Origin of the sequence: Pseudomonas sp. RC10-4-2, assembly GCF_050433085.1 — a bacterium.
GTDB classification, from domain to species: Bacteria; Pseudomonadota; Gammaproteobacteria; order Pseudomonadales; family Pseudomonadaceae; genus Pseudomonas; species Pseudomonas aeruginosa.
This window is the reverse complement of record NZ_JBNPXX010000002.1, coordinates 54,079-110,043: the sequence shown is the minus strand read 5'-3', so window position 1 is coordinate 110,043 and position 55,965 is coordinate 54,079. Positions and strand designations below refer to the sequence as shown.

The window sequence follows — 55,965 nt, the reverse complement described above, 5'->3', positions numbered from 1 at the left end:
GCGCAAGTAGGCGGCGCAGTGGCGCGCCTGCGCCGCAGCGTGGCGCAAGGCGAACAGCGAGTCGTCGAGCATCAGCCCGATGAGGTTGGGATGGCCACGCAGCTTGAGGGTTTCCAGTACGTCCTCTCCGGCTTCCAGAGTAGGTAGCGCAGAGGGCGGAGCCTGCTTCAGCAGGGGCGCCAATTCCTGCTGGCGTCGCTGCAACTGGCACACCAGCGACTCTTCGCGAAAGGCGGCGAACGCAGGTGTGAATTCCGCCGGGTCTTCCAGCGCGCTCTCGACGTTGAAGTCGCGAGGTCGCAAACCCTGGGCGTGATGATCAATGACCAGCGCGGGTTGATGGATGGAGGCTTTCCAGTGCTGGTTGGCCACCGAGGCGTTCCAAGCGGACGCCATCTGCTGGCAGCGCCGGTTGACCCGCTGCGGGTCCTCCTCCAGCCAGTCGATGTACGACCAAGGCCAGGGAGTTTCGCTATAGGCCATGGTGTAGCGTGGGATCACGAACTGCCCCTTGACCAGCACCGGCACCAGGATCAGCGCTTGTGTCTTGCCTACGGCCGGACGCTTGTCCGCACGCTGGCTGCGCCCCTGCAGGAGATCGACTTCGAACAGGTTGCCCTTGCCATCACATTCCAGTTCGCGCCACAACTTGCCGTCCTGGAACAGGTAGATCCGTCCCGCCCGCGGTAGCGCGCCGGCGGGCAGCTGGTCGCCATAACCGGCCTTGCCCAGCGTTGGCAGGCGGACCAGCGGCATCACAGCCAGGAAGGTGTTCTGCTGGATACGCTCGTGCTCCTCATGGCCGAGCATATCGCTGGCCACCGGAATCTGCAGGATACCGCCGTCCTGTCGCTCGACGTTCAATGCCAGTCGTGCACGCCGATCGTTCTGGTAGGCGGTGCGCTTGCGCACGCCTTCGTCGATACTCTGGTCCTGGAATCCGCTCATGCCTCGCGCTCCGGTGGCAACAGTACGACCTGGCTTCCTTGCGCCGGGTCTCCCCAGACATCGACGATCAATTGTTCCGGCCCCTTCCGCTCGGGACGGCTACGCGCCGGGTTGTCCAGTACCTGGCCCGCTGTCGCCGCATCCGCGTCGAGCGGCGGCCCCGGCAACAGCGGCGCCGCGCCGCTGCCGTTGCCCGGGCTGCCGCCGGAGTTGATCCGGACGTTGGCCCCGGAGAGGGTCACGCCGCTGGCGTCGAGCTTGAGGAAGCTGCCGCCGCCCTTGAGGGTCAGTTCGGCGCCGGCCTCCAGCACCACCTTCAGACCGCTGCTCAGGTGGATCTCCTGGCCGGCCTCGACGAACTGGCCGCTGGCGATCTTCAGGTGCTGGTCGTTGGCTACGGTGAGGTGGTCGCTGGCTCGGACCTCCACCTTGCGCTCGGCGTGGGTGGTGCGGTGTTCCTCGGCCTTGAACTCGCTGTAGCTGTTCGCCTGCACGGTGTCGTGGCGTTGGTGACCGACGCGGATCTTCTGGTCGTGCTCGATGTTTTCGTCCCAGTCGCGCTGGGCATGGACGAAGATCTGCTCCTGGCCCTTGCGGTCCTCGATGCGCAGCTCGTTGTAGCCACCGCCGCCAGGGCTGCTGAGGCTCTTGAAGACGCTGCGGGTCTTGTGCCCCGGCAGTTCGTAGGGCACCGGATGTTCCCTGTGAAACAGGCAGCCGGTGACCAGCGGCTGGTCGGGATCGCCTTCGAGGAAGGTCACCAGCACCTCCATGCCGACCCGCGGGATGGCGATGGCGCCGTAGTTCCTTCCCGCCCAGCCGGAGGCAACGCGTAACCAGCAACTGCTGCTGTCGTCGGCCTGGCCCTCGCGATCCCAGTGGAATTGCACCTTCACCCGACCGTAGCGGTCGCAGTGGATTTCCTCACCCTTCGGGCCGGTCACCACCGCGCTCTGCGTGCCGAGGATGCGCGGCTTCGGCGGCGTCGATGGGGGACGGAAGAACGCCTCCCAGGGCGTGGCCTGGAAGCGGTTGCGGTAACCCTGCCGGAAGTCGTCCGGGCTCGCCGAGGCGTCGGAGACGATGCTTTCCTCCAGCACCTGCGGCTGCCGCCCCTCGTGAATCACCTCGGTGAGCAGCCAGAGGTCGTTCCAGCCCGCCTGGGGATGGGCGGCCAGCGGCAGGAAGTGGCCGCTGAGCAGCAACGGTTGGTCGCTGCGGCCCTCGGCCAGGTGGTAGTCGCTGCGCTGCCGTTCGAGGGCGCGCCTGGCCAGGTGCTTGCCGCGCTCGCGGTCGACGAAGCGACCGGGATAGTCGTAGTCCTCGAGGTCCGGCCGGGCTTCGCCGCGGGCGGCGCTTTCCAGCGTCAGGCGCGGTTTCTCGAAGTCGTAGTCGCGGCGGGTGACGTGGCTGGTGCGGGTTTCCAGGCGTACGCCGAAGCGCTTGACCGCCGGCCGGTCGGCGACCAGGCCGGAGTCCTGCTGGTAGGCCACCGGCGCGAGCCGCGGGAACACCGTCTGGTCGTCGCCGAACACCAGCAGGTGCGCCGTGGCGCTGTGCTGGAAATGAAAGTGGATGCCCTCCTCGCAGCACAGGCGCTGGACGAACTGCAGGTCGCTCTCGTCGTACTGCACGCAGTATTCGCGCTCGGGGTAGCGGGTGCCGAGCTGGAAGCGGTAGGCGTCGGCGAGGATGCCGTGTTCCTCCAGCACCCGGCCGACGATCTGCGGCACCGTGAGGTGCTGGAAGATGCGCTGGTTGGTGCGCTGGGCGAGGTAGGCCAGTTGCGGGACGAGGGTGATGCGGTAGCGGGTCAGGCGCTTGCCCGAGTCGCCCTGTCCGGCGCTGCGCACCAGGCCGTGGATACCGTTGCCGGCGGGCCCGAGGGTAAGGAAGGCGGGTTTGTGCAGCAGGCTTTCGAGGTCCGGCACGGGGCGTTCGCCGACCAGCTCCAGGTCGAAGGCGAACGGCTGGCTGATGGCTTCGCGGCCGCTGAAGGAGAGCACCTGCAGGTCGAGGGCGAGGCCGTCGATGGCGAGGCTGAAATGGGTCTGGTTGGCTGCTGCGAACATCCGTTGTCCCTCACTGGCGCAGGCGACCGATTCGATTGTCCTGCCTGGCGCGGGCGAGACAAGGGCGCGCAGGCTCGATCGGAAGCTGCCTACAACAAACAAAGCGGCATCGACCCGGCGCGGGCTTTCCTGGCCACGGCGCTATGGGTCATCGAGGGCACGACGGCCAGCGAGGCTGGCCGCGTGCGGCGGTCGCGGCTCAGCCGGCGACCGGGGAGCGCCAGTCGTCGGAGCCGGAGGTGCCGGAGACTTCGTGGGTCCAGGTGATCTTGCGGTAGGTGAAGTGCACGTCTTCCAGGTGGGTGAAGTGGGCGTTGCCCGGGTCCTGGCAGTTGTGCATGTAGTCCTTGATGTCGACGATGATCGCGTCTTCCAGGACGGTGGTGTAGTAGTGCTCCTGGGTGCCGGCGGCGGAGGTGCGGTACCACTGGATCTCGACCTTGGTCAGGCGCTCGCCGGAGGTCAGGGCGGCCAGCAGCAGGGGCGAGGCCTTGTCGAAGACCTTGGTGATGACCACCGGCTTGTGCACGCGCTGGCCGGTCGGCTGGCCGGACTGCGGGTCGCGCGGGATGATCACTTCGTGGTTGAAGCCCTGGACCATCACCTGGTCCTCGTGGCCTTCCTGGTAGGTGTTGCCGACCGAATCCTCGGTGAAGGCGCCGGCGGTGATCAGGCCCTGCTTGGTGCCGGTGATGGACATATAGGCGGGGGTTGCCATGGATGCATTCCTTGTCAGTGGTAGCCGGGACGACATGTCCTGGTGCGGCAGCTACCCAACAAGCTTCGTGCCAATAAAATATTTACCTTTTAAATCAAATTCTTGAAGAATCTCCCGGCCCGCACGAACACTTTCCCCTGGGTTTACCCCGAAAAAGTGAGCAAGTTGTTGCACAGTGCTATGCAAGAACTTGCTCACTTCATCGAAGACCCCGTCAGGCCTTGGCCCCAGCGTGGTATCCACAGCTTTTCCCGAAGTTATCCAGCAAAAAGTTGCACACCTGCCGAGTGCCTCAGAGCCAGTTCTTGAACTTGAACCAGAGGTACGGAAGGATCGCCGATACCACCATCATCCCCAGCGCCATCGGATAGCCGATGGACCAGTCCAACTCGGGCATGTCCTTGAAGTTCATGCCGTAGACGGTGCCCACCAGGGTCGGCGGCAGGAACAGTACGGCGGCGATGGAGAACACCTTGATGATGCTGTTCTGCTCGATGTTGATCAGGCCAAGGGTCGCGTCGAGGAGGAAGTTGATCTCGGTGGACATCTTCGCCAGGTACTCGTCCAGCGAGCGCACATCGCGCTCCACGGTCTTCGCCAGCACCTTGGCCGGCTCGGAAAGCCAGCCGTTGCAACCCTGGCGGAAATAGCTGTTCATCCGATTGATGCTGAGCAGGCTGTCGTTGAGCTTGGACAGCAGCGAGCTGCTGCGCCCGAGGTGCTTGATGATCTGCTGCAGGTCGGTCTTCGGCTTGCGGGTCTGGGCGGTGGACTCGGCGAAGATCTCCCGCGACATGCTGCTCAGTTGCCCCTGTACGGCCTCCAACACGTCGGCGATGCGGTCCACCAGGCTGTCCATCATCAGGGCGAACAACTGGGTGCTGCTGCGGTTGGCGTCGAGCTGGCGGATGCAGCGGTTCTCGAACTCGCGGAACGAACGCAGGTCGGCGTAGCGCACGGTAATCAGCCATTTCTCGCTGAGGACGAAGGTCACTTCCTCTGTGCTCGGCCGGTGCTCGGTGATCCCGCCGACCACCGAAGTGGTCATGTAGAGGACGTTGCCGTCCTCGTAGAAGCGCGACGAATCCTCGATCTCGGCCATCTCCTCGCGGGTCGGGATGTTCACCTGCAGGTGGGATTCGAGCAGGCGCTCCTCTTCGGGGGTCGGGTGATGCAGGTCGATCCACAGGGTGCCCGGCGGCAACCCCCGCTGGGCATCGTCGTGCTGGCGTCGCTCCAGGCGGTCGCCGGAAAGGATGTAATAGGTGATCATGTCGGGTATCGCTACCTTCGCGGCCATCCGTTGGCCAAGCAGGGTGGACAACTTCCCGCCGCCGCACAAGCGGTACTTTGCGCCAGAACGAGGAACGCCCGATGAGCGAACAGGACGACAACCAGGAAGACGGCTTCGCCGAGGAAAAACTGATCCAGGCCATCGAGAACCAGATCGAAAGCGAGAATCCGCCGGCGGCGCGCGCCGTGTTCAACAAGCTGACCCTGGTCGGCTACGAGCGCGACGAGGCGCTGGGCATGATGGCCTACGTGCTGGCCCACGAGATCAACGCCATGCTCGCCGCCGACCGCGCTTTCGACAGCGCCGGCTACGAGCATGCGCTGCGTGCCCTGCCGACGTTGCCGGACGACGAATGAGCGGAGCCGGGCCGACTGGTGCCGGCGAATGCCCCTCGTATCCATGCGGTTTTGTTTCGCCAAACGCCTGCCGCTCTGGTAGAAAGGTGGCGCCCACTCTCCGTGCCACCTGCTTTCGCGGAGCGATACCGGATGCGATCCTGGTTCCACTTCCTGCCCATCTGCCTGCTGCTGGCCCTTTCCGGCCCGGCAGCGGCCGTCCCGACAGAACCCCTGGTGCTCGGCGCCGAAGACGACTGGTATCCCTATACCGCCTACAAGGACGGCCGCATCCAGGGCATGAGCGCGGACATCGTGCGGGCCGCCTTCAGGGCTGCGGACACGCCGGTCCAGCTCAATCCCTACCCCTACTCCCGCTGCATGAAGCTGGCCCTGAAAGGCTTGATCGCCGGCTGCTTCAACACCTCGCCGAACCCGCACATCCTCGCCGACTACCGTCTGCCCCGGCATCCGTTGTTCCGCGCGGAGATCCAGCTCTGGGCGCGACGCGACGAAGCGCGGCCGGTGAATGCGGAGCAGGCGCTGAGCGGACGGAAAGTCGCGGTGACCCTCGGTTATGAATACGGCGACGGCTTCGATCGCCGCCACGACCTGGTGCGCATCCCGGTGCGCAAGGACTACTACGGTTTCCTCATGCTCCAGCGCGGCCGCGTCGACTACGCCCTGGCCTACCGCAATACGGCTCGCCAGTTGTTCAGCGAACATCCCGAACTGGAAGGCCAGTTCCAGCCGGTGGCCACGGTCCACCGCCCGGAGCTGTACCTGTCGTTCTCGCGCCGCCACCCGCAGGCCGAGCATCTGCTCGAACGCTTCGACCTCGGCATGCAGCGCATCCTCGCCAGCGGCGAGTACCAGAAGATCCTCGACGGCTGGAGCCAGGCCGCCGACGCTACGCCCTAGTCCAACTACACTCACCGGTGCTCAACACCGCAAGGAGCCGACATGGCCTTCACTCCCGAGCTGATCGACGAACTGGAACTGCTGGCGCTCTTCAACCTGAACAACACCCAGGAAGGACTTAAGGTCCATCACACCGCCGACGGCAAGGCCGTCGCCGCCGCCCGACGCCTGCACGACAAGGGGCTGATCGACCAGCCCGACGGCGGCTACCTGACCAGTCTGGGGCTGGACGCCGCGGAGCAGGCACAGGGCCTGCTGACCATCCTCAAGGGTTGACGGAAGCGGCCATCGCGACCTGCTCCCGACAGGCCGCGACGGTTGCCCCGGTTCGCGGTGCGGCGCTCAAGCCGCCGCGCTTCCGGGCGATACAATGGCATGACCGGAGCCAGGCACGGCGCCTGGCCTTGCCTGTGCCCGGACGCCCATGAACCGACACCCCGCACTCAGCCTCGATCTCGACGATGGCATCGACCGCAAGGTCCTCGGCCAGTTGCGCCAACGCTTCCTGGCGGTCAATGCCGGTCGCCTGCAACGCGCCCGGCAGGCGTTGTCCAGCCGCCAGGAGCGGGTCCTGCGCCTGCTACCGCTGCTGTTCCACATCAACCATCCGCTGCTGCCGGGCTACCTGTCGGCCAGCACGCCAGCGGGCCTGAGCGGTTTCGAGGCGGACGACGAAGTACTCGCCGAAGCCCAGCGCCTGGCCCGCTCGTTTGTCTACAAGCCACGCAGGCAAGAACCCGCACAGCAGCCAATCCACGGCCTGTTCCTGATGGGCAGCCTGGGGAGCCTGGCCCAGGAGGAACAGAGCGATCTCGACCTCTGGGTCTGCCATGCCCCAGAACTGGAGCCCGGCGCGCGCCAGGAGCTGCGCCGCAAGTGCGCGTTGATCGAGGACTGGGCGCGCAGCCAGGGCAGCGAGGTGCACTGTTTCCTGATCGACGTCGCCCGTTTCGGCCAGGACGAACGCAAAGACTGGAAAGAGTCCGGCGGCGACGGCAATACCCAGCACTTCCTGCTGCTCGACGAGTTCTACCGTAGCGCGATCTGGCTCGGCGGACGCACCCCTCTATGGTGGCTGGTGCCGCCGGCCCATGAACGGCGCTACGACGAATACTGCCGGACCCTGCTCGGCAAACGCTTCATCCGCGCCGAAGAGGTGCTCGACCTCGGCCACCTGGCGCACATCCCCGCCCGGGAGTTCATCGGCGCCGGCCTCTGGCAGTTGTCCAAGGCCATCGATTCGCCCTACAAGTCGCTGCTCAAGCTGCTGCTCACCGAAGCCTACGCCAGCGAGCACCCGCGGGTCCGCTGCGTCGCCCTGCGCTTCAAGGAGCAGGTATTCGCCGGCCAGCTCGATCTCGACGAACTGGACCCCTACGTCCTGGTCTATCGCCATCTCGAACGCTACCTGCGGGAACAGCAGGCGCCGGAACGCCTGGAACTCGTGCGGCGCTGCCTGTACCTCAAGGTCGGGCGCAAGCTCGGCGGTCGCCAGCGCCAGGCGCAGAAGGGCTGGCAGCACCTGTCGATGGAGCGGCTCGTCGCGGAATGGCAATGGGAGCCTCGCCGCTTGGCCCTGCTCGACAGCCGCAGCCAGTGGAAGATGCGCCAGGTGATGGAAGAGCGTCGCACGGTGGTCAACGAACTGACCTACAGCTACCGCCTGCTGTTCCAGATCGCCCGCCAGCAAGGCGCTGACAGCGGCATCGACAGCCGCGACCTGGGCCTGCTCGGCCGCCGCCTGTATGCCGCCTTCGAGCGCAAGGCAGGCAAGGTGGAGAACATCAACCCAGGGATCGCCCCGGATCTCGGCGAAGACGTCCTGACCCTGGTCCAGCTGCCCGCCGACGACGACCGCGAGCAGGCGCAGTGGGCGATCTTCCCCGGTGCCCTGGGCGCTCACCAGTGGCCTGACTACGCGCCGCTGAAACGCAGCCTCAGGCTGGTCGAGCTGCTCGCCTGGTGCCATCGCAACGGCGTCATCGACAGCGCCACCCGGCTGTCCCTGCATCCCGGCCAGAGCGACCTCGGCGATGCCGAACTGGACAATCTCCTGGGCAGCCTGCGGCAGTTCCTGCCGGTCCCCCTGGCGACCGTGGACGACGCCGACCTGCTGCAACCGCGTCGGCTCAAGAGCGTCCTGCTGCTGGTCAACGTCGGTGTCGACCCGCTGCGCCACCACAGCCAGATGAACCTGCACATGGCTACCGGGCGTACCGACGTGCTTGGTTATGCCGGGGTGCGCGACAACCTGGTGCTGACCCTCGACCAGCTCAGCCTCAACAGCTGGAACGAACTGACGGTGCGCCATTACGCAGGCCCCCAGGCGCTGCCCGAGTGCCTTGCCGAGTTCCTCGACGCCGTCCGCGAAAAGCCCGGAAGCCCGCCGCAGCCGCCTGAACTGATGGTGCGCTGCTTCTGTCGCAACCGGGCCGCCGCCATCGCCGTGCGGGTCGAAGAGCTGTTCCGCGAGACCTACGGGCAACTGCTTGGCGGCCAGCCAAGCCGCTACCTGCTGCAGATCCGCCAGCAGTACCACCTGCTGGAAATGTCGCCGGAAGCGGTCAGCCACGAGAGCCTGCCCGACCTGCCGAGCCTGCTCCAGCACCTGGGCCGCGAGCGAGATGGCTACAGCGCCCTGAAGCTGGATCGTCACGCCCTGGAGGGCGAGGACCTCGGGCTGATCCTGTCCATGGGGCGGCCGGACTGCATCCAGGTGTTCTACCGGCGCGACTTCGACAGCGCCGAGATCAGCCTGCTCGACGAACGCAACGCCCTCTGGCGCCAGCGCCAGGCATTGCGTGACGAACGCAGCCTGCTCGCACCGCTGCAGCGCTTCCTGCAATCGCTGCTGTACCGGCGCAACGCCCTGTCGCTGGCGGAACAGGTGCCGGCCGCGCTGGATATCCGCTACTACGAGTTGCTCTCCAACGACGGCAGAGTGCATGTCGAGCCTCGCGAGGCGCCGGAGGCCCTGGCCGGGCCCGCGCTGTACGAGCTACAGGCGCTACTCGAGCGCGGCGAACGCAAGCGCGTGCAGGTCACCCTGTACTGCGACCACCAGGAGTTTTCCGAACTGGAGTACGGCGCCGGCCTGTTCAAGGCGGTCGCCCGGCATATCCTGGCGCATCGCGCGGAAAGCGAACCCTACCCCTGCTACCTGACCGACCTCGACCTGTCGCGGCTGTTCGCCGACGAACAGCCGCAAACGCTGCACTATCTGCGTTATAAAAGCGTCCTGGAAACGGCGCTGAACCAGGCGCTGCTGGAACAATGACCCAGCGCCGCACCGCGCGGGGCTCGACAAGGACGTACGGATGGCACTCCTCGGTATTACCCTGCTCGCTGGCGCCGCATTCGTGGGCGGCTATCTCTACCGCCGCGGCCTGGATCGCCGGCGCTACCGCTTCATCCAGCAATTCCGCCTGCCGCCGCGGGTCGCCCAGGCGGTCCGCGAGCGCTATCCGCAGCTCAGCGAGGAACAGGTCCAACGGGTGCTCGGCGGCCTACGCGAATACCTGCTGCTATGCCGCGCCGCCGGCAAGCGGATGGTCGCGATGCCGTCCCAGGTGGTGGATGTCGCCTGGCACGAACTGATCCTGCATACCCGGCTCTACCAGCACGTCTGCCGCAAGGGACTCGGGCGCTTCCTCCACCATACGCCGGCCCAGGCGATGCGCAGCCCCCGACAGGCCCAGGAGGGCATCCAGCGCGCCTGGAAGCTGGCCTGCCGCCGCGAGGGCATCGACCCACTGAATCCCACGCGCCTACCGCTGCTGTTCGCCCTCGACACGGAACTGGCGATCGCCGACGGCTTCCGCTACGCCCTGAACTGCGCGCAGCGGCAAGACGGCGGCGCAGCGGTGTATTGCGCCAGCCATATCGGTTGCAGCAGCGGCTGCGCCAGCGATAGCGGCAGTACCTTCGGTTCGGACGGACAGGATTCGCGCCACGGCTGCGGCGGCGATAGCGGCGGAGACGGCGGCAGCGGTTGCGGGGGTGGAGGATGCGGGGGCGGTGGGGGCGACTGAGGGTCGCGAAGCCCGTCGCCGAATGGCGACGGGCGAAAACCGATCAGCGCGCGTAGTCGCCGGCGGCTTCCGGCTGGTATTCGATTTCCAGCAGGGTCAGCTTCAGCGTCTTGCCGCTCGGCGCCGGCCAGTCGATGGTCTGGCCGATGGTCAGGCCCAGCAGCGCGGTGCCCACCGGCGCGAGGATCGAGACCTTGCCTTCGCCGGCGACGTCTTCGGGATAGACCAGGGTCAGGGTGTACTCCTTGCCGCTGCTTTCCTCGCGGCAGCGCACGGTGGAGTTCATGGTCACGACGCCCGGCGGAATCTCGTCATGCCCCACCACCTGGGCGCGCGACAGTTCGGCCTCCAGCGCCTCGGCGGCGGGTCCGAATTCGTCCAGGCCATCCAGCAGGCGCTCCAGGCGCTGCAGGTCCAGACGAGTGATGGTGATCGGCGGCGTGCTCATGATCGCAGGCGTGCTCCTTGGTCCGGTTCGGTTGATCGATGAAAAGCAGGAATCGCAAAAAAGCAAAAACCCCGCCCGAAGGCGGGGTTTTCCCGGACACTAACACAGTCGCAGGAATTAGCAACATCCCCCCTATCAGGAGAGACGGCCCGCCAGCGACTGGCGTCGAGCGGCCTGTGACCTGATCTGCAAGCGGCGGGAATCGTCGGCCTTGCCCCACTCGCGGATTTCCGCCAGGGAACGTCCGCAGCCGACGCAAACGTCCGCATCGTCGAGGCAGCACAGGCGCCGGCAAGGCGAGGGCACCACCGGCGGCGAAGCCTCAGAGGCCGGGGAACTCGACATCCTCGCCCCCCTGCTCCAGGGTCGCCCGGTTGAGCAGCGCGCCCAGCGGTTCCTGGCTGCCATCGTGGCGCCAGAGGCCGCTGGCCTCGTCGTAATCGAAGTGGAAGCCGCCCGACTTCGCCGCCACCCACAGCTGGCGCAACGGCGCCTGGCGGCTGAGGATCAGCTGCGAGCCGTTCTCGAAGCGTACGGTGAGCACGCCGCCGGCGTTCTCCAGGTCGAGGTCCAGGTCGCTGTCATCGAAGGCGTCTTCCACCTGCTGCTGGAGCGCATCGACCAGGTCGTGGAAACGCGCTTCATTCATCGTACTCATGCATTGCCTCGGCATTCGCTAACGGGAAAAAAGGCGGACGACTACCTTCGTCTTGCCCTATTCCGACAATTCTACGCTGGTATTGCCGTAGTCCGCGCTGTTTTGCCGCGACGCTCGCGGAAAACGCCGGCATCCCCTCTGCCGCAGGCCATTCCCCTGCAAGCCCCGGCACACCTGATCCGGCTCGCATAGGCAAGGCGCCGGGGGGTCGGTATACTCCGGAACAATTCACGTTTTCTACAAGGATTCCGTCATGAAGCGGCTGTTCCTGTCCTTCGTCGCGCTCGCCCTCCTCGCCGGCTCCATCGCCGCCTGCGGCCAGAAAGGCCCGCTGTACCTGCCGGACGACGAAAAAGCCAAGAAAGAACACAGCAAAGACCGCTACGGTTTCTGAGAGAGCGCCCATGGACACATTCAGTTACCGCGACGGTGAGCTGTTCGCGGAAGGGGTGGCGCTTTCCCGCATCGCCGAGCGTTTCGGCACGCCCACCTACGTCTATTCCCGCGCACACATCGAGGCCCAGTACCGCGCCTATGCCGATGCCCTCGCCGGCATGCCGCATCTGGTCTGCTTCGCGGTCAAGGCCAACTCCAACCTCGGGGTGCTGAATGTGCTGGCGCGCCTCGGCGCCGGTTTCGACATCGTTTCCCGCGGTGAGCTGGAGCGTGTCCTGGCCGCCGGCGGCGATCCGGCCAAGGTGGTGTTCTCCGGCGTCGGCAAGACCCGCGACGACATGCGCCGCGCCCTGGAAGTCGGCGTGCACTGCTTCAACGTCGAGTCCGGCGAAGAGCTGGAGCGCCTGCAACGGGTAGCTGCGGAACTCGGCGTGAAAGCGCCGGTATCGCTGCGGGTCAACCCGGACGTGGACGCCCAGACCCACCCCTATATCTCCACCGGCCTGAAAGAGAACAAGTTCGGCATCGCCATCGACGAGGCCGAGGCGGTCTACGCCCGCGCCGCCGAGCTTGATCACCTGGAGGTGATCGGCGTCGACTGCCACATCGGTTCGCAGTTGACCCAGCTGGAGCCCTTCCTCGACGCCCTCGAGCGCCTGCTCGGGCTGGTCGACCGCCTGGCCGGCAAAGGCATCGGCATTCGCCACCTGGACCTCGGTGGTGGCCTCGGGGTGCGCTACCGCGACGAACAGCCGCCGCTGGCCGGCGACTACATCCGCGCCGTCCGCGAGCGCCTGAACGGCCGCGACCTGACCCTGGTGTTCGAGCCGGGCCGGTCCATCGTCGCCAACGCCGGCGTGCTGCTGACCCGTGTCGAGTACCTCAAGCACACCGAGCACAAGGATTTCGCCATCGTCGACGCGGCGATGAACGACCTGATCCGCCCGGCTCTCTACCAGGCCTGGATGGACGTGCAGGCGGTACGCCCGCGCGACGCCGCGCCGCGCCGCTACGACCTGGTCGGGCCGATCTGCGAGACCGGTGACTTCCTCGCCAAGGATCGCGACCTGGCGCTCGCCGAAGGCGACCTCCTGGCGGTGCGCTCGGCCGGCGCCTACGGCTTCGTCATGAGCTCGAACTACAACACCCGCGGCCGCGCCGCCGAGGTGCTGGTGGATGGCGAGCAGACCCACGAGGTCCGTCGCCGCGAGACCGTCCAAGAGCTCTACGCCGGCGAAAGCCTGCTGCCGCAGTGAGGCCCAGACCATGCTTTTGCGCTTCACCAAGATGCATGGCCTGGGCAACGACTTCATGGTCCTCGACCTGGTCAGCCAGCACGCCCATGTGCAGCCCAAGCACGTCAAGCTCTGGGGCGACCGCAACACCGGAATCGGCTTCGACCAGTTGCTGATCGTCGAAGCCCCGAGCAGCCCCGACGTCGACTTCCGCTACCGGATCTTCAACGCCGACGGCTCCGAGGTCGAGCAGTGCGGCAACGGCGCTCGCTGCTTCGCCCGCTTCGTTCAGGACAAGCGCCTGACGGTGAAGAAGAGCATCCGCGTAGAAACCAAGGGCGGCATCATCGAGCTGAATATCCGCCCGGACGGCCAGGTCACGGTGGACATGGGTCCGCCGCGCCTGGCCCCGGCCGAGATACCGTTCCAGGCCGAGCGCGAAGCCTTGTCCTATGAGATAGAGGTGAATGGCCAGCGCGTCGAACTGGCCGCGGTATCCATGGGCAATCCCCATGGCGTGCTGCGCGTCGAGAACGTCGACAGCGCACCGGTACACAGCCTCGGTCCGCAACTGGAAGTCCATCCGCGCTTCCCGAAGAAGGCCAACATCGGCTTCCTCCAGGTGCTCGATCCGCACCATGCGCGCCTGCGCGTCTGGGAGCGCGGCGTCGGCGAGACCCAAGCCTGCGGCACCGGCGCCTGCGCCGCGGCGGTTGCCGGGATTCGCCAGGGCTGGCTGCAATCGCCGGTGCAGATCGACCTCCCCGGCGGCCGCCTGCACATCGAGTGGGCAGGTCCCGGCCAGCCCGTTATGATGACCGGGCCTGCCGTCCGCGTGTATGAAGGCCAGGTCCGCCTGTAAGGGCCGTCGCCCGCGAGAACCGAGACGCTTATGACCGAGAAAAGCCAGGAACCGACAGCAGCGCTGGACGCCGAGCAGGTGGCCGCCTATCTGAGCCAGCACCCGGAGTTCTTCGTCGAGCATGACGAGCTGATCCCCGAGTTGCGCATCCCACACCAGCCCGGCGACGCAGTGTCGTTGGTGGAGCGCCAGGTACGCCTGCTGCGCGAGCGCAACATCGAGATGCGCCACCGGCTCTCGCAACTGATGGACGTGGCCCGCGAGAACGACCGCCTGTTCGACAAGACCCGCCGCCTGGTCCTCGACCTGCTCGACGCCACCAGCCTGGAAGACGTGGTCAGTACCGTCGAGGACAGCCTGCGCCACGAGTTCCAGGTGCCCTACGTGAGCCTGATCCTGTTCAGCGACAGTAGCGTCTCGGTGGGCCGCTCGGTGAGCAGCGCGGAGGCGCACCAGGCCATCGGCGGCCTGCTCTCCGGCGGCAAGACCGTCTGCGGCGTGCTGCGTCCGCACGAACTGGCGTTTCTCTTCGGCGAGAGCGACCGCGACGAGATCGGCTCCGCAGCGGTGGTCTCCCTGAGTTTCCAGGGCCTGCACGGCGTGCTCGCCATCGGCAGTCCCGATCCGCAGCATTACAAGAGTTCCCTCGGCACCCTGTTCCTCGGCTACGTCGCCGAGGTCCTGGCCCGCGTGCTGCCGCGTTTCTCCTCGCCGCTGCGCTCGGTCCGCTGAGCGCGGCGGGCGGTCCGAGATGCGCGCCGACCTGGATGCCTTCCTCGAACATCTGCGCAGCGAGCGCCAGGTCTCCGCGCACACCCTCGACGGCTACCGCCGCGACCTGCTGAAGATCCTCGCCCTCGCCGAAAAGGCCGGGCTCTCCGACTGGAACGCCCTCGACACCCGCAGCCTGCGCACCTTCGTCGCCCGCCTGCACCAGCAGGGCCAGTCCAGCCGCAGCCTGGCACGGCTGCTCTCGGCGACGCGCGGCCTCTACCAGTACCTGCTACGCGAAGGGCGCTGCCGGCACGACCCTGCCAACGGCCTGAGCGCGCCGAAGAGTCCGCGCAAGCTGCCCAGGACCCTCGACGCCGACCGCGCCCTGCAATTGCTCGACGGTGCCGTGGAGGATGACTTCATCGCCCGCCGCGACCAGGCCCTGCTGGAGCTGTTCTATTCCTCCGGGCTGCGCCTCTCGGAACTGGTCGGCCTCGATCTCGAATGGCTGGACCTCAAGGAAGGCCTGGTGCGAGTGCGCGGCAAGGGCAACAAGGTCCGCGAGCTGCCAGTCGGCAAGGCCGCGCGCCAGGCGCTCGAAGCCTGGCTGCCGCTGCGCGCCCAGGCCGCTCCGGAAGACGGTGCGGTGTTCATCGGCCGCGGCGGCAAGCGCCTGACGCCACGGGCGATCCAGCTGCGGGTGCGCCAGGCCGGCGTCCGCGAGCTGGGCCAGCACCTGCACCCGCACATGCTGCGGCACTCCTTCGCCAGCCATCTGCTGGAGTCGTCCGGCGACCTGCGCGCCGTGCAGGAACTGCTCGGCCACGCCGACATCGCCACGACCCAGATCTATACCCACCTGGACTTCCAGCACCTGGCCTCGGTCTACGACCGCGCCCATCCCCGCGCCAAGCGCAAGGGCAACGCCGATGGAGGCAACGACCCATGAGCAGCCTGCGACTGATCACCTTCGACCTCGACGACACCCTGTGGGACGTCGCCCCGGTGATGAACAACGCCGAGGCCCTGCTCCGCGAATGGCTGGCGAGCAACGCCGCGCGCCTGGGTCCGGTACCCATCGAGCACCTGTGGGCGATCCGCACCCGCCTGCTGGATCGCGAGCCGATGCTGCGCCACCGTCTCAGCGAGCTGCGCCGGCGCATCCTGTTCCATGCCCTGCTCGACGCCGGTTATCCACAGGCGGAGGCGGAAAGCCTGGCCGAGGCCGGTTTCCAGGTATTCCTCGAAGCGCGCCACCGGGTCACCCTGTTTCCCGAGGTCCACCCGACCCTGGAGATCCTCGCCGACCGCTTCACCCTCGGCGTGCTCACCAACGGTAACGCCGACGTGCGCCGCCTGGGCCTGGCCGACTACTTCCGGTTCGCCCTCTGCGCCGAAGAACTGGGCGTCGGCAAGCCCGACCCGACGCCATTCCGCGAAGCCCTGAAGCGCGCCGGCGTCGAGGCCTCGGCAGCGATACACATCGGCGACCACCCCAGCGACGACATCGCCGGAGCGCGCCGCGCCGGCATGCGTGCCATCTGGTTCAACCCAAGCGGCAAGCCCTGGGCCGGGGAGGAAGAGCCGAGCGCGGAGATCCGCAGCCTCGCCGAGCTGCCGGCCCTGCTCGCCCGCCTGCAATGACGGACCGGGCCCCCGGTCGCGGGTAGCGCCTAGGCACGCGAAGCGCTGGCCTTTAAGCGCCCGACCCCGCGCAAGATGGAAAACGCCACCGCAACGGCAGCCAACGTCAGCGACACGCCGAAAAGCAGCAACGCCGTCGACGCACCGAAGCGATCCGCGATCAACCCGGTGAAGATCACCGGCAGGCTGAAGCCGAGGTAGGCCAACAGGAAGTAGCCCGCGCTGGCCCGCGGCTTTTCCGCACCGGCCAGGACATTCACCGCCGACAGCCCGCCCAGGTAGGTGAAGCCGTAGCAGGAACTGCTCGCGCCCAGCGCACCGAACAGCACCGCAGCCAGTGAGCCGTGGATCGCGCCCCAGGCCAGCAGGGCATAGCTCGGCGGCAGGATCACCAGCCCCAGGCAGGTCGCCGAGGCCGGCGCCATCCGCCGCGCCAGCGGCTGGAACAGCAGGCCGCAGCTGATCACGGTGAAGGTCGAGAAGCCCGACCAGCGCGCCAGCCCGTGGGCCGCCAGCAGCGAAGGCAGGACCGCGATGACCAGACCCACAGTGGCCCATGCCAGCAGGATCGAGAGGCCGTACGGCAGGCTGCCGGCGGGAAAGAACGGCAGCCGCAGCATCGGCGTATCGCGCCCGCGCGGCGCCTCGTCCGGCAGGCCCGCCACCGCCGCCAGGGCCACGCAGGCCAGTCCCAGCTGGACCCAGAAGCTGCCGGGCACCAGGCTCTCCCGGAACAGCAGGAACAGACTGGTCAGTGCCGCGCCGAGGCCGAAGCCGAGCGAGGTGCTGGCGGTCACCCAGTTGGCCGAGGTGCGGGAATCCCCGCCCGCGATCAGTTCGCTCATGTAGGCCGTCCCGGTGGCCGATGCCAGGGCCGTGCCGACGCCGAGCAACAGGCGCGCCATGCCGAGCGCCTCCAGGCGCGGCCAGAGCGCCATCACCAGGGTGGCCACCATCGACAGCAGCAGCGCGACGACGATCGGCGGCTTGCGCCCGATCCGATCGGACAACCCGCCGAGTACCAGCAGCACCGGCAGTACGCCGAGCACATAGCCGGAGAAAGCGCTGGCGGTAGCTGCCGCGCCGTAGCCGGAAAGCTCCGCGTAGGCGGTGTACAGCGGCGCCTGGAGGTTCACCGCCAAGGTGATCAGGCACAGGCCGAAAGCCAGGCATGCGGCGTGGCGACGGGTATTGCTCATGCGTTTCTCCGTTCAAGGGCCTGCCGCGGCAGAGCGGTGGGCATTGGCTAGCCCGCGAGAAGAGGCGTCGACTATCCGGCGCGGCGGCGCTACGGAACAAGTAACAGCTGTTCGGATTTGTGCTTAACTGTTCGCCCCAAAAGACCAAACAGTGAGTCAGGCATGCACCTCCGGATCGACCGCAATGCCAGCGAGCCGCTGGTGCAGCAGATCGTCGCAGGGGTCAGCGGCTGGATCCGCGGCAATCGCGTCCGCGCCGGCACGCGGATTCCGTCGATACGCCAGTTGGCCAGGGAAAACCAGCTCAGCCAGTCCAGCGTGATCGAGGCCTACGACCGCCTGGTCGCCCTGGGGATGCTGGAATCGCGGCACGGCTCGGGGTTCTTCGTCGCCGAGGCGCCCGCCGCCACTACCGACCTCGACAGCGAATGGCACGAAGGCGCGGAAAACGCATGGGGCCAGTTCAGCGGCAGCTCGACGAAACTCAAGCTCGGCTGCGGCTGGATTCCGGACAGTTGGCGGGAAGTCGAGGAACTCAGCTACGCGATCCGCCAGGTCGCCCGCAGCGAACTCGCCGGGCTGTTCGACTACAGCACTCCGCTGGGCCTGCCGGCGCTGCGCCAGCACATCCAGAAACGCCTGCGGCTGATCGATATCCATGTCGACCCGGAGCAGATCCTCACCACCACCGGCGCCAGCCATGCCCTCGACCTGTTGGTACGCACGCTGCTCAAGCCGGGCGACGTGGTGGTGGTGGAGAACCCCGGCTACTACAACCTGTTCAACCTGCTGAAGTTCCACGGGGTGAAGATGCTCGGCGTGCCGCGCACCCGCCACGGCCCGGACACCGCCGCGCTGGAGACGATCCTCCGCGCGCACAAGCCGAAGTTCCTTTTCACCAACAGCATGTACCACAACCCCACCGGCACCAGCCTCAGCCCCTCAGTGGCCCACCGCGTGCTGCAACTGGCCGAGCAGCATGATTTCCACATCGTCGAGGATGACATCTACGCCGACTTCCAGAACGGCCCCAGCACCCGCCTGGCAACCCTCGATTCGCTGCGCCGGGTGATCTACCTGGCGAGCTTTTCGAAGACCCTCAGTTGCTCGCTACGGGTCGGCTACCTGATCGCCGGCCCCGAGCTGATCCGGCGCCTGGCGGATGTGAAGATGTACACCAGCATCGGCAGCCAGCGCTTCGCCGAATGCGTGGTCTCGACCATGCTCGCCAACGGCAGTTACCGCAAGCTGGTGCAACGCCTGCGCCAGCGCCTGACCCGGCAGATGGCGGCGACCCTGCGGGTGCTTGGGGACAACGGCTGGGAGGTGTTCGCCGAACCGGTCGGCGGGATGTTCGTCTGGGCCCGTATCGGCGACTACCCGTTCGCCGAATTGCAGGCCGTGGCGACACGCCTGGACGTGCTGCTGTCGCCGGGCAGCGGCTTCAGCCCGGAAGGCGAGGAGAGCGACTGGCTGCGTATCAACATCGCCTATGCCAGCGACCCGCGGGCCCTGGCGTTCTTCGAGGCGTTCGGGTGAGGCGCGCTCTTGCCCTCCCCTGCCTCACTGGTAGTCGAGCAGGATCACCATCGCGGCCAGGACCGAGCCGGGCGTGATTTTCTCGGCGGTCTGCACATAGGACGCTTTCATCGGGATCCAGTACGCCCCGCCGGTGTTCTTGTCGTACGCGGTCACCGGCAACGAGAGTCCCATCCGTAGCGGCACGCCGGCCTCGTCGGTGACCCGGATCGATACGCCGGTCGCGGTGCTGCCCGCCAGGCGCGGCAGCACACCCGAGCCTTCGGCCACCGCGCCCCCCACCGCTTGAAGGCTGTAGCCGACGCGGTTGTACCCGCGAGGACAGCCGGCCACTACGAGATTGAACGGGGTAACGGCCGCGTAGGTGCCGACGCCGTTCAGCCGGACGGCAGCGATCGACTGCAGCTTCACGGTCTGGTCGGCGACCTGGCAGGTCGCATTGATCGTGGTGACGCTCCCGGTCAACCTGATGGAGGAGGTGCCAGACGCAATAAGCCCGTCCTTGTAGGTAATGAGGAAGTACGAGTTGAAGGCTCCGCTCGCGAACTGGCCGTCGGAGAGCGGCGTCGAGTTGCGGAACAACTGGATCTCCGCGATTTGCGAGAAAGTGCCCTTGAAACGGCTGCTCGCCGGTATGCCATCCAGCAGCAGGCGCACCGAGAGGCCCGGCACGTTGGTATTCAGGTCCGGACCATCGATCGGGTCCCAGACACTTCCCTTGTTGTACAGAGAGACGCCGATGAGATCGCAGCTGGGCTTGCCGCACAGTTGCATGGGAGTGAACGTGTAGCGCGACATGACACTTCCCTCGGGAAGGATCGAGGGCACGGCGATATCGCGGCCGCCGAAAGCGTACAGATTGGCAGCCATGCTGGTGCCGGCGGGAACGAACAGGACTGCCGCAAGCAGCAGGGTTCGACGGAACGTCTTGAACTCCATGGGATGACAACCGATGTGTCCGGCATGTCCGGGAAAATCCGCCGGAACCGGAGTGAACTTGATGGGTGGATAATCTTTTCAGAACACCTGGAAAGGAGCCATAAGACAGGACCTACACGGCTCCGCGAATCCGCCTAAGAATCGCTAGGAAAATTCTTAAGCAAGCTCTACAGCTCGCTCTCCGGCAACCCCGGACGCCGCTTGGAGCGCCTGGATGGCAAGCAGCTTCGGTTGACGATGTGGAACGGTAGCGCTGCCACCGGAAAGGAAAAGGCCTTGGCCCGTCGCCAGCCGTGCCTGAACAGGCGAAAGATCGGCTCGCCAACCGGGATGCGGCGGCCTGTCAAAGTGACCGGCGCCATAGCACAAGGCCCGCCATCCCTTGCGGGAGGCGGGCCTTGGGATGGCGCGAAATCAGATGGGGCGGCTGCCGTACTTGCTGTCCGGCTTCTTCGGCGGATCGGCCACCACGTTGGGTTCGATCTCCTGCACCTTTCCACCGCGGGAAAGGAACTCCTCCATCGCCTTGGCGAGGGCGTCACGCTCTTTCTGCTTGGCTTCGACCGAGGGCAGCTCCTCTTCCACCACGGCGGCTTTCGCCTTCTTCCCGGGGGCGGGGGCCTCGTCGCCGTCGCCGCTGTCCGCTTCGCCGTCGTCGGCCGCGGCCAGCTCTTCGCCGTCGTCCTCGTCAGCGCCGTCCAGCTCGTCCTGTTCCAGTTCTTCTTCGCTCATGGTCAACCTCTCGGTGCTGCAAAAGCAGGTTAGTTATAGCCCAGCCGCGCGTTTTGATGAGCGCCGCCGGAAAAAATTCATACTGACTCGCCCTGCCAGGTGGCGAGCACGCGCCGTGCCCCGCCCCTGTCCCGGTGTTCACCGAGATAGATCCCCTGCCAGGTGCCCAGTGCCAACCCTCCCGACTGTATCGGCAGGGTCAGTTGGCAGCCCAGCAGGCTGGCCTTGAAATGCGCCGGAAGGTCGTCCGGACCTTCGTCGTTGTGTTCATAGCCGACTTCGCCGCGTGGCGCCAGCCGCTCGAAAAAACGCTCGAAATCCCGGCGTACGGCAGGATCGGCATTTTCATTCAGGGTCAGTGAAGCCGACGTATGTTGCAAAAGCAGGTGCAGCAGGCCGACCCGGCACCGCCGAAGCTCCGGCAAGGCGTCGAGTATCTCCTCGGTGACGAGGTGAAAGCCCCGCGGACGCGGGCGCAAGGTGATCAGGGTCTGCTGCCACATGCTGCTGTTCCAAATCGGCTCCGATCCGTCGCGCCGCGCATTCTAGCGCGGCATTTGAAAAAGCAAAGAGCGTAAGAGGCAGACCTGTGAAAGCTGATGGTGGCGCAGTCCGCTGGCAGTCACTGAAAGACCGGTTGCGGAAAGGTGGTGGCAGTCGCGGGAAGCGCCCAGGACTTTCGACGCACAAGGGCATGGCGTTCGGCGAAGGCGAGCGCGGGAGGCAAACCGACGCCCGGCGGAAAGCCGGGCGCCGGCAGGTATTACAGGTTGTAGCCGCGCTCGTTGTGCAGCGCCAGGTCGAGGCCGACCGCTTCCTCTTCCTCGGTGACCCGCAGGCCCATGACCAGGTCCAGCACCTTGAGGATCACGAAGGTCACCACGGCGGTGTAGACCACGGTGAAGGCCACGCCCTTGAACTGCACGAAGAACTGCGCGCCGATGTCCTCCACGCTGCCGAAGCCGCCCAGCGACGGCGCCGCGAAGATCCCGGTGAGCAGCGCGCCGACGATACCGCCGACCGCATGTACGCCGAAGGCGTCGAGGGAATCGTCGTATTTCAGCGCGCGCTTGAGACTGGTGGCGGCGAAGAAACAGATCACCCCGGAGGCCAGGCCGATCACCAGCGCGCCCATCGGACCGGCGGTGCCGGCGGCCGGGGTGATGGCCACCAGACCGGCGACCACGCCGGACGCGATGCCCAGGGCGCTCGGCTTGCCGTGGGTGATCCACTCGGCGAACATCCAGGCCAGGGCCGCGGCGGCGGTGGCGATCTGGGTCACCAGCATGGCCATCCCGGCGGTGCCGTTGGCGGCGGCGGCGGAACCGGCGTTGAAACCGAACCAGCCGATCCACAGCATGGCCGCCCCGACCAAGGTGTAGCCGAGGTTGTGCGGCGCCATCGGCGTGGTCGGGTAGCCCTTGCGCTTGCCCAGCACCAGGCAGGCGACCAGACCGGCGATACCGGCGTTGATGTGCACCACGGTGCCGCCGGCGAAGTCCAGCACGCCCCAGTCCCACATCAGGGCGCCGTCACCGCTCCAGACCATGTGCGCGATCGGCGCGTAGACCACGGTGAACCAGACCGCCATGAAGATCAGCATCGCCGAGAACTTCATGCGCTCGGCGAAGGCGCCGACGATCAGCGCCGGAGTGATGATCGCGAAGGTCATCTGGAAGGTGATGAACACGCTTTCCGGGAACAGCGCGGTGGCGGAAGTCAGGCCGTCGGCGGTGAGACCGCTGAGGAAGGCCTTGTCCAGTCCGCCGACGAAGGAATTGAAGTTGAGGACGCCCTTCTCCATCCCGGCGGTATCGAACGCCAGGCTGTAGCCATAGACCACCCAGAGAATGGTGATCAGGCCGGTGATGGCGAAGCACTGCATCATGATCGACAGCACGTTCTTCGCTCGCACCATGCCGCCGTAGAACAGCGCCAGGCCGGGGATGGTCATGAGCAGGACGAGCGCAGTGGAGATCAGCATCCAGGCGGTGTCGCCGCTGTTCAGGACGGGCTCCTCGGCGGCCAGGGCGACGCCCGGCAAAGCGAGGGACAATAGGGCTCCTAGCCCTGCGATCTTACGCAGAGTCATGTTGGTATTCTCCTGGGGCTTTTGGGGGTTCGGTTGGGCTTAGATCGCGTCGGTATCGGTTTCGCCGGTACGGATGCGGATGGCCTGTTCCAGGTTCACCACGAAGATCTTGCCGTCACCGATCTTGCCGGTATTGGCCGCCTTGGTGATCGCCTCGATGACGCGGTCCAGCTGGTCGTCGGCGATCGCCACGTCGATCTTCACCTTGGGCAGGAAGTCGACGACGTACTCGGCGCCGCGATACAGCTCGGTGTGGCCCTTTTGCCGGCCGAAACCCTTGACCTCGGTCACCGTGATGCCCTGCACACCGATCTCGGACAACGACTCGCGGACGTCGTCCAACTTGAACGGCTTGATGATGGCAGTGACTAGCTTCATGAAACTCTCTCCCGTGTTTGGTGGACTCGCCCCAGGAAAACGAACCCGAGGACAGTCTAAGCGCAGTGTCTGGCTTTGTAACGCGCCGGTCCCTCTGGGAAGCATGATCGGGACCCTCCGCCCCGACCTGGCCCTGCTGCGGCCGTTCGATGCCGCAACCTGCCGGCCTCCCGCAACCGCCTCATCTGCCGCACCGGTACTGCTTCAGTGCACGCCTCACCCCGGCCAAAGCAGAAAGCTTGCCAGCTCCGGCAAATCCGCCGGATTTCAAGCTCTTAGCCGCCAACCCGGGGATAGTGCGGAACGCCGGGCTCCGGGCGGCGCACCAAATAGGCACAGACGCGCTCCGACAGTTGCGCAAAAAGTGTGCAATGGCCCTCCCGCGAGCGCCGCCGACATCGTGCTAGACTGCCGCCCACTCGTTACCGGAACCCTCGCCATGCTGCCGCCCAAAGCCGTCTTCGAAGCCCTCAGCCAACAAGCCAGCCGCCTGTTCGCCGGCGAATCGCCGTTGCCCAAGGCCGAGCTGGAGTCGCAGTTCCGCGCCCTGATGCAGAGCGCCTTCAGCAAGCTCGACCTGGTCAGCCGCGAGGAGTTCGACAGCCAGATGCTGGTCCTCGCCCGCACTCGCGCACGGCTGGAAGCCCTGGAGGCCAAGGTGGCGGAACTCGAAAGCAAGCTGACGCCGCCCGCCGACTGATCCTCCCCCCTGCGAGCGGCGTGAGATCAAGGAGCGATCCATGTCCCTGGCGATTGTCCACAGCCGAGCCCAGGTCGGCGTCGAAGCCCCCTGCGTCAGCGTCGAGGCGCACCTGGCCAACGGCCTGCCTTCGCTGACCCTGGTCGGCCTGCCGGAAACCGCGGTGCGCGAGAGCAAGGACCGCGTGCGCAGCGCCCTGCTCAATGCCGGTTTCGACTTCCCCGCGCGGCGCATCACCCTCAACCTCGCCCCCGCCGACCTACCCAAGGACGGCGGTCGCTTCGACCTGGCCATCGCACTCGGCATCCTCGCCGCCAGCGGCCAGTTGCCCGGCACCGCCCTCGACGGCCTGGAGTGCCTCGGCGAACTGGCCCTGTCCGGGGCGATCCGGCCAGTGCGAGGCGTATTGCCGGCCGCGCTGGCGGCGCGCGACGCAAGGCGCGTTCTGGTGGTACCGAAGGAAAATGCCGAAGAGGCCAGCCTGGCCAGCGGGCTGACGGTGTTCGCCGTGGACCACCTGCTGGAGATCGCCGGACACCTCTCCGGCCAGGCCCCGCTGCCGCCCTACCAGGCCCGCGGCCTGCTCCGCGCGCCCTTCCCTTATCCAGATCTGGCCGAGGTCCAGGGCCAGGCCGCCGCCAAGCGCGCCCTGCTGGTGGCCGCCGCCGGCGCGCACAACCTGTTGCTCAGCGGCCCGCCGGGCACCGGCAAGACCCTCCTGGCCAGCCGCCTGCCCGGCCTGCTGCCGGCGCTCGACGAGGACGAAGCCCTGGAGGTCGCGGCGATCCATTCGGTGGCCAGCCACGTCCCCCTCAGGCACTGGCCGCAGCGACCGTTCCGCCAGCCGCACCACTCCGCCTCCGCGCCGGCCCTGGTCGGCGGCGGCAGCCGCCCGCAGCCGGGCGAGATCACCCTGGCGCACCAGGGCGTGCTGTTCCTCGACGAACTGCCGGAGTTCGAGCGCAAGGTCCTGGAGGTCCTGCGCGAGCCGCTGGAAAGCGGCGAGATCGTCATTGCCCGGGCCAACGGCCGGGTACGTTTCCCGGCGCGCTTCCAACTGGTGGCGGCGATGAATCCCTGTCCCTGTGGCTACCTCGGCGATCCCAGTGGCCGCTGCCGCTGCACCCCGGAACAGGTCCAGCGCTACCGGGGCAAGCTGTCCGGACCGCTGCTCGATCGCATCGACCTGCACGTCAGCGTGCTCCGCGAAAGCACCAGCCTGCAGCCAGGACACGGCGAAACCGCTACCGCCGAGGTCAGCGAACGGGTGGGCGCCGCACGGCAACGGCAACTGGCCCGCCAGGGCTGCGCCAATGCCCATCTCGATCTCCAGGCGATGCACCGCAATTGTGCACTCGCCGAAGCGGACCGCCGCTGGCTGGAGGCTGCCGGAGAGCGCCTGGAACTTTCCTTGCGCGCCTTGCATCGCATACTCAAGGTGGCCCGGACGCTGGCCGACCTGGAGCGCATCGATGCCATCGAACGCCGGCACCTGGCGGAAGCCCTGCAGTATCGGGCAATGACCTCCACGTGAAGCGTAATAATTCAGCAAAGCTATCGATTAAGGCTTTTCGAATCAAATTAGCTATCACGATGTGTTAGGCTGTTTCGTCTTCCGCCTTCGGCGGGCAATCCGATCACAAGGAGAGCTAGCTTACATGGAGACACCCACTACCCCCCGGAGCACCCTGAATCCTCCGGTCTTCTATACCTCCGCCGCCCTGATCCTGGCCCTGGTGCTGTTTACCGTCCTCCTCCAGGAAGAAGCGCAATCGCTGTTCAACCACGTCCAGCAATGGATCATCACCAACGCTAGCTGGTTCTACGTACTGGCCGTGGCGCTGATCCTGATCAGCGTGGTGTTCCTCGCCGTCAGCCGCTACGGCGACATCAAGCTCGGCCCCGACCACAGTCGTCCCGACTACCGCAACACCACCTGGTTCGCCATGCTGTTCTCCGCCGGCATGGGCATCGGCCTGATGTTCTTCGGCGTTGCCGAACCGGTGATGCACTTCACCACCCCGCCGGTGGGCGAGCCGAACACCGTGCAGGCGGCGAAGGAAGCGATGAAGCTGACCTTCTTCCACTGGGGCCTGCATGCCTGGGCGATCTACGCCATCGTCGCGCTGATCCTGGCCTTCTTCAGCTATCGCCACGGCCTGCCGCTGACCCTGCGCTCGGCGCTGTATCCGCTGATCGGCGAACGTATCTACGGCCCCATCGGCCACGCGGTGGATATCTTCGCGATCATCGGCACCGTGTTCGGCGTGGCGACTTCGCTCGGCTACGGCGTGCTGCAGATCAACAGCGGCCTGCACCACCTGTTCGGCTGGCCGGTGAACCAGACCGTGCAGATCGCCCTGATCGCCGCCACCTGCGGCCTCGCCACGCTCTCGGTGGCCAGCGGACTGGACCGCGGCATCCGCATCCTGTCCGAACTGAACCTGAGCCTGGCGGTGATCCTGCTGCTCTTCGTGCTGGTCCTCGGGCCGACCGTGTTTCTCCTGCAGACCTACGTGCAGAACACCGGGGCCTACCTGTCCGACATCGTCAACAAGACCTTCAACCTGTACGCCTACGAGCCCACCGATTGGATCGGCGGCTGGACCCTGCTGTACTGGGGCTGGTGGCTGTCCTGGTCGCCCTTCGTCGGCCTGTTCATCGCCCGTATCTCGCGCGGCCGCACCATCCGCGAGTTCGTCTGCGGCGTGCTGTTCGTCCCGGCCGGCTTCACCCTGCTGTGGATGACGGTGTTCGGCGATACCGCCATCCACATGGTCCTGCAGGAGGGCTTCACCCAGTTGGCCGAAGTGGTCAACCAGGACAGTTCGGTGGCGCTGTTCGCCTTCCTCGAGCACTTCCCGCTGGGCAGCGTGATCTCGCTGGTAGCGGTGCTGATGGTGGTGGTGTTCTTCGTCACCTCGGCCGACTCCGGCGCGCTGGTGGTGGACATGCTGGCCTCCAGCGGCAAGGACCACTCGCCGCTCTGGCAGCGGATATTCTGGTCGGTGCTGATGGGCGTGGTGGCCATCGCCCTGCTCCTCGCCGATGGCCTCAAGGCGCTGCAAACCGCGACCATCGCCAGCGCGCTGCCATTCTCCATCGTGCTCCTGGCGTCGATCTGGGGCCTGTTCAAGGCGCTGCACCTGGATGCCACCAAGCGCGGCATCCGCTACCAGGCGCTGACCTTCTCCCGCCCCACCACGCGCAGCGGCGCAAGCGAGGGCGACGGTTGGCAGCGCCGCCTGCGCAACATCGCCATGTTCCCAAGGCGCAGCCACGTCAACCGCTTCATCACCGATGTGGCGCGACCGGCCTGCGAGGACGTCGCCGCCGAACTGCGCAAGCAGGGCTACGAAGTCCAGGTGCAGGACGGCGAGGACGGCCGGGTTCGGCTGGAAGTCAGCCACGGCGGCGAGGTCGATTTCATCTACGAGGTGCGTCCGCGCGCCTTCACCACGCCGAGCTTCGTGATGCGCGACACCGAGGACAGCAGCGAGTCGCGCAAGTATTTCCGCGCCGAGGTCCATCTCCAGGAAGGCGGCCAGGACTACGACATCATGGGCTGGAGCCGCGACGGCGTGATCGGCGACATCCTCGACCAGTACGAGCGGCACATGCACTTCCTGCACGTGGTGCGCTGAGGGATGCGGGGGCCGGCCAATGCCGGCCCCTCGCCGTTTCGCCTACTGGATCTGCTCCGGAGTGACGATCACCCAGTTCCTGTCCGCCGTCACCGGCAGGCCGGCCTTGGCCTGTGCGGCGGAATGCTGCTTGATCATGCCGTTGATCTGCTCCATGTACTTGGCCTTGCGGTTGACCCACAGGTGCACGCCGTTTTCCGCGGTGCCGTTGAACAGCATGTAACCGTCGCTGTCCGGGGTATCGCCGGCGACCAGGATCGGCCGCTTCCAACGGTCGATGTAGGTGAGGATCGCAGCCTGCTTGCCGGCCATCCAGGTCGCCGGGGTCCACAGGTAGGGGGTCACCTCCAGGTCGAGGTTGGCCTTGGGATCGTACTTGCCCTCGGCGATCTGCTTGCGCGCAGTGGTCAGCTCGCCGGTCTTGCGGTTCTTCAGCAGGGTGGTGACGCCGATGACGTTCTCCGGCTTGGCGTTGTAGCCATACCTGGGGTCCGCCGCGACCATCCGCACCAGTTCCTCATGGGCCGCGCTGATCACGTAGACCTCGATGCCGTTTTCCATCAGCTTGTTGTACAGCTCGCGCTGGCCGCTGAACACGCGCGGCGGCTCGACGTCGAGCGTGGCGAGCTTGTCGCCGTCGTAATAGGTGGCGGGGATCGGCTTGCCGTAGGCCATCAGTTCGTCGACATAGCCCTTCAGTTCCCTGAGGGTGAAGCCTGAGAACACCTGGGCGACCCAGGGATAGCAGACCATGTCGTCGATCTCGCAAAGCCGGTAGTAGTAGCTGAACAGGCTCTCCTTGTGCCCGGCCTGGTCCTTGAACGGGATCAGTTTCAGCGAAGGGTCGAGCCTGTCGCGGGTCAGCACGCCCTTCATTTCCAGATAGGGCAGCAGCGATTCTTCCAGGTCGTAGCGATAGCTGGTGTTGTCCATGTCGAACACGGCATAGGCGCCCTTGTTCGCGTTGGCCTCGATCAGTGCATTCAGTTGCCTGGCGGCGGGGGCCGGCCAGTGCTCGAGTTCGGTGGCGCTGGCCTGGCCGACTGCGGCGGCGAGCGCCAGCGCGGCGAGTATTCCTTTGGCGAAGGTCATGGCGGGTTCCTTTGGGCGGTTGGAAGGAAGCTCCGTCCCCTGCCGCTCCCGACAGGCAACGACCAACGACCCTAGCGCAAACCCTGCGCCCGGCCCAGCGACGGCAGCGACCTGTAACGTCGCGTCAGCGCCAGGAGTTGTCCGGCGGCGTCACGCCAGCCGCTCGACGACGGGCAGACGCATCGCCGCCACCTCCGCGAGGAGGAAGTCGCGCAATCGCTGGAAGCGTTCCTGTCCCCTGCGGGCACGAGGCCAGACCAGGTGATAGCTTTCGCCGCTGGCCACCGCCACCGGCCAGGGCAGGCCGATGCGGCCCTGGGCGACATCCTCGGCGACCATCACCAGGTCGCCGATGGACACGCCATAGCCTCGCGCGGCGGCGACGATGCCCAGTTCCAGCGTGTCGAACACCTGGCCGCCCTTGAGCGACACCTCCTCCCCCAGCCCGGTCCGTTGCAGCCAGCGTCGCCAGTCGCGACGATCCGGCGTGGGGTGCAGCAACTCGCTGTCACGCAGGCGTTGGAGGGTCCAGGGCTCCACGGCCTCGTCGGGATCGCAGACCGGCACCAGCCATTCGGCGAACAGCGCTGCCGTTTCCCATTCCGGGCTGAACTGGCCGCTGCCCAGCAACACCGCGCAGTCGAAAGGCTCGCGCTGGAAGTCCACCGAGTCCACATCCATCCAGGCACTGGTGAGCTGCACCTCGATATCCGGGTTCAGGTGGCGGAAGCGGCTCAGGCGCGGTAGCAGCCAGCGCAGGGTAAGGGTGGAAGGCGCCTTCAGGCGCAGGGTGGCGTCGTCCACACGCAGGGCGGTGCAGGCCCGTTCCAGCGCATCGAAGCCGTCGCGCAGCCCGGGCAGCAGCAGGCGTGCCGGCTCGGTCAGCTGCAACTGGCGGCCATGGCGCTCGAACAGACGACAACCGAAGTGCTCCTCCAGGGTACGGATGTGCCGGCTCACCGCGCTCTGGGTTATCGCCAGTTCCTCGCCGGCGCGGGTGAAAGAGGCGTGCCGGGCGGCAGCCTCGAAGGCGCGCAGGGCATACAGCGGGGGCAGGCGACGGGTCATTGGGGAATTACCTCTTTCATGACTTTTACTCATGCCTGGCATCTTGTTTTTCCTTTTGTGGAGCCATGCCAGTCGCACCGAGAATAGCCGCATTCTCAACGCCGACAGGCCATCGCGGCAACCATCTCCTCCTGAGCCTTACTCATCCATGTCCTCGCCATCCCTCGTCGAACTCAAAGCCATCCTGCGCCTGGCGGGCCCGTTGATCGCCGCCCAGCTGGCCTATGTCGCCATGGTCTTCACCGACACCGTGATGATGGGCAAGCTCGGCCCCGACGCGCTGGCCGCCGGCGGCCTGGGCGCGGTCAGCTACGCCTTCGTCTCGACGTTCTGTGTCGGCGTGGTGGCAGCGGTCGGCAACCTGGTGGCGATCCGTCACGGCTGCGACGACGCCGCTGGCGCCGCCGCGGCCGCTCGCTCCGGACTCTGGGTCGGCGCCGCGCTGGCCCTGGCCGCCGGCCTGCTGCTATGGAACCTGCGGCCGCTGCTCCTGGTCTTCGGCCAGGCGCCGCAGACGGTGGACGGCGCCATGCAGTTCCTCCACAGCCTGACATTCGCCCTGCCCGGCTACATGGCCTTCATGGTCCTGCGCGGCTTCACCAGCGCCATCGACCGCGCCGGCCCGGTGATGGCGATCAGCGTGCTCGGCGCGCTGGCCAACCTGGCTCTCAACTATTCCTTCATAGAAGGCCTGTTCGGCCTGCCGCGCCTGGGCCTGGCCGGTATCGGCCTGGTCACCGCCCTCGTCATGAACTGCATGCCGCTGCTGCTGGCCCTGTATATCCGCCTGCAGCCGGCCTATGCCGAGTACTCGCTGCTGCGCGGACTGGGACGGCCGCAGCGGGCGATGGTCGAGGAGATACTGCGCCTGGGGCTGCCCATCGGTGGCACCTACGCGGTGGAGTCGGGGATGTTCACGGCCGCCACCCTGTGCATGGGCATCATCGGCGATCACGCCCTGGCCGCGCACCAGATCGCCATCCAGGCGGTATACGTGGCGTTCATGGTGCCGGTGGGGTTGTCGTACGCCACCACCTACCGCATCGGCCAGCATTTCGGCGCCGGCCGCCTGCTCGAAGCACGCCGCGCCGGGCGTGTCGGCATCGGCTTCGGCGCGCTGTGCATGCTGCTCTTCGCCGGGCTCTTCTGGTGGATGCCGGAGGCCATCATCGGCCTGTTCCTCGACCGCGACGCCCCGGCCAACCGGGAGGTGGCCGCGATGGCCGTCTCGCTGCTGGCGATCGCCGCCTGGTTCGAGCTGTTCGACGGCACCCAGAACGTCGCCATGGGCGCGATCCGCGGTCTCAAGGACGCCCGCACCACCTTCCTGGTCGGCCTGGCCTGCTACTGGCTGGTCGGCGTGCCGCTGGCCTGCCTGCTGGCGTTCGCGGCCGGCTGGGGCGCCGCGGGCGTCTGGTGGGGGCTGGCCGGCGGCCTGGCCTGCGCGGCCATTGGCCTGACCCTGGCCTTCGAGTGGAAGACCGCGCGGTTGCTGCCGAAAGCCACGGCCAGCGAGGCGTCGGCGCTCAATTGCCGAGCGGCTGGCCGCGGTGCGCCGAGCGCTCGCCGATGCCCAGGAAACGCGCCAGTTCCGCCAACGGCAGCGGCGGACTGATCCAGTAGCCCTGCACCTGGTCGCAACCGAAATCGCGCAACTGCTCCTGCTGGCGCAGGGTCTCCACGCCTTCGGCAACCACTTCCAGGTTGAGGTTGTGCGCCAGGTTGATCATCGCCCGCACCAGTTGGAAGTTTTCCGCCCGCTGGTCCATGCCGCCGACGAAGCTGCGGTCGATCTTCAACAGGGTGATCGGCAGGCTATTGAGGTGGACGAAGGACGAGAAACCGGTGCCGAAGTCGTCCAGCGAAAAGCGCACGCCCAGTTGGCCGAGCGCCTGCATGGTCTGCAGCACCTGGTCGCTGCGCCGCATCACGGCGGTCTCGGTCAGTTCGAACTCGAGCCAGCGCGCGTCGACGCCGTGCTCTTCGATCAACCGTTGCAGGGTCGGCAGCAACTGGCTGTCCTGGAACTGGCGGAACGACAGGTTCACCGCCATGTGCAACGGCTCCAGACCGCGCCCGTTGAGCCACTGCATGTCGCGCAGGGCGCGGGCGATGACCCAGTAGCCGAGCGGCACGATCAGCCCGCTCTCCTCGGCCAGCGGGACGAACTCGCTGGGCGTGAGCAGGCCCCGCTCGCCGTGGCGCCAGCGCACCAGCGCCTCCAGGCCGACGATGCGCCCGCTGTCCAGGCACAGTCGCGGCTGGTAGTGCAGCTCCAGCTCGTCGCGACGCAGCGCCCGGCGCAGTTCGGCTTCGAGGTCGGCGAGGCTGCGCACGCCACGGTTGATGCGTTCGTCGAAGACATGGAAGGTGCAACCCTGGCGGCTCTTGGCCTGCTGCATGGCGATGTGCGCATGCCACATCAGCGGGTCGGCACCTTCGTCGGCACGTGCATGGGCGAGTCCCAGGCTGCAACCCAGCAACAGGCTCTCGCCATCGATCCAGTAGGGCTCGCCGAGGCATTCGACGATGCGTTCGGCGACCCGCTCGGCGCGTTGCGGATCGCGACGGGTGTCCAGCAGCAGGGCGAACTCGTCGCTGCCCAGGCGCGCCAGGCTGTCGCCGTTCTCCATGAAGCCGCGCAGGCGGTTGACCACCTGCAGGATCAGGCGGTCGCCGCCCTGGTGGCCGAGGGAATCGTTGACGTGACGGAAGTTGTCCAGGTCGAGGTGGCCGAGCACCAGGCCACGCCCGTCGAATTCGCTGAGGCGCGCCGCGAGCAGGGTCTGGAAGCCCTGGCGGTTGGCGATGCCGGTCAGCGGATCCTGCTCGGCGAGCAGTTGCAGGGTCGCCTGCAAACCCAGGCGCTCGCGCGCGTAGCGCAGGCAGCGGCGCAGGCTGTCCTCGGAAAGCTGTTCGGCGGCCAGCCAGTCGACCACCCCAACCGGCGCCTGCGCCGGCTCCTGCTGCAACAGCAGGATCACCGGCCAGGGACAGGGAGTCCCCAGCGGCAGGCAGGCCGGCGTGGCCAGGAGCAGCCCCCGGGGCTCGGCGGCGAACAGGGTGGCCGCGCCCTCCCAGGTGGTGACGATGCTCAGCGAAAAGGCAGGCCCCAGCGCTCTCAGGCGTTCACCTAGCAGTGGCGCCCAGTCCGGCGTATCCGCCAGAAGGAGCAGGCGCAAGGGTTCTGCGGGCGCTGACAAGCAACCTCCAAAGTTTTAAGAATCTTCGTAAAGAACGAACGGCATCATCCTAATGCGGTAGGGAATCTACAGCAAAATGGCGTGAACGATCTCGGGATCGGTCACAGCTTGCACGCTAATTCTCGCGGATGCCAGCCAGCCTGTTAGAATACGCCCCCGCTTCAACCCTCTCTTCCGGCCTGTTCCTATGTCCCGACTCAATCCCCGGCAGCAAGAAGCCGTGAACTACGTCGGCGGTCCCCTGCTGGTCCTGGCTGGCGCCGGCTCCGGCAAGACCAGCGTGATCACCCGCAAGATCGCCTATCTCGTCCAGCAGTGCGGTATCCGCGCCCAGTACATCGTCGCCGTGACCTTCACCAACAAGGCCGCGCGGGAGATGAAGGAGCGCGTCGGCACCCTGCTGCGCGGCGGCGAGGGCAAGGGCCTGACCGTCTCGACCTTCCACAACCTCGGCCTGAACATCATCCGCAAGGAACACGAACGGCTCGGCTACAAGCCCGGTTTCTCGATCTTCGACGAGTCGGACATCAAGGCGCTGCTGACCGACATCATGCAGAAGGAGTATTCCGGGGACGACGGCGTCGACGAGATCAAGAACTACATCGGCGCCTGGAAGAACGACCTGATCCTTCCGGAGGAGGCGCTGGAAAAGGCCCGCAACCCCAAGGAGCAGACCGCCGCGATCGTCTACCTGCATTACCAGCGCACCCTGCGCGCCTACAACGCGGTGGACTTCGACGACCTGATCCTGCAACCGGTGAAGCTGTTCCAGGAACATCCGGACGTCCTCCAGAAGTGGCAGAACAAGGTGCGCTACATGCTGGTGGACGAGTACCAGGACACCAACGCCAGCCAGTACCTGCTGGTCAAGCTGCTGGTGAAGGACCGCGCCCAGTTCACCGTGGTCGGCGACGACGATCAGTCGATCTACGCCTGGCGCGGCGCGCGTCCGGAAAACCTGATGCAGCTGAAGGAAGACTTCCCTTCGCTGAAGGTGGTGATGCTGGAGCAGAACTACCGCTCCACCAGCCGCATCCTCAAGTGCGCGAACGTCCTCATCGCCAACAACCCGCACGTATTCGAGAAGCAGTTGTGGAGCGAGATGGGCCACGGCGATCCGATCCGGGTGATCCGCTGCCGCAACGAGGACGCCGAGGCCGAGCGCATCGCCATGGAAATCCTCACCCTGCACCTGCGCACCGAGCGGCCGTACAGCGAGTTCGCCATCCTCTACCGTGGCAACCACCAGGCCAAGCTGATGGAGCTGAAGCTCCAGCACCACCAGATTCCCTATCGGCTCTCTGGCGGCACCAGCTTCTTCGGGCGCCAGGAAGTGAAGGACCTGATGTCCTACTTCCGCCTGCTGGTGAACCCCGACGACGACAACGCCTTCCTCAGGGTGATCAACGTGCCGCGCCGGGAAATCGGTTCGGCGACCCTGGAGAAGCTCGGCAACTACGCCACCCAGCGCAAGATCTCGATGTACGCCGCCTGCGACGAGATGGGCCTGGCCGAGCACCTCGACAGCCGTTTCCACGAACGCCTGCAACGCTTCAAGCGCTGGATGGACGGTATCCGCCGACAGTGCGCGGAGAACGAGCCGATCGCCGTGCTGCGCAGCATGGTGATGGACATCGACTACGAGAACTGGCTGCGGCAGAACGCCTCCAGCGACAAGGTCGCCGAATTCCGCATGAGCAACGTCTGGTTCCTCATCGAGGCACTGAAGAACACCCTCGAGCGCGACGAGGAAGGCGACATGACCATCGAGCAGGCCATCGCCAAGCTGGTCCTGCGCGACATGCTGGAGCGCCAGCAGGAAGAAGAGGAAGGCGCCGAAGGCGTGCAGATGATGACCCTGCACGCGTCGAAGGGGCTGGAGTTCCCCTACGTGTTCATCATGGGCATGGAGGAAGAGATCCTGCCCCACCGTTCCAGCATCGAGGCCGACACGGTGGAAGAGGAGCGCCGCCTGGCCTACGTCGGCATCACCCGCGCGCGGCAGAACCTGGCGATGACATTCGCCGCCAAGCGCAAGCAATACGGCGAGATCATCGACTGCTCGCCGAGCCGCTTCCTCGACGAACTGCCCCCCGAAGACCTCGAATGGGAAGGCATGGAAGACGCCCCGCAAGAGGTCAAGGCGGCCAAGGGCAACGCCGCCCTCGCCGACATCCGCGCCATGCTCAAGCGCTGAGCCCGCCGCGCCTCGACTGTCTCGATTTTCACAAAAGTGTCTTGCCCGATGCCTAGCCTCGGGCGAGGAACTTTTGCCGCTCCACGCGCGACCAAAATTAGCTAGCTAACGAATTCCATTCGAGGACAGCTTCATGTCGAGCAAGAAAGTCGCCGAGATCGTCGTGGAAACCCTGGAAGCCGCCGGCGTCCGCCATTGCTATGGCATCGTCGGCGACACCCTCAACCATGTCACCGACGCCATCCATCGCAGCCAGATCCAGTGGGTCCACGTGCGCCACGAAGAAGCGGCGGCCTTCGCCGCGGGCGCCGAGTCCTACATCAGCGGACGCCTGACCGCCTGCGCCGGCTCCTGCGGACCGGGCAGCCTGCACTTCATCAACGGCGTCTACGAGGCCCAGCGCAACCGCGCGCCGATGGTCCTGATCGCCAGCCAGATCGTTACCCCGCAACTGGGCATGGAGTTTCCCCAGGAGGTCGACTTCAAGGCGGTCTACGCCAGCTGCTCGGTGTTCTGCGAGCAGGTGCACAGCCCGGAACAGGCGCGCCGGGTGGTGGCCCTGGCCTGCCAGGCGGCGCTCAACCGGCGCGGCGTGGCGGTGGTGATCCTGCCGGCCGACATCAGCCAGGCCACGGTGAAGGACGACCTGCCGTTCTCGGTGCATTTCCCGCAACCGGTGCTGCGCCCCAGCGACGCCGAACTGCAGGACGTCGCCCGCCTGCTGGCCCACGGCAAGAAGATCGGCATCTACGCCGGCTCCGGCTGCCAGGGCGCCCACGACCTGCTGGTGGCCCTCGCCGACCGCCTCAAGGCGCCCATCGCGCACACGTCGCGGGCCAAGGACTTCGTCGAGTACGACAACCCCTTCAACATGGGCATGACCGGTATGCTCGGGATCGAGTCCGGCTTCCACATGATGACCGAGTGCGACACCCTCCTGCTGCTCGGCGCCGACTTCGCCTGGGCGCAGTTCTATCCGCAGAAGGCCACCCTGATCCAGGTCGACCGCGATGGCAGTCACCTGGGCCGCCGCCACCCCATCGATCTCGGCGTGGTCGGCGACGTGATCCCCACCCTCGAGGCGCTCTTGCCGTTGCTCGAAGCCCGCGAGGAGCGCAGCTTCCTCGACGAGTGCCTGGAGCACCGCGAGCGCTCGCTGCGGACGCTGGAAAAAGAGGAGCAAGCCGGCAAGGGCGAGCTGATCCATCCGCAGCACCTGGTCAGCCTGCTCGACCAGCACGCCAGCGAGGACGCCCTGTTCACCGCCGACGGCGGCTCGGCGATGGTCTGGCTGTTGCGTCACATCCACAGCAACGGCAAGCGCCGCACCCTCACCAGCCTGGTCCACGGCACCATGGCCAACGCCATGCCCCAGGCGCTGGGGCTGAAGAAGGCCTACCCCGAGCGCCAGGTGATCTCGATCTCCGGCGACGGCGGCCTGGCCATGCTGCTCGGCGACCTGCTGACGGCCATCCAGGAAAAACTGCCGATCAAGGTAGTGGTGCTGAACAATGCCTCGCTGAACTTCGTCGAGCTGGAACAGAAGGTCGAGGGCCTGCTGGACAACTACACCGACCTGCTCAACCCGGACTTCGCCCGTCTCGCCGAAGTGATCGGCTTCCACGGACGCAAGGTGACGCGCTCCGAGGAGCTCGAGGCGGCGGTGCAGGAGTTCCTCGCCCAGCCCGGTCCGGCGCTGCTGGACGTGCATACCAACCCTGCGGAGCTGGTGATGCCGCCGAAGATCGAGTTCGGCCAGGTCGCCGACACCGCGCTCTACGCCGCCAAGGCCGTGCTCAGCGGGCGCTTCAAGGACGTCGAGACGCTACTGGTGAACAACCTGCTGAAATGAGCCGGCAGCGGCGCGGCCCGCCTGCCACGGGGCCGCGCCGGGCAGGCGCGGATTCCTGACCGCTCGATCATGTTCGCTCGTCCGAGAGAACGTCGCGCGCGGCGCCGGCTGGCGGTACAATGCCGCGCTTCATCAGCGACAGCCGCTTCGCAGGAAGCCACCCGTGGACATTCTCAAAGACAAAATCCGCTCGGAAGGCATCGTCCTTTCCGAGCACGTACTCAAGGTCGACGCCTTTCTCAACCACCAGATCGACCCGCAGCTGATGCAGCAGGTCGGTCACGCGTTCGCCATGCGCTTCCGCGACCAGGGCATCACCAAGATCGTCACCATCGAGGCTTCCGGCATCGCCCCGGCGGTCATGGCCGGCCTGGAGCTGGGCGTCCCGGTGATCTTCGCCCGCAAGTACCAGTCGCTGACCCTGAAGGACAACTTGTACATCTCCAAGGTGTTCTCCTTCACCAAGCAGACCGAGAGCACCATCGCCATCTCGGCCAAGCACCTGAACGCCCACGACCACGTGCTGGTGATCGACGACTTCCTCGCCAACGGCCATGCCGCCAAGGCGCTGATCGACCTGATCGGCCAGGCCGGCGCGAGCATCGCCGGGCTCGGCATCGTCATCGAGAAATCCTTCCAGGATGGCCGCGCCCTGCTGGAAAGCGAAGGCTACCGGGTCGAGTCCCTGGCCCGGGTGAAATCGCTGGCCGGCGGTCAGGTCGAGTTCCTCGACTGAGCGCCACTCAGCCCCGCTCTTCCTGGCTGGCTCGCAGGCCGGCCAGCAGCAAGCGCTGGTAGAGTTCCTCGCGAAGCCCCTGCGGATCGTCCAGGTCCATGCGCCGCAGATGCGCCGGGTAGGCTTCTGGCTCCGGCGCATCCAGGGTCGCCTTGCCCAGTTCGAGGATCTCGCTCAGCTTCAGCTTGCGCTTGAGCCAACCCAGCGCCCGCAGCAGGTCCTGCTCGACCTCGTCGAAATCGCTGCCCAGGGGAAACTCCGGCAGCGCCGCTGCGTGGGCCTGGTGCAAGGCCTGCAGGCGCTCCGGGGTATTGTTGCGATAGCGTTCGGGCAGGACGAAATCCTTCGGCAGCTTGCCGGCCGACTGGGCCTGCTCGGCCAGCGCCTGCTGGAAGCGCGAGTCGGCGATGGCCAGCAGCGCGGCGATCACTTCCGCGTCATTCTTGCCGCGCAGGTCGGCGATCCCGTACTCGGTCACCACCATGTCACGCAAGTGCCGGGGAATGGTGGTGTGGGCGTACTGCCAGACGATGTTCGAACTGACCTCCCCGCCGGATTCGCGCCAGCTACGCAGCATCAGGATCGAACGTGCGCCCTCCAGCTCGTGAGCCTGGGCGACGAAGTTGTACTGCCCGCCGACGCCACTGAGCACCCGGCCGTCCTCCAGCTGGTCGGCGACCCCGGCGCCGAGCAGGGTCACGGTGAAGGCGCTGTTGATGAAGCGCGCGTCGCGCCGCTGCAGACGCTTCAGCTCTTCCTGGCGGTACAGGTTGTTGACGAAGCCGATGCCGGTCATGCCGATCCCGGCGCGCTCTTCCAGCGACATCTCGCGCAGGCGCCGGTAGAACGCCAACGGACCGAGGAAAAAGCCGCCGTGCAGCCACACCCCGCCCTCCACCGGCGCCTCGCCGCGCTCGGCGGCACGCTGCCGCGCTTCGTCGGGGTAGACCCGGCGGCTCAGCACGCCGGCCTCGGCCAGCGCCAGCAGACCCGGCACGAACATCTCGCTGCAACCGTAAAGCCCCCGGCGGAACGGCTCCAGGCCACCGTCGCGCTCGATCGTCTCGGCCCAGCGCGCACGCACACCCAGCTCGTCGATCAACGCCCGGTAGGTGGCGTTGTCGCGCTGGCGCAGCAGCAGGGCGGCGGTCAGCGCGTCGCCCATCGAGCCGATGCCGATCTGCAGGGTGCCGCCGTCGCGCACCAGCGCGCTGGCGTGGAGACCGATACAGTGATCCTGCAGGTTGACCGGCATGTTCGGCGTGGAGAACAGCCGGCTGCTTTCCGCCGGCGCGTCGATCAGCAGGTCGAATACCGACTCCTCGACCTCGGCGTCGCCCGGCAGGTAGGGCAGGTCATCGTGGACCACGCCGATGGCGACGATGGTCTCGCCAGCGGCGCGACGCTTCTCCAGCATCGGCAGGAGGTCCAGGGTGATATCCGGGTTGCAGGCCAGGCTCAGCTTACCCGGCCGCTCGGGATGCCGCGCCACCAGCTGGGCCACCGCGTTGACGCCCTTGGCATTGATGTCGCGGGCGACGTGGCTGTAGTTGCAACTGATGTAGTGCTGCTGCGCCGGCGCGCTGTCCAGCAGGCTGCCGGGCTGCAGGTAGAACTCCTCGACGCGGATGTTCGCCGGCAGTTCGTCGCGGCGCAGGGCGTGCAGGTAATCCAGCTCCGGGTAGTCAGCGAAGACCCGTTCGGCGAAAGGCTCGAGGAAACGCCGTTGCAGGTCGCCGCCAGCGGCGGGACGCCCCAGGGAAAGCGCGGTATACAGCGTCAGTTGGCGCTCCGGCAGGGTCCGCAGGCGCTGGTACAACGCATTGACCAGTCGGTTGGGCTTGCCCAGCCCGAGGGGCAGGCCCATGCGAATCGGGCCCTCGATGGTCTGCAGCAAGTGATCGACTGCGGCGTCGATGGAACAGGTTCGGCTCAAGACGATGCCCTCCGGCGAATGGGTAGCCGGAAGTTTGGACCCTGTTTGCCGGCGGGACGATCCGCCAGCGGGAAAAACCCGCACCGCGGATACGAAAAAGCCGCCAGGAGGCGGCTTTTCGCGACACGGTTCCGGCGTTGTTACAGACCGGACATATGCTTGATCGCGGCTTTCAGCTCGTCGTCCGAGCAATCGGCGCAGGTGCCTTTCGGCGGCATGGCGTTGATACCGGAAATCGCCTTGGCCAGCAGGCCATCGAGGCCGCCCTGCTCCTTGGCGCGCTTGCCCCACTCGGCCTTGTCGCCAACCTTCGGCGCGCCCAGCAGGCCGGTGCCGTGGCAGGTGTTGCAGGTCTTGCCGACGATGTCTTCGCCGGAACGCGCACCGCCGCCACCGGCGGCTGCCGCGACGGCGCCGACGCCTTCGCATTCCTTGCCTTGTACGCAGACCTTGCCTACCGGCTCGAGGCGCTTGGCGATCGCATCGTCAGTGGTCGTAGCCTGAGCGCTTACAGCCCACAGGGCCAACACGGCAGCTTGGGCCGCCAGCATTTTTTTAATCAGGTTCACCCTTACACCCTCATCGTGGCTTATCACACCCGGGCACGATACCGATCACTGCGGGCCGCGCGGGCGGGCGCAAGTATAACGGCAAAGAAAGCCCGGCAGAAACAATTGCACACCCTCGCAAAGCCTTGCGGCATTAGGTCGCAGCCCCGCATGCCCCTTGTCGGCCGGCGCCCTTCGGGCCCGGCGGGGTCTTGTGCTTCAGGTCAGAAATTTGCGGGCGTGGTGGCGCTGATCAAGCGTGCCGGCACATCGTAGGGATTGCGAAAACGGTGCGGCTTGTTGCTCTCGAAATAGTAGCTGTCGCCGCGCTCGAGCACATAGGTCTCGCTGCCGACGGTCAGTTCCAGGCGCCCGTCGACCAGCACGCCGGCCTCCTCGCCTTCGTGGTTGAGCATTTCCTCGCCGGTGTCGGAGCCCGGCGGGTAGGTTTCGTCGAGGAAGGCGATCGCCCGGCTCGGGTGCGCCTTGCCCACCAGGCGCATGGACACCGCGCCGCTGGAAATGTCGATCAGTTCGTCTGCCTTGTAGACAACCTGGGTATGGCTGTCCTGCTCCAGGTCCAGGGAGAAGAACTCCACCAGGGACATGGGGATACCGCCCAGCACCTTCTTCAGCGAACTGATGGAAGGGCTCACGCTGTTTTTCTCGATCATCGAGATAGTGCTGTTGGTGACACCCGCCCGTTTGGCGAGTTCGCGCTGGGAAAGACCTTTGAGCTTTCGGATGGTTTGCAGACGAGCACCGACGTCCAAGGGTGGAGTCCTCCTTATTCTTCTGGCAGGCAAGGCAAAACGAGGCCGCACACGGCTGGCGACCCCAAGTCGGCCGTATCATGGCAACACTGTTCAGTATTTACAACAGATCGGTCGACATGCCTGCGCAAAGAATTCGGAAAGTTTTTCTCAAGCCCCGGAATAGACGCGCGGCACCCTTTTCAGGTTGCACAGCAGCTGGTAGGGAATGCTGCCGAACTGCGCCGCCAGGGCGCCGACCGGCACGTTCGGGCCCCATAGTTCGACCCGGCTGCCCAGCCCGGCCTGGGGATGGTCGGTAAGGTCGACGGTGAGCATGTCCATCGATACCCGGCCAACCAGGCGCCCCGGCTTGCCGTCGATGAACACCAGGGTGCCGTCGGCGGCGTGGCGCGGATAGCCATCGGCGTAGCCCATGGCGACCACGCCGATGCGCTGGCTACGCTCGGTGCTGTAGCGCGCGCCGTAGCCGACCGGTTCGCCGACCGGCAGGTCGCGGACGCTGATCACCTTCGATTCCAGGGTCATCACCGGGCGCAAGCGATCGGCCAGCGGATGTGCGCGCTCGAACGGCGTGGCTCCGTAGAGCAGGATGCCCGGACGTACCCAATCGCTGGGCACCTTCGGCCAGCCGAGCACGGCTGGCGAATTGCGCAGGCTGATCTCGCCTTCCAGGCCCTGGCTAGCGACCGCGAAGGCGGCGAGCTGTTCCTCGGTGCGCGGGCAATCCAGTTCGTCGGCGCGGGAGAAGTGACTCATCATCACGATCTTCGCCACCTTGCCGCTGGCCCGCAGGCGCTCGTGGGCGGCGCGGAAGTCCTCGGGGAAGAAGCCGACGCGGTGCATGCCCGAATCCATCTTCAGCCAGACGTTCAGCGGGCGGGCCAGGCTGGCGCGTTCGATCGCCTCCAATTGCCAGGCGCAATGCACCACGCACCAGAAGTCGTGGGCGACGATCAGCTCCAGCTCGGACGCCTCGAAGAAGCCCTCCAGCAGCAGGATCGGCTGGCGGATACCAGCCTCGCGCAGCTCCAGGCCCTCCTCGATGCAGGCCACGGCGAAGCCATCGGCCTCGGCCGCCAGCGCTTCGGCACAGCGCACTGCGCCGTGGCCGTATGCGTCCGCCTTGATCACCGCGAGCGCACGGGCGCCGGTGGCCTCGCGGGCCAGCCGATAGTTGTGACGAAGGGCTTGCAGGTCGATCAGGGCACGGGCGGGGCGCATGGCGACGGGTCTCTCTTCAGCGAGGTGCGGCATCGCGCACCTTTCATCAGGCGAAAAAAAGCCCGGCTCTCCGGCCGGGCCAGACAAAACTCAGGGCAGCGCAGCGACCACCGACATCTCTACCAGGATCTCCGGCTCGCAGAGCTTGGCTTCGACGGTGGCGCGCGCCGGCGCGACGCCGCGCGGCAGCCACTGGTCCCAGACGCGGTTCATGCCTTCGAAGTCGGCGTCGATGTCCTTCAGGTAGATGGTCACCGAGAGGATCCGAGTCTTGTCGGTGCCGGCCTCTTCCAGCAGACGCTCGATGGCCGCCAGGGTCTCGCGGGTCTGCTGCTCGACGCCCGCGGACATGTCCTCGCCCACCTGGCCCGCCAGGTAGACGGTGCCGTTGTGGACGACGATCTGGCTCATACGCTCGTTAGTGTGCTGGCGCTGGATGGGCATTCTTGGCGTTCTCCGGGGAATTGCTGTAGCGGGAAATATCCAGGCCTTCGGTACTGATCTGCGGGCGCTTCTTCGCCATCAGGTCGGCCAGGTAGCGACCCGACCCGCAGGCCATGGTCCAACCCAGGGTGCCGTGGCCGGTATTGAGGAACAGGTTGCGGTAGCGGGTGGCGCCGACGATCGGGGTGCCATCCGGGGTCGCCGGGCGCAGGCCGGTCCAGAAGGTCGCCTGGCTGATATCGCCGCCCTCGGGATAGAGGTCGGTGGTGATCATTTCCAGGGTCTCGCGGCGGCGCGGGTTCAGCGACAGGTCGAAGCCGGCGATTTCCGCCATGCCGCCGACGCGGATGCGCTGGTCGAAGCGGGTGATCGCCACCTTGTAGGTCTCGTCGAGGATGGTCGAGGTCGGCGCCATCTCCGGGTTGGTGATCGGCACGGTCAGCGAATAACCCTTCAGCGGATAGACCGGAGCCTTGATACCCAGCGGCTTGAGCAGTTGCGGCGAGTAGCTGCCCAGGGCCAGCACGTAGTGGTCGGCGGTGAGCAATTCGCCGTTGACCAGTACGCCGTTGATGCGGTCGCCGGCGAAGTCCAGGCGCTCGATGTTCTGGCCGAAGCGGAACTCCACGCCCAGGCCCTTGGCCATTTCCGCCAGGCGGGTGGTGAACAGCTGGCAGTCGCCGGTCTGGTCGTTGGGCAGGCGCAAGGCGCCGACCAGCTTGTCGGCGACCTTGGCCAAGGCCGGCTCGACGCGGGCGATGCCGTCGCGGTCGAGAACCTCGTAGGGCACGCCGGAGCGCTCGAGCACGGCGATGTCCTTGCCGGCGGCGTCCAGCTGCGCCTGGGTGCGGAACAGTTGGGTGGTGCCGAGGGTGCGGCCCTCGTAGGCGATGCCGGTCTCGGCGCGCAGTTCGTCGAGGCAATCGCGGCTGTACTCGGACAGGCGGACCATGCGCTCCTTGTTCACGGCGTAGCGCTCGGCGGTGCAGTTGCGCAGCATCTGCAGCATCCAGGCGTACTGGCTGGGATCGGAGGTGAGCTTGATGGCCAGCGGCGCGTGCTTTTCCAGCAGCCACTTCATGGCCTTCAGGGGAATGCCCGGGGCTGCCCAGGGCGAAGCGTAGCCGGGAGACACCTGGCCGGCGTTGGCGAAGCTGGTTTCCAGCGCGGGACCGTCCTGACGGTCGACCACCACCACCTCGAACCCGGCACGGGCCAGGTAATACGCACTGGCGGTACCGATGACACCGCTGCCAAGGACCAGAACTCGCATTGTCGCCTCCCACGTCGCGGAGGAACCGCGGACGTTTGTTATTTTGAGCGTGTAGATGCGCGCAGTATAGGAAGAGGCAGGCAGAAATAATCACCAATTTTAGGCGGTTACTCAGGTAAAAAACCGGACAATCAGGGGTTTTACCGAGGCGCATCCACCATAAAACTGGAAAAATACCGCATATTTAAATGATCGAACTCAGGCCGGGAGTCGCTTTTTCGGGAAAGCCTGTCGCAGAAGCCATGGAAAACGGCAGGAGTCCCTGAAGGAACCGCTCGCGACAGGAAAAATTCCGCGGACACTGCCCGGCCCTTGCGACCGGAGCAGCGTCCCAGAGCGCTCGCGGAGCCTTCGCGCTATTTCTTCACCCACTTGCCGCCGACCTGGACGTACTGCCCGGCAGGGGTTCTCTCCATCGCCTTCTTGCCGGCCATGGCCTCCACGTCGGCCAGCGAAGCGCCGCTGCTGTTGGCCACCTTCTGGTATTCGGCACGCCGCGCGGCATTGATCTGCGCGGCGATGTCCGCCGCCTGGCCGCTGTTGCTGACCACGCCAAGGTAGCCGTCCGCCTGCTCGCCGACCAGGCCCTGGGCCTTGGCGCCGCCAAGGGCCGACATGGCCTGGCCGAGGTCCATCGCCATGGCGGAAAGGCTGATGCCGAGGGCCAGCAGGGCGATACCGAGTTTGCTACGGGTTGTCATGGATCCGCTCCTTTAGAACAGGCCGCTGTTCTCGTTGATGATGCCGTCCAGAGCCTTGTCGACCTTGATGTAGATCTCGTGCTCGATTTTCACGTTGAGATTGATGTTGATCGGCTCGCTGGGAGCCGCCAGCTGCACGGTGGGCGTGCAGGCCATCGTCAGGCTGCCCAGCAGCAGGACAGCGAATAGAGCGCAGAGGCGCATCGGGGGTTCTCCTGTATGGCTCATGGCGCCGAAGCCTTGCGTTTCTGCATGCGCTCCTGCACACGTTGGCGAATGGTTTCGCTGACCCGGTCGCTCAGTTGCAGGCTGGTCAGCAGTGCCGGGATATCCTCCTCCAGATTGACGTTGAGGTTGACCGGGCGCCCCTTCTCCAGGTCCGGGTTGCTGCCCTGCAAGCGCAGGCCGAGCAACAGCTTGCCGTTCTCATGATAATCGACGCTGCTTTGCAGGACGTCGTAGTGGAAATCGTCGAGGGCATCGGCGACCAGCTTCATCCCCGGGTTGCTGCGCCCCAGCGCCTCGATCTTCGCCGAGCGGAAGCGCAGGTAGCCGGGCTCGCGGGCCTTGACCTGGCCGCCGGAGACGCTGGGCTTCCAGCGGTTCAGCATCAGCGGCAGCTCGCCGTCCAGGGCGCCTTCGCCGGCCAGGCCCTCCGCCGGATAGACCCGGAAAATCTCGCCGAGTTGTATGCCCTGGATACGCAAGGCGAACTTCTGCTCAGCCTGACCCAGGCGGATGCTCCCCGCGGGGACCGAGGCCTGCCCGCCGAACAGGCCGCTCTGCAACGTCTGCCAGCTCAAACGGCCGCTGCCCGGCGCGGAAAGCGGGGCCTCATAGCGCCCGCGGAAACTCACCGGCCCCAGCGGCAGGCCGGGATTGGCCTCGGCCAGGCTCAGGCCGGGGCTGTCCAGGCTCAACTGACCGCCACGCAGGCGCAAGGCCAGGCTGCCGCCCAGCCCCTTCAGCTCGCTGCGGTCGTAGATACCGTCGAGGCCTTTCAGGGTCAGGTCCAGGTCGAGGGACGAGGCGCCCGCCGCATCGAGCTTCCAGCCGGCCGCGGCGGTCGCTCGCCCATTGCCCAGTTCGAGCAGCCCCGGCCAGTCGGCGAGGGTCGCGGCCAGCGGATTGCCGGTACGGAAGAACACCTCGGCCAGCCTGGCGGAGAGCGCCAGGGGCGTCTTCGCGTCGCGCTGCAGCTGGATGTCCGCCGCCAACCCCGCGCCGTTGCTCAGCCGTCCCTTCAGGCTGGTGCGCTCGAGGGTGGTGTCGAGCGGCCCCTCGAAGGTCCAGGCCAACGGTTTGAGGTTGGCCTGGCGGAGTTGTCCGACCTGCGCCTGCAGCGGCCCGGCGAAATGCAGCGCCAGCGGCTGGTAGGCCAGTTCGAGAGCGGCCCCGGCGAGGTCGAGGCGGGGCTGGCCAAGGTGCAGCGTCGACGGCTCGGCCAGGGACGCCGCCTGCAACCGCGCGCCCCTGCCGAAGGAGAGGTTGGCGCGCTGCCCGTCCAGCCGGCCCTCCAGGGGAATCTCCGCGACCAGTCGCTCGGCTTTCCAGCCCAGGTATTGCAGGCGCGGCGCGTCCACCTGCAAGCGACCCTCCACCAGCCTGGCGGCCCACGGCGAGATGCCCAGCAGGTCGAGCCGCGTCTCCAGCTTCAGCGTACTCGCGCCCTCGCTGGTGAACGCCAGGCGCAACGCGGTGACGCTATCGGCATCGCGCTCCAGCGGCTCGCTGCGCAAGCCCAGCGCGCTCGGCCGCAACTCGGCCGGCAGCGCCTGCAACCACTCGCCGTGCAACTGGCTCAGGCGCAAGTCGCTGCGCAGCTGGCGTGGCAACCAGGCGCCCTCGTCTCCATCCAGTTGGACTTGCAGTTCGCCCTGTACATTACCCAGACCGGGCAGCGGCCAGGCTTGCGGAGCCTGCACCAGCAGCGCCGCCGAGCCACCGCCGTCGAGCACCCGGCGCGGCTCCAGCCAGTCGCTGCCAGGCGCCAGGCGGATCGTCCAGTCCGCTTGCAGACGCAGGGCTTGCGGTGCGTCGGGCAGGCGCTGCGCTTCCGGCAACCAGCGATTGAGCCAGACCACCAGGCCACGGGTGTCCGGCAGGCCGGGCGCCTCCAGGCGCCCCTGCCAGAGGCCGTCGCCATCGGACGGCGCGAGCTGGCTGTCCAGCGTCAGCAGCGCCTGCCGGTCGAGTTGCGCGCGCGTCCGCAGGCGCCAACCGGTAGGCTCCTCGAAGAGCTGGGCGTCGAGCTGGGCCTGCTGCGCCTCCTGTTGCAGGCGCAGTTGCGCAGCCAGCGGAAACAGCGCTCCCGACGGGCGGCCGATGTCCAGTCCGCCGTCCTGCTCGCAGCGGCCGGCGGGACAAGGCAGGTCGAGATGGAAGCGTTCGAGGTGGATCTGTTCCGGCAGCCAGGCGAGGGTCTCGCGCAGGGACGTCCAGTCCAGCGCAGCGGAGTCGTCGTCGGAACTCGCGGCAGCCGGTTGCCAGGCGAGCGCCACTTGCTCCACGCGCAGGCCGGGTAGACGCGGACGCCAACCCGACAGCCCGGGCCAGCGCAGCAGCGCGTGTTCCACGTCCAGTCGCAGGCTGGCGCCATCCGCGCCGCGCCGCTCCAGCGCCAGCCGTCGCAGCCCGATGCCTTCGGCGGACAGGCCCAGGCCTTGCCACTCCAGGCGCTCGACACCCTGCTCGCGCAACAGGCTGCGCCAGGCATGCCAGCCGTAGCCGAACGCCAGCAGCAACAGCACTGCAAATACCAGCAGCAACGTCGTCCTTCTGCGCAAACGCATGTCCTACCTCTGTCCGTTGCCGACCCGGCCAAGGGTGGCGGGGCCCTCGTGCAAGATCAAGGCGTTTTCCCTGGCCAGTGTTTTTCCCTGCTTTCGACGTTATATTGGCGGAAAATTTCCGGATTTTCCGAGCCAGACGGGGAGCCTCCATCCATGCGTACCCAGCATCAGAGCAAGCGCGAGCTGGACAAGATCGACCGCAACATCCTCCGCATCCTGCAGGAGGAAGGTCGCATTTCCTTCACCGAGCTGGGCGAACGCGTCGGCCTCTCGACCACACCCTGCACCGAACGCGTGCGCCGCCTGGAGCGCGAAGGCCTGATCATGGGCTATCACGCCCGGCTCAATCCGCAGCATCTGAAGGCCAGCCTGCTGGTGTTCGTCGAGATCAGCCTGGACTACAAGTCCGGCGATACCTTCGAAGAGTTTCGCCGGGCGGTGCTCAAGCTGCCCCATGTGCTGGAATGCCACCTGGTGTCCGGCCACTTCGACTACCTGGTGAAGGCTCGCATCTCGGAAATGGCGTCCTACCGCAAGCTGCTCGGCGACATCCTGCTGAAACTGCCGCACGTACGCGAGTCGAAGAGCTATATCGTCATGGAAGAGGTCAAGGAATCGCTCGACCTACCGGTTCCGGATTGACCCAAGGCACTTTCCGGGAGTCCGCCAGGACTCCCGGCATAGACGGGAAACACCGTCTTTTCTGTACACGATCCCCGCAACACCTCGCAGTTTTTTCCTTTTTCGCCCTTGGCGAGCGCCTCGACTGACGTTTATGCTCCGTCAAATTTTCCACACATAATAATCAGGATTTCACACATGAACGCCCGCGTTCACCAGCCGGTGCATACCGCCCAACACGCCCCCTCCTACTACGCCGCCACGCTCAACCGACGCATCGAGTGCCCTCCCCTGGCCGGCGAAGAACAGGCCGACGTGTGCGTCGTCGGCGGCGGCTTCTCGGGAGTGAACACGGCGTTGGAACTGGCCCAGCGCGGCTTCTCCGTGGTCCTGCTGGAAGCGCACCGGATCGGCTGGGGCGCCAGTGGACGCAATGGCGGCCAGTTGATCCGCGGCGTCGGCCATGACGTCGAGCAGTTCCTCCCGGTGATCGGCGCCGACGGCGTGAAGGCACTCAAGCTGATGGGCCTGGAGGCGGTGGAGATCGTCCGTCGCCGGGTCGAGCAGTACGCCATCGACTGCGATCTGCGCTGGGGCTACTGCGACCTGGCGAACAAGCCCGGCGACTACCAGGGCTTCCGCGAGGACATGGAGGAACTCCAGGCCCTCGGCTATCGCCACGAGATGCGCCTGGTGCCGGCCGCGGAGATGCGCAGCGTGGTCGGCTCCGATCGCTATGTCGGCGGCCTGGTGGACATGGGCTCTGGCCACCTGCACCCGCTCAACCTGGTCCTCGGCGAAGCCGCCGCTGCCCAGTCGCTGGGCGTCCGCCTGTTCGAGCGCTCGCCGGTGACGCGGATCGACTACGGCACGGAAGTCCAGGTGCATACCGCCACCGGCAAAGTACGGGCGAAGACCCTGGTGCTGGGCTGCAACGCCTACATGAACGACCTCAACCCGCTGCTCGGCGGCAAGGTACTGCCGGCCGGCAGCTACGTGATCGCCACCGAACCGCTGGACGAGAAACTGGCCCGCCAACTGCTGCCGCAGAACATGGCGGTGTGCGACCAGCGCGTGGCCCTCGACTACTACCGGCTCTCCGCCGACAACCGCCTGCTGTTCGGTGGCGCCTGCCATTATTCCGGCCGCGACCCCAGCGACATCGCCGCCTACATGCGGCCGAAGATGCTGGAGGTATTCCCGCAACTGGCGAACGTCCGCATCGACTACCAATGGGGCGGCATGATCGGCATCGGCGCCAATCGCCTGCCACAGATCGGCCGCCTGCCGGGGCAACCCAACGTGTACTTCGCCCAGGCCTATTCCGGACACGGGGTGAACGCCACGCACCTCGCCGGGCAGTTGCTCGCCGAAGCCATCGGCGGCCAGCAGAGCGACGGCTTCGACCTGTTCGCCAAGGTGCCGCACATCACCTTCCCCGGCGGCAAGCTGCTGCGCTCGCCACTGCTGGCGCTGGGCATGGCCTGGTACCGGCTGAAGGAAAAACTCGGTAGCTGAGCCCATCCGAGGCTCGGTGGATTCTGAAAAAATCAGGCGGGGCATCGCTCTTCCGAGGAAAACTCCTAGAATTCGCACGACCGGGATGAGCCGGTCGTTCGAGTTTCCACGGGAGATATCCTTGCTTCGCCGATTCCTCCTGCTGGCCCTCCTGGCCCTCTCCGGCTGCGCCAGCACTCCTCCGCCGCAACCGTCGTCGGCACTGCCCGCCGAGGGTACCTGGCTGGCCAGGCAGGCCGAAATCCAGGGACGCGACCACCCCGGCCAGTCCGGCTTCCACCTCCTGGGCGCCAGCGAGGATGCCTTCGTCGCCCGCGCGGCGCTGATTCGCGCAGCCCAGCGCAGCCTCGACATCCAGTACTACATCGTCCACGACGGACTGACCACGCGCGCCCTCGCCTACGAGTTGCTCAAGGCAGCCGACCGTGGCGTGCGGGTACGCATCCTCATCGACGACACCGCCAGCGATGGCTGGGACTACGAGATCGGTGTGCTCTCCGCCCATCCGAACATCCAGGTGCGCCTGTTCAACCCGTTGCACCTGGGCCGCGCCACCGGCATCACGCGAGGCGTCGGCCGCCTGTTCAACCTGTCCCAGCAACACCGGCGCATGCACAACAAGCTGTGGCTGGCCGACGGCACGGCGGCCATCGTCGGCGGACGCAACCTCGGCGACGAGTATTTCAACGCCAAGCCGGAGATGAACTTCACCGACCTCGACCTGCTCGGCGTCGGCCCCATCGCCAACCAGCTCTCGCACAGCTTCGACCAGTACTGGAACAGCGCCATCAGCCGGCCGATCGAGGATTTCCTCTGGCGCGCGCCTTATCCCGGCGAACTGGAGTCGGCCCGACGCAAGTTGCAGCGCTACCTGCGCAAGGAGTCGGTGAAGGAGTCCGGCTACATCCGCCACCTGTTCGACCGCGGCGACCAGCCACGCCTGGGCAACTGGCTGGAGAATCTCACCTGGGCCCGCGCCGAGGCGATCTGGGATGCGCCGCTGAAGGTATTGAGCCGCGGCGAGCCCGACCCGCACCTATTGCTCAGTCCGCACCTGGCGGGCCTGTTCAAGGGCGTGCAGAAGGAACTGATCCTGGTCTCGGCGTATTTCGTTCCGGCCAAGGACGGTCTCAACTACCTCACCGGCAAGGCCGACAGCGGCGTCCGCGTGCGCCTGCTGACCAACTCCCTGGAAGCCACCGACGTGCCCGCCGTGCATGCCGGCTACGCGCCCTATCGGATGGCGCTGCTTGAGCATGGCGTTAAGCTCTACGAGCTGCGCGCCAATCCCGACCAGCCGCTGAGCGGCGCGCCCTGGCGCCTGCACGGATCGAGCAGCGCCAGCCTGCACAGCAAGGCGATGGTCTTCGACCGGCGCAAGGTATTCATCGGTTCGTTCAACTTCGATCCGCGCTCGATCCTGTGGAACACCGAAGTCGGGGTCATCGTCGACAGTCCGCTGCTGGCCGAGCAGGTCCGCCAACTGGCGCTGGAGGGCATGGCGCCGAGCGTCAGCTACCAGGTGCGCATCGACCGCAGCGGTAGCCGGCCGAAGCTGGTCTGGATCGATGAGCGCGACGGCCGGCCCCAGGTCCTGCGCCACGAGCCGGGTAGCCTGTGGCGACGCCTGAACGCCTGGGTTGCGGGAATGATCGGACTGGAAAAGATGCTCTGAGGGTCACTCGGAGGCTTCCAGGCCGGTCGCCTCGTCGTCCGCCGGAATCGCCCCGCGCAGCCGCACCAGCACCACGAAGCCCGCCGCGCCGAGCGCCATCATCAACGGCAGGGCGTGACCGCTGATCCACTGGCTGGCGGCGCCGGTGGCCAGCGGGCCGAGCAGGCAGCCGATGCCCCATAGCTGCGCGACATGGGCATTGGCCCGGACCAGGGCATCGTCTCGGTAGCGCTCGCCGATCAGGATCAGCGCCAGGGTGAACAACCCGCCGGCGCTGGCCCCGAACAGCACCAGCAGCGGCCAGATCAACGGCGTCTGCAGCAGCAGGGGAATCGCCAGGCTGCTCAGCAGCAGCACCAGGCCGCAGCCGCCGAACAGGCCGCTGCGCGAGACCCGGTCGGCGAGCCAGCCGATCGGCAGCTGCAACAATGCATCGCCCACCACCACGGTACTGACCATGGCCAGCGCCACCGCTTGCGGAAAGCCCTGGCGCAACCCGTATACCGGCAGCAGGGTGAGGATCATCGCCTCGAAGGCAGCGAACAACACCACCGCCCAGGCGATCGCCGGCAGGCCCCGGCAGAAGGCCCACAAACCGCGCCCGGAGGCACTGTGCGGATCGACCCTGGGCGCACCGCTGCGGCCCAGCAGCAGCAACGAGCCAGCAATCAGCAGGCAGACGCCGAACCAGAAGCCACGGTCGTCGGCGGTACCGATGAAGGTCAGCAGTACCGGCCCGGACAGTTGGCTGAGGGCGTAGCCGGTGCCGTACAGCGCGACCAGCCGGCCACGCCACTTCTCCACTGCCAACTGGTTGATCCAGCTTTCCCCGAGGATGAACACCACGGTGAGCTGCACGCCGATCAGCAGGCGCAGCAACAGCCATACCGGGTAGCTCTGCAGCAGCGCCAGCAGGCCGACGGAGGCTGCCCCGGTGAGCAGGCACAACTGCATCAGCCGCGGCGTGCCGACGCGCGCGGCGAGGCGCCCGGCGATCATCGCGCCGAGCAGCACGCCCACTGCCGGCGTGCTGGCCATCACGCCGATGGCGAAACTGCCGTAGCCCCAGCTCTCCAGGCGCAACGAGACCAGCGGCATGGTCAGGCCAAGGGCGAGGCCGATGCTGATGACTGCGGAACAGACGGCGAAATAGCTTCCCCAACGCATTGCGATTCTCCCGTTGGCACCCCGGAAGCCTTGCCGGGGCGAGCGGATATATCCGGCGCACGAAGCACAGCGGCCGGGCTTCCAGAAGGAAACCCGGCCGCGGGTGTGGCTCGAGAGAGCCGGCCCGGAAGGGCCGACCTAGGCGATCAGAGCTTGATCCAGGTCGCCTTCAGCTCGGTGTACTTGTCGAAGGCGTGCAGCGACTTGTCGCGACCGTTGCCCGACTGCTTGAAGCCGCCGAACGGAGCGGTCATGTCGCCGCCGTCGTACTGGTTGACCCAGACGCTGCCGGCGCGCAGGGCCTTGGCAGTCAGGTGCGCCTTGGACAGGTTGCTGGTCCAGACCGCCGCCGCCAGCCCATAGGGCGTGTCGTTGGCGATGCGCACGGCTTCCTCAGCATCCTCGAACTCGATCACCGAGAGCACCGGGCCGAAGATTTCCTCGCGGGCGATCTTCATCGCATTGGTCACGCCGTCGAAGATGGTCGGCTCGACGTAGGTGCCGCCGGTTTCTTCCAGGGTCCGCTTGCCGCCGGCGACCAGCTTGGCGCCGTCGTTGTGACCGGCCTCGATGTAGGACAGCACGGTGTTCATCTGCTGGGTGTCCACCAGCGCGCCGACGTTGGTTTCCGGATCCAGCGGGTTGCCCGGCTTCCAGCCCTTGAGGGCCTCGATCACCAGGGGCAGGAACTTGTCCTTGATGGAGCGCTCCACCAGCAGGCGCGAACCGGCGGTGCAGACTTCGCCCTGGTTGAAGGCGATGGCGCCGGCAGCGGCTTCGGCGGCGGCCTTCAGGTCCGGGGCGTCGGCGAAGACGATGTTCGGGCTCTTGCCGCCGGCCTCCAGCCAGACGCGCTTCATGTTCGACTCGCCGGCATAGACCATCAGTTGCTTGGCGATCTTGGTCGAACCGGTGAACACCAGGGTGTCGACATCCATGTGCAATGCCAGCGCCTTGCCTACCGTGTGGCCATAGCCCGGCAGCACGTTGAACACGCCTTTCGGAATGCCGGCCTCGACGGCCAGCTGGGCGATGCGGATGGCGGTCAGCGGCGACTTCTCGGAGGGCTTGAGGATCACCGAGTTGCCGGTGGCCAGGGCCGGACCGAGTTTCCAGCAGGACATCAGCAGCGGGAAGTTCCACGGCACGATGGCGGCGACCACGCCGACCGGCTCGCGGGTCACCAGGCCCAGCTCGGCATGGGGAGTGGCGGCGACTTCGTCATAGATCTTGTCGATCGCCTCGGCGCTCCAGCGCAGGCTGTTGGCGGCGCTGGCGACGTCGATGTGCAGCGAGTCGCTGATCGGCTTGCCCATGTCCAGGGTTTCCAGCAGGGCCAGCTCCTCGGCGTTCTCCAGCAGCAGATCGGCGAAGCGGATCATCGTCTGCTTGCGCTTGGCCGGCGCCAGGCGCGACCAGGCGCCGGAATCGAAGGCATTGCGGGCGACCTTGACCGCCTGCTCGGCATCGGCCAGGTCGCAACTGGCGACCTTGGCCAGGAAGCGGCCATCCACCGGGCTCAGGCAATCGAAGGTCTCGCCGGAGGCGGCGTTGCTGTATTCGCCGTTGACGAAGGCACGGCCTTCGATCTTCAGGTCTTTGGCGCGGGCTTCCCAGTCGGCGCGGGTCAGGGTGGTCATGACAACGTGTCCTCTTATTGGTGTTCTGGGCGCCTGGGAGACAGGCGCGCTGTCAGATTCTGCAAGGCGGGCGCGCGGCCCGTGGTGTCCGCCACCCTAAACCAGAGCAGCGCCTGTTTTCAATATATTTGACAGGAACCCCTCTAACTCCCTTGTCACGTTCATTATTTTAAACATAGACTCGCCCGGACTAGCGTCTTCATCCCTCGCGTGCAACCTGGGTGGCCCTATGACAATGAATAACGAGCCGCAGTCGAGCAGCCTCGACAACTTCTGGATGCCCTTCACCGCCAACCGCCAGTTCAAGGCGCGGCCGCGCCTGCTGGAAAGCGCCGAAGGCATCCACTATATCGCCCAGGGCGGGCGCCGCATCCTCGACGGCACCGCCGGCCTCTGGTGCTGCAATGCCGGCCACGGCCGGCGCGAGATCAGCGAAGCGGTGGCCCGGCAGATCGCCACCCTCGACTACGCCCCGCCGTTCCAGATGGGTCACCCGCTGCCGTTCGAACTCGCCGCGCGGCTGGCGGAAATCGCCCCGCCGAGCCTGAACAAAGTGTTCTTCACCAACTCCGGCTCGGAATCGGCGGACACCGCGCTGAAGATCGCCCTTGCCTACCAGCGCGCCATCGGCCAGGGCACCCGCACCCGCCTGATCGGCCGCGAACTGGGCTACCACGGGGTCGGCTTCGGCGGCCTGTCGGTAGGCGGTATGGTCAACAACCGCAAGGCCTTCTCCGCCAACCTGCTGCCGGGGGTCGACCACCTGCCGCACACCCTGGACGTCGCCCGCAACGCCTTCACCGTCGGCCTGCCCGAGCATGGCGTGGAAAAGGCCGAGGAGCTGGAACGCCTGGTGACCCTGCACGGCGCCGAGAATATCGCCGCGGTGATCGTCGAGCCGATGTCCGGCTCGGCCGGCGTGGTGCTGCCGCCCAAGGGCTACCTTCAGCGGCTGCGCGAGATAACCCGCAAGCATGGCATCCTGCTGATCTTCGACGAAGTGATCACCGGTTTCGGCCGCGTCGGCGAAGCCTTCGCCGCGCAGCGCTGGGGCGTCGTCCCGGACCTGCTGACCTGCGCCAAGGGGCTGACCAACGGCAGCATCCCGATGGGCGCCGTATTCGTCGACGAGAAGATCCATGCTGCCTTCATGCAAGGCCCGCAGGGCGCCATCGAGTTCTTCCACGGCTATACCTATTCCGGCCATCCGGTAGCCTGCGCCGCCGCCCTGGCGACCCTGGACATCTACCGTCGCGACGACCTGTTCCAGCGGGCCGTCGAACTGGAAGGCTACTGGCAGGACGCGCTGTTCAGCCTGCGCGACCTGCCCAACGTGGTCGACATCCGCGCCGTAGGCCTGGTCGGCGGCGTGCAACTGGCGCCGCACGCGGACGGCCCCGGCAAGCGCGGCTACGACGTCTTCGAGCGCTGCTTCTGGGAGCACGACCTGATGGTCCGGGTGACCGGCGACATCATCGCCATGTCGCCGCCGCTGATCATCGACAAGCCCCACATCGACCAGATCGTCGAGCGCCTGGCCCAGGCCATCCGCGCCAGCGTCTGATCCAGGCGGGCGGCTGGCGCCGCCCTGCCCCCCAACTGGCCAGCACCACAAGAACCGAGAGTCAGCATGAACATCGAACAGATCGTCGACTTCGCTCAGGCCAACAGCGCCCCGGAGCACTACAGCCCGGCGCCGGAGAAAATCCTCAAGGGCGACCCGAAACAGAGCGTGCGCAACCACTACGGCAGCCCCTGCGGGCAGTTCAACGCCGGTATCTGGGAAGGCGCCGTGGGCCAGTGGACGGTGAACTACACCGAACACGAGTACTGCGAGATCATCCAGGGCGTCTCGGTGCTGCGCGACCGGCACGGCAACGCCAAGACCGTGCGCGCCGGCGACCGCTTCGTGATCCCTGCCGGCTTCCAGGGCACCTGGGAAGTGCTCGAAGCCTGTCGCAAGGTGTATGTGATCTTCGAAGCCAAGGCCTGAGCCCCGGCTGCAT

At 66.6% G+C, this 55,965-nt stretch carries 52 protein-coding genes (1 of these 52 only partly in view); 24 read left to right on the top strand and 28 right to left on the bottom strand.

What is annotated here, in order from left to right; translation table 11 throughout:
- From FHW81_RS08530 to FHW81_RS08510, 5 genes are all read right to left on the bottom strand, one after another.
- On the bottom strand, positions 1–948 hold the 5' end (the start) of the coding sequence (locus FHW81_RS08530) for a hypothetical protein (RefSeq protein ID WP_070698194.1). 2,322 nt of this gene lie to the left of the window's left edge; 948 of the gene's 3,270 nt are visible here — the first part of the coding sequence; it begins with the start codon at positions 946–948; the stop codon falls past the left edge of the window.
- Positions 945–3,020, bottom strand: a complete 2,076-nt coding sequence (locus FHW81_RS08525) for a type VI secretion system tip protein VgrG (protein ID WP_070698195.1) — start codon at positions 3,018–3,020, stop codon at positions 945–947. Before FHW81_RS08525 ends, FHW81_RS08530 begins: the two co-directional genes overlap by 4 nt.
- 199 nt (positions 3,021–3,219) lie before the next feature.
- Positions 3,220–3,738 (bottom strand): Hcp family type VI secretion system effector, encoded by a 519-nt coding sequence (locus FHW81_RS08520; RefSeq protein ID WP_003083317.1) that lies wholly within the window; start codon positions 3,736–3,738, stop codon positions 3,220–3,222.
- Positions 3,739–3,789: 51 nt separating this feature from the next.
- On the bottom strand, positions 3,790–3,981 hold the full coding sequence (locus FHW81_RS08515) for a hypothetical protein (protein WP_123788632.1): 192 nt from the start codon (positions 3,979–3,981) through the stop codon (positions 3,790–3,792).
- A gap of 49 nt (positions 3,982–4,030) precedes the next feature.
- Positions 4,031–5,011, bottom strand: a complete 981-nt coding sequence (locus FHW81_RS08510) for a magnesium transporter CorA family protein (RefSeq protein ID WP_003096411.1) — start codon at positions 5,009–5,011, stop codon at positions 4,031–4,033.
- Positions 5,012–5,112: 101 nt separating this feature from the next.
- Here FHW81_RS08510 and FHW81_RS08505 point away from each other — a divergent pair, with 101 nt between their 5' ends.
- The 5 genes from FHW81_RS08505 to FHW81_RS08485 all read left to right on the top strand — a co-directional run bounded on the left by FHW81_RS08505 (position 5,113) and on the right by FHW81_RS08485 (position 10,319).
- Entirely contained in the window at positions 5,113–5,388 is a 276-nt protein-coding gene (locus tag FHW81_RS08505; protein WP_003114340.1) for a hypothetical protein, read from the top strand.
- A 132-nt stretch (positions 5,389–5,520) separates the two neighbouring features.
- Positions 5,521–6,288 carry a substrate-binding periplasmic protein gene (locus FHW81_RS08500; RefSeq protein ID WP_003096415.1) on the top strand — a complete coding sequence of 256 codons (768 nt, stop codon included), beginning with the start codon at positions 5,521–5,523 and terminating at the stop codon, positions 6,286–6,288.
- A 42-nt stretch (positions 6,289–6,330) separates the two neighbouring features.
- Positions 6,331–6,564 (top strand): TIGR02647 family protein, encoded by a 234-nt coding sequence (locus tag FHW81_RS08495; protein WP_003096418.1) that lies wholly within the window; start codon positions 6,331–6,333, stop codon positions 6,562–6,564.
- Positions 6,565–6,712: 148 nt separating this feature from the next.
- The gene (locus FHW81_RS08490) at positions 6,713–9,565 is read left to right on the top strand and encodes a class I adenylate cyclase (protein ID WP_003146599.1); all 2,853 of its coding nucleotides are present in this window, start codon (positions 6,713–6,715) and stop codon (positions 9,563–9,565) included.
- A gap of 40 nt (positions 9,566–9,605) precedes the next feature.
- Entirely contained in the window at positions 9,606–10,319 is a 714-nt protein-coding gene (locus tag FHW81_RS08485) for a glycine-rich domain-containing protein (protein WP_003118053.1), read from the top strand.
- 43 nt (positions 10,320–10,362) lie between these two features.
- On the opposite strand, the gene rnk is transcribed toward FHW81_RS08485, so the two are convergent.
- The 3 genes from rnk to cyaY form a co-directional block, all read right to left on the bottom strand.
- Positions 10,363–10,767, bottom strand: coding sequence for a nucleoside diphosphate kinase regulator (gene rnk, locus FHW81_RS08480; protein WP_003096424.1), 405 nt, complete (start codon positions 10,765–10,767; stop codon positions 10,363–10,365).
- Positions 10,768–10,902: 135 nt separating this feature from the next.
- Positions 10,903–11,112 (bottom strand): DUF1289 domain-containing protein, encoded by a 210-nt coding sequence (locus tag FHW81_RS08475; RefSeq protein ID WP_071536992.1) that lies wholly within the window; start codon positions 11,110–11,112, stop codon positions 10,903–10,905.
- A complete protein-coding gene (gene cyaY, locus FHW81_RS08470; protein WP_003121284.1) occupies positions 11,090–11,425 on the bottom strand; it encodes an iron donor protein CyaY in 336 nt (111 codons plus the stop codon). Before cyaY ends, FHW81_RS08475 begins: the two co-directional genes overlap by 23 nt.
- A 253-nt stretch (positions 11,426–11,678) precedes the next feature.
- Here cyaY and lptM point away from each other — a divergent pair, with 253 nt between their 5' ends.
- Genes lptM through FHW81_RS08440 form a run of 6 tightly spaced genes read left to right on the top strand, consistent with a single transcriptional unit; the run spans position 11,679 to position 16,276 of the window.
- On the top strand, positions 11,679–11,819 hold the full coding sequence (lptM, locus tag FHW81_RS08465; RefSeq protein ID WP_003096430.1) for an LPS translocon maturation chaperone LptM: 141 nt from the start codon (positions 11,679–11,681) through the stop codon (positions 11,817–11,819).
- Between the two features lie 10 nt (positions 11,820–11,829).
- Positions 11,830–13,077, top strand: a complete 1,248-nt coding sequence (gene lysA / locus FHW81_RS08460; protein WP_019682477.1) for a diaminopimelate decarboxylase — start codon at positions 11,830–11,832, stop codon at positions 13,075–13,077.
- A gap of 10 nt (positions 13,078–13,087) precedes the next feature.
- Positions 13,088–13,918 (top strand): diaminopimelate epimerase, encoded by an 831-nt coding sequence (gene dapF / locus FHW81_RS08455; RefSeq protein ID WP_003114344.1) that lies wholly within the window; start codon positions 13,088–13,090, stop codon positions 13,916–13,918.
- Between the two features lie 30 nt (positions 13,919–13,948).
- Positions 13,949–14,650, top strand: coding sequence for a DUF484 family protein (locus FHW81_RS08450; RefSeq protein ID WP_003096433.1), 702 nt, complete (start codon positions 13,949–13,951; stop codon positions 14,648–14,650).
- 19 nt (positions 14,651–14,669) lie between these two features.
- Positions 14,670–15,581: a tyrosine recombinase XerC gene (gene xerC / locus FHW81_RS08445; RefSeq protein ID WP_003096434.1), complete on the top strand. Its 912-nt coding sequence runs from the start codon at positions 14,670–14,672 to the stop codon at positions 15,579–15,581.
- Positions 15,578–16,276 (top strand): HAD family hydrolase, encoded by a 699-nt coding sequence (locus tag FHW81_RS08440; protein WP_003118056.1) that lies wholly within the window; start codon positions 15,578–15,580, stop codon positions 16,274–16,276. Before xerC ends, FHW81_RS08440 begins: the two co-directional genes overlap by 4 nt.
- Positions 16,277–16,305: 29 nt before the next feature.
- Here the strand turns inward: FHW81_RS08440 and FHW81_RS08435 are convergent, their stop codons facing one another.
- Complete coding sequence (locus FHW81_RS08435) at positions 16,306–17,475, bottom strand: MFS transporter (protein ID WP_019681875.1); 1,170 nt, start codon at positions 17,473–17,475, stop codon at positions 16,306–16,308.
- Positions 17,476–17,637: 162 nt separating this feature from the next.
- On the opposite strand from FHW81_RS08435, the gene FHW81_RS08430 reads away from it, so the two are divergent.
- Positions 17,638–19,014, top strand: coding sequence for a PLP-dependent aminotransferase family protein (locus tag FHW81_RS08430; protein WP_003098233.1), 1,377 nt, complete (start codon positions 17,638–17,640; stop codon positions 19,012–19,014).
- Between the two features lie 24 nt (positions 19,015–19,038).
- On the opposite strand, the gene FHW81_RS08425 is transcribed toward FHW81_RS08430, so the two are convergent.
- The 5 genes from FHW81_RS08425 to glnK form a co-directional block, all read right to left on the bottom strand.
- Positions 19,039–19,953 carry a fimbrial protein gene (locus FHW81_RS08425; RefSeq protein WP_033936226.1) on the bottom strand — a complete coding sequence of 305 codons (915 nt, stop codon included), beginning with the start codon at positions 19,951–19,953 and terminating at the stop codon, positions 19,039–19,041.
- A 414-nt stretch (positions 19,954–20,367) separates the two neighbouring features.
- Positions 20,368–20,685 carry a transcriptional regulator SutA gene (sutA, locus tag FHW81_RS08420; RefSeq protein WP_003098240.1) on the bottom strand — a complete coding sequence of 106 codons (318 nt, stop codon included), beginning with the start codon at positions 20,683–20,685 and terminating at the stop codon, positions 20,368–20,370.
- 77 nt (positions 20,686–20,762) lie between these two features.
- A complete protein-coding gene (locus FHW81_RS08415) occupies positions 20,763–21,188 on the bottom strand; it encodes a secondary thiamine-phosphate synthase enzyme YjbQ (RefSeq protein ID WP_003096441.1) in 426 nt (141 codons plus the stop codon).
- A 260-nt stretch (positions 21,189–21,448) separates the two neighbouring features.
- Positions 21,449–22,777, bottom strand: coding sequence for an ammonium transporter (locus FHW81_RS08410; RefSeq protein WP_003109815.1), 1,329 nt, complete (start codon positions 22,775–22,777; stop codon positions 21,449–21,451).
- Between the two features lie 39 nt (positions 22,778–22,816).
- A complete protein-coding gene (gene glnK / locus FHW81_RS08405; protein WP_003096476.1) occupies positions 22,817–23,155 on the bottom strand; it encodes a P-II family nitrogen regulator in 339 nt (112 codons plus the stop codon).
- A 439-nt stretch (positions 23,156–23,594) separates the two neighbouring features.
- Between glnK and FHW81_RS08400 the strand changes: the two genes are divergently transcribed.
- The 3 genes from FHW81_RS08400 to betT all read left to right on the top strand — a co-directional run bounded on the left by FHW81_RS08400 (position 23,595) and on the right by betT (position 27,499).
- The gene (locus FHW81_RS08400; protein ID WP_003096478.1) at positions 23,595–23,855 is read left to right on the top strand and encodes an accessory factor UbiK family protein; all 261 of its coding nucleotides are present in this window, start codon (positions 23,595–23,597) and stop codon (positions 23,853–23,855) included.
- 40 nt (positions 23,856–23,895) lie between these two features.
- Entirely contained in the window at positions 23,896–25,389 is a 1,494-nt protein-coding gene (locus FHW81_RS08395) for a YifB family Mg chelatase-like AAA ATPase (protein WP_003098248.1), read from the top strand.
- A 124-nt stretch (positions 25,390–25,513) separates the two neighbouring features.
- Positions 25,514–27,499 (top strand): choline BCCT transporter BetT, encoded by a 1,986-nt coding sequence (betT, locus tag FHW81_RS08390; RefSeq protein WP_003096496.1) that lies wholly within the window; start codon positions 25,514–25,516, stop codon positions 27,497–27,499.
- Positions 27,500–27,541: 42 nt separating this feature from the next.
- Here the strand turns inward: betT and pchP are convergent, their stop codons facing one another.
- Both pchP and FHW81_RS08380 read right to left on the bottom strand, forming a co-directional pair.
- A complete protein-coding gene (gene pchP / locus FHW81_RS08385; protein ID WP_003110458.1) occupies positions 27,542–28,591 on the bottom strand; it encodes a phosphorylcholine phosphatase in 1,050 nt (349 codons plus the stop codon).
- Positions 28,592–28,741: 150 nt separating this feature from the next.
- Complete coding sequence (locus FHW81_RS08380; RefSeq protein ID WP_003098255.1) at positions 28,742–29,659, bottom strand: LysR substrate-binding domain-containing protein; 918 nt, start codon at positions 29,657–29,659, stop codon at positions 28,742–28,744.
- A 148-nt stretch (positions 29,660–29,807) separates the two neighbouring features.
- Here FHW81_RS08380 and FHW81_RS08375 point away from each other — a divergent pair, with 148 nt between their 5' ends.
- On the top strand, positions 29,808–31,274 hold the full coding sequence (locus FHW81_RS08375; protein WP_070698133.1) for a NorM family multidrug efflux MATE transporter: 1,467 nt from the start codon (positions 29,808–29,810) through the stop codon (positions 31,272–31,274).
- Here FHW81_RS08375 and FHW81_RS08370 read toward each other — a convergent pair.
- Positions 31,186–32,862 carry a putative bifunctional diguanylate cyclase/phosphodiesterase gene (locus FHW81_RS08370; RefSeq protein ID WP_003121292.1) on the bottom strand — a complete coding sequence of 559 codons (1,677 nt, stop codon included), beginning with the start codon at positions 32,860–32,862 and terminating at the stop codon, positions 31,186–31,188. The genes FHW81_RS08375 and FHW81_RS08370 overlap by 89 nt on opposite strands.
- A gap of 187 nt (positions 32,863–33,049) precedes the next feature.
- Between FHW81_RS08370 and rep the strand changes: the two genes are divergently transcribed.
- The 3 genes from rep to FHW81_RS08355 all read left to right on the top strand — a co-directional run bounded on the left by rep (position 33,050) and on the right by FHW81_RS08355 (position 37,647).
- Complete coding sequence (gene rep / locus FHW81_RS08365; RefSeq protein ID WP_003110454.1) at positions 33,050–35,059, top strand: DNA helicase Rep; 2,010 nt, start codon at positions 33,050–33,052, stop codon at positions 35,057–35,059.
- Positions 35,060–35,192: 133 nt separating this feature from the next.
- Positions 35,193–36,911, top strand: a complete 1,719-nt coding sequence (locus tag FHW81_RS08360; RefSeq protein WP_003098265.1) for a thiamine pyrophosphate-dependent enzyme — start codon at positions 35,193–35,195, stop codon at positions 36,909–36,911.
- Positions 36,912–37,074: 163 nt separating this feature from the next.
- Positions 37,075–37,647: a xanthine phosphoribosyltransferase gene (locus tag FHW81_RS08355; protein ID WP_003096508.1), complete on the top strand. Its 573-nt coding sequence runs from the start codon at positions 37,075–37,077 to the stop codon at positions 37,645–37,647.
- 7 nt (positions 37,648–37,654) lie between these two features.
- On the opposite strand, the gene FHW81_RS08350 is transcribed toward FHW81_RS08355, so the two are convergent.
- The 9 genes from FHW81_RS08350 to FHW81_RS08310 all read right to left on the bottom strand — a co-directional run bounded on the left by FHW81_RS08350 (position 37,655) and on the right by FHW81_RS08310 (position 47,338).
- Complete coding sequence (locus FHW81_RS08350) at positions 37,655–39,514, bottom strand: acetyl-CoA hydrolase/transferase C-terminal domain-containing protein (protein ID WP_003123719.1); 1,860 nt, start codon at positions 39,512–39,514, stop codon at positions 37,655–37,657.
- Positions 39,515–39,723: 209 nt separating this feature from the next.
- Complete coding sequence (locus FHW81_RS08345; RefSeq protein ID WP_003096511.1) at positions 39,724–40,152, bottom strand: c-type cytochrome; 429 nt, start codon at positions 40,150–40,152, stop codon at positions 39,724–39,726.
- 203 nt (positions 40,153–40,355) lie between these two features.
- The gene (locus FHW81_RS08340; RefSeq protein ID WP_003096513.1) at positions 40,356–40,904 is read right to left on the bottom strand and encodes a cupin domain-containing protein; all 549 of its coding nucleotides are present in this window, start codon (positions 40,902–40,904) and stop codon (positions 40,356–40,358) included.
- A 150-nt stretch (positions 40,905–41,054) separates the two neighbouring features.
- Positions 41,055–42,128 (bottom strand): alanine racemase, encoded by a 1,074-nt coding sequence (gene alr / locus FHW81_RS08335; RefSeq protein WP_070698134.1) that lies wholly within the window; start codon positions 42,126–42,128, stop codon positions 41,055–41,057.
- A 90-nt stretch (positions 42,129–42,218) separates the two neighbouring features.
- Entirely contained in the window at positions 42,219–42,572 is a 354-nt protein-coding gene (locus FHW81_RS08330; protein ID WP_003098273.1) for a RidA family protein, read from the bottom strand.
- Entirely contained in the window at positions 42,547–43,845 is a 1,299-nt protein-coding gene (gene dadA, locus FHW81_RS08325) for a D-amino acid dehydrogenase (RefSeq protein ID WP_003098274.1), read from the bottom strand. Before dadA ends, FHW81_RS08330 begins: the two co-directional genes overlap by 26 nt.
- Before the next feature lie 356 nt (positions 43,846–44,201).
- Positions 44,202–44,546: a YdbL family protein gene (locus FHW81_RS08320; protein ID WP_003098276.1), complete on the bottom strand. Its 345-nt coding sequence runs from the start codon at positions 44,544–44,546 to the stop codon at positions 44,202–44,204.
- A gap of 12 nt (positions 44,547–44,558) precedes the next feature.
- Positions 44,559–44,750, bottom strand: a complete 192-nt coding sequence (locus FHW81_RS08315; protein ID WP_003096523.1) for a YnbE family lipoprotein — start codon at positions 44,748–44,750, stop codon at positions 44,559–44,561.
- A gap of 20 nt (positions 44,751–44,770) precedes the next feature.
- On the bottom strand, positions 44,771–47,338 hold the full coding sequence (locus tag FHW81_RS08310) for a YdbH domain-containing protein (protein ID WP_023085871.1): 2,568 nt from the start codon (positions 47,336–47,338) through the stop codon (positions 44,771–44,773).
- A gap of 153 nt (positions 47,339–47,491) precedes the next feature.
- On the opposite strand from FHW81_RS08310, the gene dadR reads away from it, so the two are divergent.
- The 3 genes from dadR to FHW81_RS08295 all read left to right on the top strand — a co-directional run bounded on the left by dadR (position 47,492) and on the right by FHW81_RS08295 (position 51,152).
- A complete protein-coding gene (gene dadR, locus FHW81_RS08305) occupies positions 47,492–47,980 on the top strand; it encodes a transcriptional regulator DadR (protein ID WP_003096535.1) in 489 nt (162 codons plus the stop codon).
- Positions 47,981–48,157: 177 nt separating this feature from the next.
- Positions 48,158–49,477, top strand: coding sequence for an NAD(P)/FAD-dependent oxidoreductase (locus FHW81_RS08300; RefSeq protein ID WP_003098280.1), 1,320 nt, complete (start codon positions 48,158–48,160; stop codon positions 49,475–49,477).
- An 85-nt stretch (positions 49,478–49,562) separates the two neighbouring features.
- Positions 49,563–51,152 carry a phospholipase D family protein gene (locus FHW81_RS08295; RefSeq protein ID WP_004347289.1) on the top strand — a complete coding sequence of 530 codons (1,590 nt, stop codon included), beginning with the start codon at positions 49,563–49,565 and terminating at the stop codon, positions 51,150–51,152.
- Positions 51,153–51,155: 3 nt separating this feature from the next.
- Here FHW81_RS08295 and FHW81_RS08290 read toward each other — a convergent pair whose 3' ends face one another.
- Positions 51,156–52,319 carry an MFS transporter gene (locus FHW81_RS08290; protein ID WP_003114355.1) on the bottom strand — a complete coding sequence of 388 codons (1,164 nt, stop codon included), beginning with the start codon at positions 52,317–52,319 and terminating at the stop codon, positions 51,156–51,158.
- Positions 52,320–52,465: 146 nt separating this feature from the next.
- Complete coding sequence (locus tag FHW81_RS08285; protein WP_003098285.1) at positions 52,466–53,959, bottom strand: aldehyde dehydrogenase; 1,494 nt, start codon at positions 53,957–53,959, stop codon at positions 52,466–52,468.
- Between the two features lie 229 nt (positions 53,960–54,188).
- On the opposite strand from FHW81_RS08285, the gene FHW81_RS08280 reads away from it, so the two are divergent.
- Positions 54,189–55,523 carry an aspartate aminotransferase family protein gene (locus tag FHW81_RS08280; protein ID WP_004352308.1) on the top strand — a complete coding sequence of 445 codons (1,335 nt, stop codon included), beginning with the start codon at positions 54,189–54,191 and terminating at the stop codon, positions 55,521–55,523.
- A 66-nt stretch (positions 55,524–55,589) separates the two neighbouring features.
- Positions 55,590–55,952, top strand: coding sequence for a cupin domain-containing protein (locus FHW81_RS08275; RefSeq protein WP_003096551.1), 363 nt, complete (start codon positions 55,590–55,592; stop codon positions 55,950–55,952).
- Positions 55,953–55,965 lie beyond the last annotated feature (13 nt).

Coding starts and splice junctions, on each gene's coding strand:
- FHW81_RS08525 (WP_070698195.1), bottom strand. CDS start 3,020: ATGTTCGCAGCAGCCAACCAGACCCATTTCAGCCTCGCCATCGACGGC.
- FHW81_RS08520 (WP_003083317.1), bottom strand. CDS start 3,738: ATGGCAACCCCCGCCTATATGTCCATCACCGGCACCAAGCAGGGCCTG.
- FHW81_RS08510 (WP_003096411.1), bottom strand. CDS start 5,011: ATGATCACCTATTACATCCTTTCCGGCGACCGCCTGGAGCGACGCCAG.
- FHW81_RS08505 (WP_003114340.1), top strand. CDS start 5,113: ATGAGCGAACAGGACGACAACCAGGAAGACGGCTTCGCCGAGGAAAAA.
- FHW81_RS08500 (WP_003096415.1), top strand. CDS start 5,521: ATGCGATCCTGGTTCCACTTCCTGCCCATCTGCCTGCTGCTGGCCCTT.
- FHW81_RS08495 (WP_003096418.1), top strand. CDS start 6,331: ATGGCCTTCACTCCCGAGCTGATCGACGAACTGGAACTGCTGGCGCTC.
- FHW81_RS08490 (WP_003146599.1), top strand. CDS start 6,713: ATGAACCGACACCCCGCACTCAGCCTCGATCTCGACGATGGCATCGAC.
- FHW81_RS08485 (WP_003118053.1), top strand. CDS start 9,606: ATGGCACTCCTCGGTATTACCCTGCTCGCTGGCGCCGCATTCGTGGGC.
- rnk (WP_003096424.1), bottom strand. CDS start 10,767: ATGAGCACGCCGCCGATCACCATCACTCGTCTGGACCTGCAGCGCCTG.
- FHW81_RS08475 (WP_071536992.1), bottom strand. CDS start 11,112: ATGTCGAGTTCCCCGGCCTCTGAGGCTTCGCCGCCGGTGGTGCCCTCG.
- cyaY (WP_003121284.1), bottom strand. CDS start 11,425: ATGAGTACGATGAATGAAGCGCGTTTCCACGACCTGGTCGATGCGCTC.
- lptM (WP_003096430.1), top strand. CDS start 11,679: ATGAAGCGGCTGTTCCTGTCCTTCGTCGCGCTCGCCCTCCTCGCCGGC.
- lysA (WP_019682477.1), top strand. CDS start 11,830: ATGGACACATTCAGTTACCGCGACGGTGAGCTGTTCGCGGAAGGGGTG.
- dapF (WP_003114344.1), top strand. CDS start 13,088: ATGCTTTTGCGCTTCACCAAGATGCATGGCCTGGGCAACGACTTCATG.
- FHW81_RS08450 (WP_003096433.1), top strand. CDS start 13,949: ATGACCGAGAAAAGCCAGGAACCGACAGCAGCGCTGGACGCCGAGCAG.
- xerC (WP_003096434.1), top strand. CDS start 14,670: ATGCGCGCCGACCTGGATGCCTTCCTCGAACATCTGCGCAGCGAGCGC.
- FHW81_RS08440 (WP_003118056.1), top strand. CDS start 15,578: ATGAGCAGCCTGCGACTGATCACCTTCGACCTCGACGACACCCTGTGG.
- FHW81_RS08435 (WP_019681875.1), bottom strand. CDS start 17,475: ATGAGCAATACCCGTCGCCACGCCGCATGCCTGGCTTTCGGCCTGTGC.
- FHW81_RS08430 (WP_003098233.1), top strand. CDS start 17,638: ATGCACCTCCGGATCGACCGCAATGCCAGCGAGCCGCTGGTGCAGCAG.
- FHW81_RS08425 (WP_033936226.1), bottom strand. CDS start 19,953: ATGGAGTTCAAGACGTTCCGTCGAACCCTGCTGCTTGCGGCAGTCCTG.
- sutA (WP_003098240.1), bottom strand. CDS start 20,685: ATGAGCGAAGAAGAACTGGAACAGGACGAGCTGGACGGCGCTGACGAG.
- FHW81_RS08415 (WP_003096441.1), bottom strand. CDS start 21,188: ATGTGGCAGCAGACCCTGATCACCTTGCGCCCGCGTCCGCGGGGCTTT.
- FHW81_RS08410 (WP_003109815.1), bottom strand. CDS start 22,777: ATGACTCTGCGTAAGATCGCAGGGCTAGGAGCCCTATTGTCCCTCGCT.
- glnK (WP_003096476.1), bottom strand. CDS start 23,155: ATGAAGCTAGTCACTGCCATCATCAAGCCGTTCAAGTTGGACGACGTC.
- FHW81_RS08400 (WP_003096478.1), top strand. CDS start 23,595: ATGCTGCCGCCCAAAGCCGTCTTCGAAGCCCTCAGCCAACAAGCCAGC.
- FHW81_RS08395 (WP_003098248.1), top strand. CDS start 23,896: ATGTCCCTGGCGATTGTCCACAGCCGAGCCCAGGTCGGCGTCGAAGCC.
- betT (WP_003096496.1), top strand. CDS start 25,514: ATGGAGACACCCACTACCCCCCGGAGCACCCTGAATCCTCCGGTCTTC.
- pchP (WP_003110458.1), bottom strand. CDS start 28,591: ATGACCTTCGCCAAAGGAATACTCGCCGCGCTGGCGCTCGCCGCCGCA.
- FHW81_RS08380 (WP_003098255.1), bottom strand. CDS start 29,659: ATGACCCGTCGCCTGCCCCCGCTGTATGCCCTGCGCGCCTTCGAGGCT.
- FHW81_RS08375 (WP_070698133.1), top strand. CDS start 29,808: ATGTCCTCGCCATCCCTCGTCGAACTCAAAGCCATCCTGCGCCTGGCG.
- rep (WP_003110454.1), top strand. CDS start 33,050: ATGTCCCGACTCAATCCCCGGCAGCAAGAAGCCGTGAACTACGTCGGC.
- FHW81_RS08360 (WP_003098265.1), top strand. CDS start 35,193: ATGTCGAGCAAGAAAGTCGCCGAGATCGTCGTGGAAACCCTGGAAGCC.
- FHW81_RS08350 (WP_003123719.1), bottom strand. CDS start 39,514: ATGGGCCTGCCCCTCGGGCTGGGCAAGCCCAACCGACTGGTCAATGCG.
- alr (WP_070698134.1), bottom strand. CDS start 42,128: ATGCGCCCCGCCCGTGCCCTGATCGACCTGCAAGCCCTTCGTCACAAC.
- FHW81_RS08330 (WP_003098273.1), bottom strand. CDS start 42,572: ATGCCCATCCAGCGCCAGCACACTAACGAGCGTATGAGCCAGATCGTC.
- dadA (WP_003098274.1), bottom strand. CDS start 43,845: ATGCGAGTTCTGGTCCTTGGCAGCGGTGTCATCGGTACCGCCAGTGCG.
- FHW81_RS08320 (WP_003098276.1), bottom strand. CDS start 44,546: ATGACAACCCGTAGCAAACTCGGTATCGCCCTGCTGGCCCTCGGCATC.
- FHW81_RS08315 (WP_003096523.1), bottom strand. CDS start 44,750: ATGCGCCTCTGCGCTCTATTCGCTGTCCTGCTGCTGGGCAGCCTGACG.
- FHW81_RS08310 (WP_023085871.1), bottom strand. CDS start 47,338: ATGCGTTTGCGCAGAAGGACGACGTTGCTGCTGGTATTTGCAGTGCTG.
- dadR (WP_003096535.1), top strand. CDS start 47,492: ATGCGTACCCAGCATCAGAGCAAGCGCGAGCTGGACAAGATCGACCGC.
- FHW81_RS08300 (WP_003098280.1), top strand. CDS start 48,158: ATGAACGCCCGCGTTCACCAGCCGGTGCATACCGCCCAACACGCCCCC.
- FHW81_RS08295 (WP_004347289.1), top strand. CDS start 49,563: ATGAGCCGGTCGTTCGAGTTTCCACGGGAGATATCCTTGCTTCGCCGA.
- FHW81_RS08290 (WP_003114355.1), bottom strand. CDS start 52,319: ATGCGTTGGGGAAGCTATTTCGCCGTCTGTTCCGCAGTCATCAGCATC.
- FHW81_RS08285 (WP_003098285.1), bottom strand. CDS start 53,959: ATGACCACCCTGACCCGCGCCGACTGGGAAGCCCGCGCCAAAGACCTG.
- FHW81_RS08280 (WP_004352308.1), top strand. CDS start 54,189: ATGACAATGAATAACGAGCCGCAGTCGAGCAGCCTCGACAACTTCTGG.
- FHW81_RS08275 (WP_003096551.1), top strand. CDS start 55,590: ATGAACATCGAACAGATCGTCGACTTCGCTCAGGCCAACAGCGCCCCG.